The sequence below is a fragment of the Bifidobacterium sp. LH_450 genome (genome assembly GCF_056356715.1).
In genome coordinates this window covers 230,685-288,355 of the sequence record NZ_JBKEUU010000003.1, presented here as the reverse complement: position 1 = coordinate 288,355, position 57,671 = coordinate 230,685, and the positions used below count along the sequence as shown (strand labels likewise).

The 57,671-nt window shown below is 64.9% G+C and carries 41 protein-coding genes and 2 tRNA genes (1 of these 43 only partly in view); 32 read left to right on the top strand and 11 right to left on the bottom strand.

Annotated elements, in window-relative coordinates; all coding sequences use genetic code 11:
- From AC1AXT_RS05850 to AC1AXT_RS05840, 3 genes are all read left to right on the top strand, one after another.
- Positions 1–868, top strand: the 3' portion of a protein-coding gene (locus tag AC1AXT_RS05850) for an NAD(P)/FAD-dependent oxidoreductase (protein WP_476541926.1). Its footprint begins 722 nt before the window's first position; only the last 868 of its 1,590 coding nucleotides appear in the window; the start codon falls outside the window, past its left edge; it ends in the stop codon at positions 866–868.
- A 472-nt stretch (positions 869–1,340) separates the two neighbouring features.
- On the top strand, positions 1,341–3,437 hold the full coding sequence (rho, locus tag AC1AXT_RS05845) for a transcription termination factor Rho (protein ID WP_476541924.1): 2,097 nt from the start codon (positions 1,341–1,343) through the stop codon (positions 3,435–3,437).
- Positions 3,438–3,455: 18 nt separating this feature from the next.
- Entirely contained in the window at positions 3,456–3,830 is a 375-nt protein-coding gene (locus tag AC1AXT_RS05840; RefSeq protein WP_476541922.1) for a chorismate mutase, read from the top strand.
- A gap of 381 nt (positions 3,831–4,211) precedes the next feature.
- Here the strand turns inward: AC1AXT_RS05840 and valS are convergent, their stop codons facing one another.
- The 4 genes from valS to AC1AXT_RS05820 all read right to left on the bottom strand — a co-directional run bounded on the left by valS (position 4,212) and on the right by AC1AXT_RS05820 (position 10,468).
- Positions 4,212–6,971, bottom strand: a complete 2,760-nt coding sequence (gene valS / locus AC1AXT_RS05835; RefSeq protein ID WP_476541921.1) for a valine--tRNA ligase — start codon at positions 6,969–6,971, stop codon at positions 4,212–4,214.
- Positions 6,972–7,124: 153 nt separating this feature from the next.
- On the bottom strand, positions 7,125–8,657 hold the full coding sequence (locus tag AC1AXT_RS05830) for an ABC transporter substrate-binding protein (protein WP_476541919.1): 1,533 nt from the start codon (positions 8,655–8,657) through the stop codon (positions 7,125–7,127).
- Positions 8,658–8,803: 146 nt separating this feature from the next.
- Complete coding sequence (nth, locus tag AC1AXT_RS05825) at positions 8,804–9,493, bottom strand: endonuclease III (RefSeq protein ID WP_476541986.1); 690 nt, start codon at positions 9,491–9,493, stop codon at positions 8,804–8,806.
- Between the two features lie 252 nt (positions 9,494–9,745).
- Entirely contained in the window at positions 9,746–10,468 is a 723-nt protein-coding gene (locus tag AC1AXT_RS05820; protein WP_476541918.1) for a winged helix-turn-helix transcriptional regulator, read from the bottom strand.
- A 502-nt stretch (positions 10,469–10,970) separates the two neighbouring features.
- On the opposite strand from AC1AXT_RS05820, the gene AC1AXT_RS05815 reads away from it, so the two are divergent.
- Positions 10,971–11,747 (top strand): hypothetical protein, encoded by a 777-nt coding sequence (locus tag AC1AXT_RS05815; protein WP_476541916.1) that lies wholly within the window; start codon positions 10,971–10,973, stop codon positions 11,745–11,747.
- Positions 11,748–12,065: 318 nt separating this feature from the next.
- On the opposite strand, the gene AC1AXT_RS05810 is transcribed toward AC1AXT_RS05815, so the two are convergent.
- A complete protein-coding gene (locus AC1AXT_RS05810) occupies positions 12,066–12,617 on the bottom strand; it encodes an inorganic diphosphatase (RefSeq protein WP_476541914.1) in 552 nt (183 codons plus the stop codon).
- 326 nt (positions 12,618–12,943) lie between these two features.
- On the bottom strand, positions 12,944–15,193 hold the full coding sequence (locus AC1AXT_RS05805) for a maltotransferase domain-containing protein (protein WP_476541912.1): 2,250 nt from the start codon (positions 15,191–15,193) through the stop codon (positions 12,944–12,946).
- A 381-nt stretch (positions 15,194–15,574) separates the two neighbouring features.
- Here AC1AXT_RS05805 and AC1AXT_RS05800 point away from each other — a divergent pair, with 381 nt between their 5' ends.
- Positions 15,575–17,812 (top strand): peptidase, encoded by a 2,238-nt coding sequence (locus AC1AXT_RS05800; RefSeq protein WP_476541911.1) that lies wholly within the window; start codon positions 15,575–15,577, stop codon positions 17,810–17,812.
- A gap of 720 nt (positions 17,813–18,532) precedes the next feature.
- Here AC1AXT_RS05800 and AC1AXT_RS05795 read toward each other — a convergent pair.
- Positions 18,533–18,606, bottom strand: a tRNA-Met gene (locus tag AC1AXT_RS05795).
- A gap of 210 nt (positions 18,607–18,816) precedes the next feature.
- Between AC1AXT_RS05795 and AC1AXT_RS05790 the strand changes: the two genes are divergently transcribed.
- The 10 genes from AC1AXT_RS05790 to nucS all read left to right on the top strand — a co-directional run bounded on the left by AC1AXT_RS05790 (position 18,817) and on the right by nucS (position 28,106).
- On the top strand, positions 18,817–19,860 hold the full coding sequence (locus AC1AXT_RS05790) for a homoserine O-succinyltransferase (protein ID WP_476541909.1): 1,044 nt from the start codon (positions 18,817–18,819) through the stop codon (positions 19,858–19,860).
- Between the two features lie 245 nt (positions 19,861–20,105).
- Positions 20,106–20,918 (top strand): F0F1 ATP synthase subunit A, encoded by an 813-nt coding sequence (gene atpB, locus AC1AXT_RS05785; RefSeq protein ID WP_476541907.1) that lies wholly within the window; start codon positions 20,106–20,108, stop codon positions 20,916–20,918.
- Positions 20,919–20,989: 71 nt separating this feature from the next.
- A complete protein-coding gene (gene atpE / locus AC1AXT_RS05780; protein WP_163227922.1) occupies positions 20,990–21,220 on the top strand; it encodes an ATP synthase F0 subunit C in 231 nt (76 codons plus the stop codon).
- A 69-nt stretch (positions 21,221–21,289) separates the two neighbouring features.
- The gene (locus AC1AXT_RS05775) at positions 21,290–21,820 is read left to right on the top strand and encodes a F0F1 ATP synthase subunit B (protein WP_476541905.1); all 531 of its coding nucleotides are present in this window, start codon (positions 21,290–21,292) and stop codon (positions 21,818–21,820) included.
- Positions 21,821–21,849: 29 nt separating this feature from the next.
- Complete coding sequence (locus tag AC1AXT_RS05770; protein ID WP_476541904.1) at positions 21,850–22,683, top strand: F0F1 ATP synthase subunit delta; 834 nt, start codon at positions 21,850–21,852, stop codon at positions 22,681–22,683.
- 92 nt (positions 22,684–22,775) lie between these two features.
- Positions 22,776–24,434 carry a F0F1 ATP synthase subunit alpha gene (gene atpA / locus AC1AXT_RS05765; RefSeq protein WP_476541902.1) on the top strand — a complete coding sequence of 553 codons (1,659 nt, stop codon included), beginning with the start codon at positions 22,776–22,778 and terminating at the stop codon, positions 24,432–24,434.
- 3 nt (positions 24,435–24,437) lie between these two features.
- Positions 24,438–25,361: a F0F1 ATP synthase subunit gamma gene (locus AC1AXT_RS05760; protein WP_476541901.1), complete on the top strand. Its 924-nt coding sequence runs from the start codon at positions 24,438–24,440 to the stop codon at positions 25,359–25,361.
- 9 nt (positions 25,362–25,370) lie between these two features.
- Entirely contained in the window at positions 25,371–26,858 is a 1,488-nt protein-coding gene (gene atpD, locus AC1AXT_RS05755) for a F0F1 ATP synthase subunit beta (protein WP_476541899.1), read from the top strand.
- Positions 26,858–27,154 carry a F0F1 ATP synthase subunit epsilon gene (locus AC1AXT_RS05750; RefSeq protein ID WP_476541897.1) on the top strand — a complete coding sequence of 99 codons (297 nt, stop codon included), beginning with the start codon at positions 26,858–26,860 and terminating at the stop codon, positions 27,152–27,154. Before atpD ends, AC1AXT_RS05750 begins: the two co-directional genes overlap by 1 nt.
- 190 nt (positions 27,155–27,344) lie before the next feature.
- Positions 27,345–28,106: an endonuclease NucS gene (gene nucS / locus AC1AXT_RS05745; protein WP_476541895.1), complete on the top strand. Its 762-nt coding sequence runs from the start codon at positions 27,345–27,347 to the stop codon at positions 28,104–28,106.
- A gap of 267 nt (positions 28,107–28,373) precedes the next feature.
- Here nucS and AC1AXT_RS05740 read toward each other — a convergent pair whose 3' ends face one another.
- A complete protein-coding gene (locus AC1AXT_RS05740; protein WP_476541894.1) occupies positions 28,374–29,360 on the bottom strand; it encodes an FKBP-type peptidyl-prolyl cis-trans isomerase in 987 nt (328 codons plus the stop codon).
- 298 nt (positions 29,361–29,658) lie between these two features.
- Here AC1AXT_RS05740 and AC1AXT_RS05735 point away from each other — a divergent pair, with 298 nt between their 5' ends.
- The 13 genes from AC1AXT_RS05735 (at position 29,659) to AC1AXT_RS05675 (ending at position 46,255) form a co-directional block, all read left to right on the top strand.
- Complete coding sequence (locus AC1AXT_RS05735; protein ID WP_476541892.1) at positions 29,659–30,825, top strand: hypothetical protein; 1,167 nt, start codon at positions 29,659–29,661, stop codon at positions 30,823–30,825.
- A 54-nt stretch (positions 30,826–30,879) separates the two neighbouring features.
- A complete protein-coding gene (locus AC1AXT_RS05730) occupies positions 30,880–31,833 on the top strand; it encodes a DUF8094 domain-containing protein (protein WP_476541984.1) in 954 nt (317 codons plus the stop codon).
- Positions 31,834–32,014: 181 nt separating this feature from the next.
- Positions 32,015–33,010, top strand: a complete 996-nt coding sequence (locus AC1AXT_RS05725; protein WP_476541982.1) for a co-chaperone YbbN — start codon at positions 32,015–32,017, stop codon at positions 33,008–33,010.
- A gap of 258 nt (positions 33,011–33,268) precedes the next feature.
- Positions 33,269–33,341, top strand: a tRNA-Arg gene (locus AC1AXT_RS05720).
- A 77-nt stretch (positions 33,342–33,418) separates the two neighbouring features.
- Positions 33,419–34,057: a CYTH domain-containing protein gene (locus AC1AXT_RS05715; protein WP_476541890.1), complete on the top strand. Its 639-nt coding sequence runs from the start codon at positions 33,419–33,421 to the stop codon at positions 34,055–34,057.
- Between the two features lie 194 nt (positions 34,058–34,251).
- A complete protein-coding gene (locus AC1AXT_RS05710; protein ID WP_476541888.1) occupies positions 34,252–34,650 on the top strand; it encodes a Rid family detoxifying hydrolase in 399 nt (132 codons plus the stop codon).
- 111 nt (positions 34,651–34,761) lie between these two features.
- Complete coding sequence (gene argS / locus AC1AXT_RS05705) at positions 34,762–36,567, top strand: arginine--tRNA ligase (RefSeq protein ID WP_476541886.1); 1,806 nt, start codon at positions 34,762–34,764, stop codon at positions 36,565–36,567.
- Between the two features lie 84 nt (positions 36,568–36,651).
- Positions 36,652–38,193 (top strand): diaminopimelate decarboxylase family protein, encoded by a 1,542-nt coding sequence (locus tag AC1AXT_RS05700; RefSeq protein WP_476541884.1) that lies wholly within the window; start codon positions 36,652–36,654, stop codon positions 38,191–38,193.
- Between the two features lie 351 nt (positions 38,194–38,544).
- On the top strand, positions 38,545–39,858 hold the full coding sequence (locus AC1AXT_RS05695) for a homoserine dehydrogenase (RefSeq protein ID WP_476541882.1): 1,314 nt from the start codon (positions 38,545–38,547) through the stop codon (positions 39,856–39,858).
- A 93-nt stretch (positions 39,859–39,951) separates the two neighbouring features.
- A complete protein-coding gene (thrB, locus tag AC1AXT_RS05690) occupies positions 39,952–41,088 on the top strand; it encodes a homoserine kinase (RefSeq protein WP_476541881.1) in 1,137 nt (378 codons plus the stop codon).
- 392 nt (positions 41,089–41,480) lie between these two features.
- On the top strand, positions 41,481–42,947 hold the full coding sequence (locus tag AC1AXT_RS05685; RefSeq protein ID WP_476541879.1) for a Maf family protein: 1,467 nt from the start codon (positions 41,481–41,483) through the stop codon (positions 42,945–42,947).
- A gap of 222 nt (positions 42,948–43,169) precedes the next feature.
- The gene (locus tag AC1AXT_RS05680; RefSeq protein ID WP_476541980.1) at positions 43,170–44,249 is read left to right on the top strand and encodes a LacI family DNA-binding transcriptional regulator; all 1,080 of its coding nucleotides are present in this window, start codon (positions 43,170–43,172) and stop codon (positions 44,247–44,249) included.
- Positions 44,250–44,434: 185 nt separating this feature from the next.
- Positions 44,435–46,255: an AMP-dependent synthetase/ligase gene (locus AC1AXT_RS05675; RefSeq protein WP_476541877.1), complete on the top strand. Its 1,821-nt coding sequence runs from the start codon at positions 44,435–44,437 to the stop codon at positions 46,253–46,255.
- Positions 46,256–46,326: 71 nt separating this feature from the next.
- On the opposite strand, the gene pdxT is transcribed toward AC1AXT_RS05675, so the two are convergent.
- The 3 genes from pdxT to AC1AXT_RS05660 form a co-directional block, all read right to left on the bottom strand.
- A complete protein-coding gene (gene pdxT / locus AC1AXT_RS05670; protein ID WP_476541875.1) occupies positions 46,327–47,064 on the bottom strand; it encodes a pyridoxal 5'-phosphate synthase glutaminase subunit PdxT in 738 nt (245 codons plus the stop codon).
- A gap of 36 nt (positions 47,065–47,100) precedes the next feature.
- Positions 47,101–47,976 (bottom strand): pyridoxal 5'-phosphate synthase lyase subunit PdxS, encoded by an 876-nt coding sequence (pdxS, locus tag AC1AXT_RS05665; RefSeq protein ID WP_476541873.1) that lies wholly within the window; start codon positions 47,974–47,976, stop codon positions 47,101–47,103.
- Positions 47,977–48,112: 136 nt separating this feature from the next.
- Positions 48,113–52,075 (bottom strand): thiol reductant ABC exporter subunit CydD/CydC, encoded by a 3,963-nt coding sequence (locus AC1AXT_RS05660; protein ID WP_476562944.1) that lies wholly within the window; start codon positions 52,073–52,075, stop codon positions 48,113–48,115.
- A 194-nt stretch (positions 52,076–52,269) separates the two neighbouring features.
- Here AC1AXT_RS05660 and AC1AXT_RS05655 point away from each other — a divergent pair, with 194 nt between their 5' ends.
- The 4 genes from AC1AXT_RS05655 (at position 52,270) to AC1AXT_RS05640 (ending at position 57,609) form a co-directional block, all read left to right on the top strand.
- On the top strand, positions 52,270–53,016 hold the full coding sequence (locus AC1AXT_RS05655; RefSeq protein ID WP_476541871.1) for an HNH endonuclease family protein: 747 nt from the start codon (positions 52,270–52,272) through the stop codon (positions 53,014–53,016).
- A 565-nt stretch (positions 53,017–53,581) separates the two neighbouring features.
- A complete protein-coding gene (locus AC1AXT_RS05650) occupies positions 53,582–55,444 on the top strand; it encodes an MDR family MFS transporter (protein WP_476541976.1) in 1,863 nt (620 codons plus the stop codon).
- Positions 55,445–56,159: 715 nt separating this feature from the next.
- Positions 56,160–56,975 carry a TIGR04255 family protein gene (locus AC1AXT_RS05645; RefSeq protein WP_476541870.1) on the top strand — a complete coding sequence of 272 codons (816 nt, stop codon included), beginning with the start codon at positions 56,160–56,162 and terminating at the stop codon, positions 56,973–56,975.
- Positions 56,968–57,609: a hypothetical protein gene (locus AC1AXT_RS05640; RefSeq protein WP_476541868.1), complete on the top strand. Its 642-nt coding sequence runs from the start codon at positions 56,968–56,970 to the stop codon at positions 57,607–57,609. The genes AC1AXT_RS05645 and AC1AXT_RS05640 overlap by 8 nt, the downstream gene beginning before the upstream one ends.
- The last annotated feature ends 62 nt before the right edge of the window (positions 57,610–57,671 follow it).

The window sequence follows — 57,671 nt, the reverse complement described above, 5'->3', positions numbered from 1 at the left end:
ATTCTGGTACCCCAAGTACGGCCCTGGCCAGCTGTGGGAAACGGTGGAGGAGAACTGCGAGAAGGCCGGCGTGAAGGTGCTTACCGGCGCCCGCGTCGTAGCCGTCAACCGCAAGGACGGGCGCATTTCGTCGGTCGTATATGAAGACGCCGACGGCAAGAAGACCGAGCTCGCCGCAGACCAGTTCATTTCGTCGATGCCGGTGAAGGACCTCGTCGAGGCGCTCGACGAAGGCAACGACGGCGCGCCGTCCGACATGAAGGAAATCGCCGAAGGGCTGCCGTACCGCGACTTCGTCACCGTCGGGCTGCTCGTGAAGAACCTCAAGCTCAAGAACACCACCGACATCCCCACGCTTGGCAACCCGCCGGTCGTGCCGGACTGCTGGATCTACGTGCAGGACCCGGGCTACAAGGTCGGCCGCATCCAGATCTTCAACAACTGGAGCCCGTACCTGGTCAAGAACGTCGACGGGACCGTGTGGATCGGCCTTGAATACTTCTGCAAGGAAGGCGACGCGTTCTGGAACATGAGCGACGAGGACGCCACGAAGTTCGCCATCCAGGAAATGACGCGCATGGGCGTCATCGGCGGCGCCTCGGACGTCATCGACTCGCACCGCGAACGCGTCAAGAAGGCGTACCCGGCGTATTTCGATACGTATGCGCAGATGGACGAGCTCGTCGAATACCTCGATTCGTTCGGCAACCTCTACTGCGTCGGCCGCAACGGTCAGCACCGCTACAACAACATGGACCATTCGATGGCCACCGCCATGGAAGCGGTCGGCAACATCAAGAGCGGCAAGACGTCCAAGAAGAACGTCTGGTCCGTCAACACCGACAAGTCCTACCACGAAGAAAAGTAGCGCCGCTTCTGCTGCGGCTGCTGGCGCTGCGCGCGCTGCTCCTGCTGCGTACGAGAGGAACCCAACCTGGGAAATCTGCGGAAATCCCGGGTTGGGTTCCTCTCTTTTCGGTGTGTTGGGGAACCGGGGCCAAGAAGAGTCGCGAAATCTTGGGTTGGGTTCCTCTCTTTTCGGTGTGTTGAGGAACCGGGGCCAAGAAAAACGAGATTTTCTGGGCCCGGTTCCTCAACACGCCGCTTTCGGAGGAACCGGGGGCAAGAAAAACGAGATTCGGGGGATCGGGTTCCTCTGGTCCTTTTCTCGAGCCGTGAAATGGGGCGGCGTGCCAGTCGGCGCGGTGTTGTAAGGTATCTCTCAGTTCGCAACGCAAGGTTGGCTCGAACTATTCACAAGGCGGGGAAAGGAATCTTTTGCCCGCAACTCTTTTTCGCTGCAGCAGATGTCGTGTTGCATGCCGAGGAAAGGCAACCAAGTGGCAACTAGCCCCAATCTGAACGAGATGAAGTTACCGGAACTGCGGGAGCTGGCCAAGCAGATGGGTCTGCGCGGCACTTCCACGATGCGCAAAGGCGAGCTGCTCGCCACGCTGCAAGCCGCCCGTACCGGCGGCGAAGCGCCGGCCGGCGTGACCGTTCGGGTACCCGCTGCAGCCAAGGCGGCCAGCGCTCCGGCGGCTACGCCGGCAGCGGAATCCAGCGTTGCCGCAGCGCCGGGCAACGACGCCGCGCCCGCCCGGCAGGAAGCGGCCGCGCCGGAACCGGCGGCCGCGCCGCGTCGCCGCGAACCGGAAGAGGAGCATGCGCCGATGAAGGAAGACGAGATTCGCGTAACGAGCAGGCGCGTAAGGGGACGCCGCCATGCCGACAACGACGAGTTCATCGAGGAAGTCGCCCGCAAGGCCGCCGAAGAGGGCGTGCTGGAAGCGATGGGCGCTTCGGAACGCGGCGGTCGCGCGCAGAACGACATGCCGAAGCGTCGCGGCGCGCACGCCGGCCAGTCAGATTCGGCGCGCGATTCCCAGCGTGAATCCCAGCATGATTCGGCGCGCGAAGGCCGGATGCGCCGCGGAGAGACGAACCGCGGCGAAGGCCACGGCGACGTAACCGGTCTGGATGACATCCTTGCGTCGCTGCCCGAGAAGCGCGGCGAGAACGAGGAAGGCGAACCGATGCGCCGCGGGCGTCGCCTGCGCGGCAACGACCGGGGCGACCGCAATGACCGCTCCGAGCGCAACGGCGACCGCAATGACCGGGGCGAAGGGCGCAACGATCGCGGCGACCGGGGCGAAGGCGAGGGCGGCCGTAACGAACGCAATGGCCGCAACGACCGCAACGAGCGCAACCAGAACCGCCGCCGTGGCCGCGGCCGCGACGACGAGCGCAACGATCGCAATGACCGCAACGATCGGAGCGACCGCAATGAGCGCGACATGAAGGAAGCCGAGGAACTGGTGCCGGTCGCCGGCATCGTCGACGTGCTCGACTCCTACGCGTTCATCCGCACCTCCGGCTACCTGCCCGGCCCGAACGACGTGTACGTGTCGATGGGGCAGATCAAGAAGTACGGCCTGCGCAAGGGCGACGCCGTGCACGGCTCGATCCGGCCGCCGCACGAAGGCGACCGGCGCAACCAGCGCCAGAAGTTCGTGCCGCTGCAGTCGATCGACTCGATCAACGGCATGAGCGTCGAGGAAGCGCAGAACCGCCCGAACTTCAACAAGCTCACGCCGCTGTACCCGAACGAGCGGCTCAAGCAGGAAACGACCTCGAACCGCATCACCGGGCGCCTGATCGACATGGTCGCCCCGATCGGCAAGGGCCAGCGCGGCCTGATCGTGTCCCCGCCGAAGGCCGGCAAGACGATCACGTTGCAGAACATCGCCAATTCGATCGCCACGAACAATCCGGAAGTGCACCTGATGGTCGTGCTCGTCGACGAACGCCCTGAAGAGGTCACCGACATGGAGCGCACCGTGCAGGGCGAGGTCATTTCCTCGACGTTCGACCGCCCGGCCTCCGACCATACGACGGTGGCGGAGCTCGCCATCGAGCGAGCCAAGCGCCTCGTCGAGCTCGGCCAGGACGTCGTCGTGCTGCTCGATTCGATGACCCGCCTCGCCCGCGCCTACAACATCGCGGCGCCGGCCTCCGGGCGCATCCTGTCCGGCGGCGTCGACGCGCAGGCGCTGTACCCGCCGAAGAAGTTCTTCGGCGCGGCCCGCAACATCGAGAACGGCGGCTCGCTGACGATCATTTCGTCGGCGCTGGTCGAGACCGGTTCGAAGATGGACGAGGTCATTTTCGAAGAGTTCAAGGGCACCGGCAACATGGAGCTTCGCCTGAGCCGCGAGCTCGCCGACAAGCGCATGTTCCCGGCCGTCGACATCAACGCGTCCGGCACGCGCCGCGAGGAGCTCATCACCGATTCCAGCGAGCTGCCGATCATCTACCGCCTGCGTCGCCTGCTCGGCGGCATGGAGCCGGAACAGGCGTACCAGACGATCGTTCCGCGCCTGAAGAAGACGCCGACGAACCGCGACTTCCTCGCGTCGCTCGTCCAGCAGAACTAGCGGCAGGGGAGCGGCACGATGAGCGCACAGGAAACGGTTATCGATACGGAGGGCGACTGGACCGACCCCGAAAAGGCGGCCGCCGTCGCGAAGATCGCGCAGCTGCGGCAGTCGATCGACAACGTCGACATGGCGATGATCGCGCTGCTCGCCGAACGCTTCAAGTACACGGCGCAAGTGGGCCTGCTCAAGGCCCGCGCCGGGTTCGCGCCGGCCGACTACCATCGCGAGGACTACCAGATGGAACGGCTGCGGCGGCTCGCCGTCGACGCCGGCCTTGACCCCGAGATTGCGGACATGTACCGCGAGTTCGTCGTCACCGAGGCGAAGAAGCGCCACCAGCGCATCGCCGACGCCGGCGACGACCCGGGCGTGCTGGACATCTTCGCGTAGCGGTTCAAGATTTTTTGCTTGAGATTGGCTGCCGGCTTCGGCTGGAACGTCCGGCAGGAGATTTCGACAATATATATAAAGGAAGGGGAGAGCCCAATGGGCCCTCCCCTTCCTTTCGTTGCGTTCCGGTTCCTCCGCTTCCGGCGTGTTGAGGAACCCGACCTGGAAAACTCGCGGAATCTTGGGCCCGGTTCCTCGACACGCCGGCAACGGAGGAACCGGGCCTGGAAAACCCGCGGAGTCTTGGGCCGGGTTCCTCGACACGCCGGCAACGGAGGAACCGGGCCTGGAAAACCCGCGGAATCTTGGGTCGGGTTCCTCGACACGCCGTGGCTGGAGGAACCGGACCCAAGGAAAACGGGAATCCGCGGGGCGGGTTCCTTACTTCTTCGGCTTCTTGGCCGGGGGCTCGCCCAGCGTGCTGTCGGCGACCAGCACCTGTTCGGCGGTCGCTTCGGCGGCGCCGGCTTCGGCAGTCTCGTCGGCTTCGGCGGCTGCGGCCAGGTCGGTGAGCGTGATGTCGCCGGTGACGCGGCCCGCTTCGGCGATGTCGGCGATGGCGGCGGTAATCGAATCGCGCACCTTGCCGTCCGCGGCGAGCGTGACGGCCAGGATCGGCGTCTTCATCGAGACCTTCGCCTTCGACTTGACGCCGCGCAGCGCGGCGAGCGCGGCACCGGCGTGCGCCAGCAGCTCCGGCTGCTCGCCGGCGGCCGCCTGCTCGTAGATGCCGGCGGTCGGCCATGCGGCGCGGTGCACGGAACCTTCGCCGTCGTGCATCCAGCTGAACACCTCTTCGGTGGCGTACGGCAGGAACGGCGCGAGCAGGCGCGCGAACGCGTCGAGGCCCAGGCCGAGCGCGGTGCGCGCGGAGCGGACGGCGGCTTCGGACGGCACGTTGCCGGTGGAGTCGGCGGTGCCGTACGCGCGGTTCTTGACGAGCTCGATGTAGTCGTCGCAGAACTGCCAGAAGAAGCTCTCGATCGTTTCGAGCGCCTTCGAATGCTCGTACGCCTCCAGGTGCGCGGTGGCGTCGGCGACGACGCGGGCGAGCGCGGCCATGGCGGAACGGTCGAGCGGTTCGGTGACGTCCTCGGCGCGCCAGTCGGCGGCCGCGGCGGCACCGACGTGGTGGTTCTCGTCCTCGCGGCCGATCGCCAGCGCGAACTTCGTGGCGTTGAGCAGCTTGATGGCCAGGCGGCGGCCAATCTTCATCTGGCCTTCGTCGTAGGTGGCGTCGAGGCCGAGGCGGGCGCAGGCGGCCCAGTAGCGCACGGCGTCGGGACCGAACTTGGCGATTGGCTCGTTCGGCACGACGACGTTGCCCTTCGACTTGCTCATCTTCTTGTGGTCCGGATCGAGGATCCAGCCGGAGAGCGTGGCGTTGGCCCACGGCAGGCAGTCGTTCTCGAGCTGCGCGCGGTCGACGGTGCTGAACAGCCAGGTGCGGATGATGTCCTGGCCCTGCGGGCGCAGGTCCATCGGGAACGTCGCGTTGAACAGCGCCTCGTTCTCCTCGCCCGGCTCAGCCCAGTGCGTCACGATCTGCGGGGTGAGCGAGCTGGTGGCCCAGGTGTCCATGATGTCCGGTTCGGCGGTGAAGCCGTTCGGCTGGTCGCGCTGCTCCTCGGTGTAGCCGGCCGGCACGTCCGTCGTCGGGTCGATTGGCAGGATGTCCTCGCTCGGCGTGATCGGGTGGTCGTAGTCCGGCTCGCCGTTGGCGTCGAGCGGATACCACAGCGGGAACGGCACGCCGAAGAAGCGCTGGCGGGAAATCAGCCAGTCGCCGTTGAGGCCATTGACCCAGTTCTCGTAGCGCACGCGCATGAAGTCGGGGTGGAAGTCCAGTTCGCGGCCGCGCTCGAGCAGCTGGTCGCGCAGCGCGAGGTCGGTGCCGCCGTTCTTCAGGTACCACTGGCGGGACGTGACGATTTCGAGCGGCTTGTCGCCCTTCTCGTAGAAGTTCGTCATGCGCTTGGTCGGCGTCGGCTCGCCGTCGAGGTCGCCGGATTCGCGCAGCTCGTCGACGATGATCTTGCGGGCGGAGAACGTCGTCTTGCCCTCGATCTCCTCGAACACGCGCCGGCCGTTGTCCGACGTGATCCACTCCGGCACGTCCATGACGATGCGGCCGTTCTTCTGCAGGATCGAGCGGGTCGGCAGCTTCAGGTCGCGCCACCATTCAACGTCGGTGACGTCGCCGAATGTACAGCACATCGCGATGCCGGCGCCCTTGTCCATTTCGGCGGCCGGGTGCGCGATGACCGGCACTTCGACGCCGAACAGCGGGGAGGTGACGGTCTTGCCGAAGTACGGCTGGTAGCGTTCGTCGTCGGGGTGGGCGATCAGAGCCACGCACGCGGCGAGCAGTTCCGGTCGCGTCGTTTCGATGTAGATCGGGTCGCCGTTGTCGAAATGGAACGCCACCTTGTGGTAGAAGCCGGGATATTCGCGGCTTTCGAGCTCCGCCTGGGCGACGGCGGTCTGGAACGTCACGTCCCACAGGCCCGGCGCGTCCTTCTGGTAGGCCTCGCCGCGCGCCAGGTTGCGCAGGAACGCCTTCTGGGCGACGCGCTGCGGGTGCTCGCCGATCGTGTGGTAGGTCTGCGACCAGTCGATGGACAGGCCGAGCGAACGCCACAGCGCCTCGAACTGCTTTTCGTCCTGGGCGGTGAGCTTTTCGCACAGCTCGATGAAGTTCTTGCGCGAGATCGGCACCTGGTCCTTCGCGTCGATCTTCTTGCCTTCGGTGCCTTCGAACGGCGGCACGAAGTCCGGATCGTACTTGAGCGACGTGTCGACGCGCACGCCGTAGTAGTTCTGCACGCGGCGCTCGGTCGGCAGGCCGTTGTCGTCCCAGCCCATCGGGTAGAACACGTCGTAGCCGCACATGCGCTTGAAGCGCGCGATGATGTCGGTATGGGTGTAGCTGAACACGTGCCCGACGTGCAGATGGCCCGAAACGGTCGGCGGCGGGGTATCGATGGAATACACGGCCTTGCGGTCGCGGGTGTTATGGAACGCGTACGTGTCCTGTTCGTCCCACACGCCCTGCCACTTGGCTTCAAGGCCGTCTACGCCGACCTTGTCCGGCAGGGGGGTGAGCGAAGCGTGAATGGCGGTATTGTCGGCTTCAGTCATAGTGTTCAGTGTAAGAAGCGAGCGTGACACTATTGCAGCGAACGTTCCCTCTGTACCAAGATTACTCACCGGCGCCGGGGGCAGCCGGTTGCGTCCCCGGCTGCAGGTTCCGTCCCCGCTCAGCTGGCGCCCCAAGCGGGCAGCCAGCCCCGCTCAGCGCGTCAGGTTCGCCAGCGGCAGGTACCGCGTGGTGAAGTTCGTCGGGTAGCCCTGCAGCCGCGCCTTCGTGACGACGAAATCCTTGCGCGTATACAGCCAGCCGCTCGCCGCGTCCTCGCTGACGATGCGCGCGAACTTCTTCAGGTTCGCCACGTAGTCGTCGTCGTTGGTCGCCGCCAGCGCCGCCTTGTATGCGTCCTGCGCCTGCCCGTTGACGTAGTGGAACGGCGCGGCGCCGGTTGCGAACGCCGAGTAGTCGCCCGGTTCGTCCATCGTCATCAGCGCCAGGTCGAAGTCGCCGTCGGCGACGCGCTGGTCGAGCGTGGCGGCGTCGATCGTTTCCAGCTGCACGCGCAGCCCCGCCTCCTCGAGGTTTTGCTCGATCGTCTGCCCGAGCTCCTCGTAGCGGTACGGCACGATGAGGTCCAGCGTCCCCAGGTAGCTCGCATAGAAATAGGAGAGCATCGAGCGCGCCTTGGCGACGTCGTGGGGAAACAGGTCGTCGAGATCCTCGTAGCCCGGTTCCAGCTGCCCGATCGGCCCCGACAGCTCCGCGTTCGCGTCCGGCTGGTCCTTCGCGATCTGCTCGGCGTCCAGCGCGTACCGCACCGCCTGCCGCACCTGCACGTCGGAGAGGATCGACGACGACGCGTTGTTGAAGCCGACGAGCACCTTCTCGCAGCTGACGCCGGTGCTCACCGAGAACGTCGGGTTGGACTGCGCGTCCTCGATCGACGAGGCGCGCGTCGGCAGCGCCATGTTGATGACGTTGTCGTTGAGGTCGGAAACGAGCGCCGTTTCGTTGTCGTAGTACTTGAGCGTAATCTGGGACGCCTTCGCGGCGGTGCCCCAGTAGCGGGCGTTGCGCTGCAGCACCAGCTTGCCGTCGCCGAACGACGCGACGGTGAACGGGCCGCTGCCGGCGGCTTGGCTTGCATAATCTAGGGAAGATTCGACGGCGCGGTCGTAGACGATGCCGGCGCGGCCGCTCAGCGCGCGCAGCAGCCGCGGATTGGGGGAGGAAAGCTTGATGACGACGGTATCGTCGTCGGGATTCGACACCGACGCAAGCGAGCCGAGCTCGTCGTAGCCGACGTACTTGTTCGACACGATCTGCTGCAGCGACCATACGACGTCGCCGGCGTCCAGCGAATCCCCGTTCGCGAACCGCATGCCGCTGTGAAGATGGAACGTATACGTCAGCCCGTTGTCCGCAACGTCCCAGCGTTGCGCGAGCCCGGCGACCAGGTTGTTGTCGTTGTCGCGGGCGACGAGCGTTTCGTAGACGTTGGCGAGCAGCGCCTGCTCGATGCCGGCGTCGCTGTCGGTGCGGATATCGAGCGACGACGGGGTGTCGGTGAGCCCGATGACGAACGTCGTGTCGGATTCCACCGTGCCGCTGCCGGCAACGGTGTGCCGGTTGCGTACCAGCGTCACGGTAATCGAGGCGACGATGGCCAGCACGGCGACGACGGCGACGAATACGACGAAACGGCGGGCGCCCCCGCGCTCTTTCCTCTTCTTCATAGGGTCACCAGTCTAGTAAATCTCCTCGATTGCGCGGTTTTTCCTCAAGATTCCGGACGGCTCGTTCCCAAGATTTTCCCCGTCCGGCACCGTTCGGAACGTTTCCGCTCGCCGGCTTGGCTCCTTTGTTTATATTTATTGCTCGCCTACTTGCCGCACAGTTCCGGCATCAGGAAGCCGGGAGCGGACGGGCAGGTGGTGTTGAGCGGGCACTCGGCGCACAGCGGCTTGCGGGCCTTGCAGATGGCGCGGCCGTGCAAAATGAGCCGGTGGGACAGGTTGGTCCATTCCTCCGGCGGGAAGCACGCCGTGATCTCCTCTTCGATGGCGACCGGGTCCGGCTTCGCCTTGTTCCAGTCGGTGCGCCAGCGCAGGCGCCCGGTGACGCGGATGACGTGCGTGTCGACCGGGAAGCCGGGGACGTTGAACGCGTTGCCGAGCACGACGTTGGCCGTCTTGCGGCCCACGCCCGGCAGCGTCGTCAGTTCCTCCATCGTCTGCGGGACCTCGCCGCCGAAGCGGTCGACGAGCGCGGCGGACAGCGAGAGGATGTGCGAGGTCTTGGCGTGGTAGAAGCCGAGCGGGTGGATGATCTCCTCGACCTCCTCGACGCGCGCTTCGGCGAGCGTTTCGGCGTCCGGATAGCGGCCGAAGAGCGTCGGCGTGACCGAATTGACCTTCTTGTCGGTGCATTGGGCGCTCAGGACGGTGGCGATGAGCAGCTCGAACGGGTTCGTGAAGTCGAGCGCGCACTGCGGGTCGGGAATCTCCTCGCACAGCTGGTCGTATTCCAGGTGCATCCGCGCAAGGCGCGCCTTCTTCGATTCGCGTGGCATGGCCCCTCCTTCGCCGTTGTCGTTGCCGCCCGCATTGCCGGTTGCGTTGCCGGTCGCCGGCTGCCCGGCGTTCGTCGCCTCGGCGGTAACGGTTCCCATGGTACGCGCCGGGAGGGAAGCTGCGGAAGGTGCGCAGCTTTCAGGGCGGCTATGGGCGTCGCAAGCCGAACTGTACGAACCGTGCGGAACCTCAGCGGAATCTTGGGAAATTCCGGAAAGAAAATCTTGGGAAAACGTACAGAACCGGAGCCGTTACTCCGCGTCGCTGGCTGCTTCCGGCGGGTCGAAGCGGTAGCCGACGTTGCGCACGGTGCCGATCAGGTGCTCGTACTCGCCGCCCAGCTTGGCGCGCAAGCGACGGATGTGTACGTCGACGGTGCGCGTGCCGCCGTAGTAGTCGTAGCCCCACACTTCCTGCAGCAGCTGCGCGCGGGTGAATACGCGCCCCGGATGCTGCACGAGGTACTTGAGCAGCTCGAATTCCTTGTACGCGAGGTCGATCGGGACGTTGCGCAGGCTCGCCGTGTAGCCATTCGTGTCCACGACGAGATCGCCGCAGCGGATCATGCCGTCCTCCTGGTCGTCGCCGGCAGCGGCGCCCGCGCCCGCTCCGGAGAGCATGACGGCGTTGCCGCGTTCCGACACGAGCCGCAGCCGCCCCTCCACTTCGGCGGGGGATGCGGTGTTGACGATGACGTCGGCGATGCCCCACTGCGAATTGACGACGGTGAAGCCGCCTTCGGTGAGGATGAGGATGATCGGCGTCGACAGTCCGGAGGCGTGAATCAGCCGGCACAGCGTTTTCGCGGTGGCCAGGTCGTCGCGCGCGTCGAGGAAGAGGACGGTGTTCTCCGGCATCTTCACGAGGCTGGCTGCGTCCATCGGCAGCACGCGCACGCGGTGGGAGAGCAGCGCGAGGGAGGGGAGCACGGTGGCAGGATCCGTGGCAAACGTCATCAAAGTAAGGTCCGTCACCGCTAGGCTCCTCCCGTGGTCCGCGACGGTTCCGGTTTGCCCAGCGCGGCGTTGGAAACGCTGGAAGCCGCTCGCGGTACGCACGGCCCGCGCCGGATGCGGCGTGCGTTCGCGGCAAAGGAAGCCCGTCATTGCAGTTTTGAGCAAAAGTTTAGTGGACGGAAAGTATTTTGCAATTCAGCGAATGCAATGTGGTCACCGTTACGGACGGTGGCGGTGCGGGCGGTGCGCTCGCCGGGCGGCGGGCAATGGCGGGGGTACCGGGGCGGCGTGGCCCTGGGCCAGTCCGTTGCTGACACGACGGCGGGGAGGGGGATAGGGGCTGCACTGGGTTGCGCATGGTGCCGGCGCCTGCGTATGTGGGGGCTTGCGGCTACATTTGAACCAAGATTGGTGGGCCGGCGCGAACGCTTCCCGCGCGTTCGTTGCGGGCCGGTATTCCAGGCTTTCGTTTGGAACGCGCTCCGTTCGGGAAGCGTTCCGTTTGGGAAGGGTAGGCGACATGGCAGATACGCAGACGGCAGGCGAGGGGCTCGCCGTAGAGAACCCGCGGCCGTTCAGCTGGACGCTGGCGGTACAGCTCATTGCATACGCGGTGCTGGTGGTGCTGGCGCTGCTGCCGGGAGGACGCTCGCTCGATCCCACGTCGCTGTCGTTCTCGTTCACGACGACGGCCGTCGTGGCGATGATCGTCATCTTCGCGTTCTTCGACCCGCTGCGCGACGGGGTTCCGGGGCGCATCATCGCGCTGGTCGCCGGCTTCGCGTCGATGGTGTTCGCCACCACGCCGTGGCTCGGCAACGTCGTGTTCGACGCGTCGAAGGTGGCTGCGCAAGACGGCCAGAACGCCGCCGACTACCTGATGCCGCAGGCGTGGCTGGTCGGCGCCGGCGTGCTGCTCGTGCTGCTCATCGTCGCCGGGTTCGTGCGCCAGATGGCCCGCAAAGACCGTTCCAACCTGATCATGCAGCTGTCCGACATGGTGCTTGACGGCGTCGCGTCGATTCTGTGCGCCGGCTGGTGCTTCTTCCCGTACCTGTTCACCAACACGACGGTCGTCGGCTTCGGTGGCTCCTCGTCGCTGCACGTCGCGTGGCTGCTCGGCGTCATCGCCGTCGTCCTCGTCGCCGTGGCGCTCGCCTTCGCCTCCCACCGTTGGAAGAAGGAAGCCCAGCCCTATCCCGGCGCCCACTCTCCGTGGCTCGGCATCGGCCTGCTCCCCGTCATGCTCACCGGCGGCGTGGTAGCCCTGGCCGCCCTCGCCAACGCATTGTGCTAATAACTCGCCCCCGCTGGCGGGGGCCGGAGAGCCGAGCCGAAGGCGATGGCGATCCGAGGGGTGGTCGCAAACCGGCGAAGCCGAGTTTGCGCGAATGCGAATGGAGGGCGTAGCCCTCCGTGAGCATTCGCATTGTTAGAGCGCGGCAATCGCTCGCTCCACAATGCGAACACTCGCCGGAGGGCTACGCCCTCCACCTCGTGTTCGCGCAAACGCCTTCGGCGTTTGCGACCACCCACCAAAAACCGCTTCGCGGTTTTTGACTCCCGCCAGCGGGAGTGGCGTCCGTGTAAACCGGGGCGGCTAAGGAATCTTAAATCACAGGCCGAGTTCGGGGCTGACTTCGGCTTCTTCCTTGGCGTCGAGCTTGTCTTCCTTCGCCTGTTCCTTGGCGAGGCGTTCGCGGGCGGCCTTGATCTCCTTATCGGCGGTGGCGGCGTCGGCCCAGTAATCTCCCGGCATGACTTCCTTGCCCGGCTCGAGCGCCTTGTACTGCTCGAAGAAGTGCTTGATCTCCGCCTTGTGGAACTCGGAAACGTCGGAGATATCCTTGATGTTGTCGTAGCGCACGTCGTCCGGAACGGCGAGGACCTTGTCGTCGCCGCCTTCCTCGTCGACCATGTGGTACAGGCCGACGGCGCGGCACTTGATGACGCAGCCCGGGAACACGGAATCGGACACCATCACCAGGCAGTCGAGCGGGTCGCCGTCTTCGCCGAGCGTGCCGTCGATGTAGCCGTAGTCATCCGGGTAGCCCATCGCCGTGAACAGCGTGCGATCCAGGAACACGCGGCCGGAAGCCTGGTCCACTTCGTACTTGTTCTTGGAGCCGCGGGGGATCTCCACGACGACATTGAACGTTTCTGCCATGTTGTCTCCTTGCAAAGGTTAAGGATTTCGGATAATCCAAGCCCCACAATACCCGCTTGCGTGAACCGTCGCGCCGATTTTCTCCGCAAACCTGAGTCTTGGCTTCTCAGCTATGCAGCGCGGGGAACTGCCGGGGCGGGAAGATTGCCGGTTTTCGCGGCTGCGGCCTGCAAAAAACCAAGATTAAGCGGCTGCGGACGCAACGTAGGGGAGCCGGCCGCCGGCAGCGTTCCAGGCTTACGAAAAAGCCGCTTCCCGAAGGGAGGGAAGCGGCGTTCTGGTTTCCGAAATCCGTTTTCCGGAAAATCTTGGAAAACGGCGGGAAACTACAGTTCGACGGAGAGGATGTGCGCGACGTCCGCCCACGGGGCGAGCGACACGTAGTTCTCCCAGCTCCAGTCGAAGTCGCGGCCGGTCAGCTCGTCGTGAACGTGGAACGGCTGGTCGGTCGGCAGCCCGAGCTCGTCGAGCGGAACGTGCACGAGCGTCTTGTGCTCGTTGTGCCCGTCGAGATTGACCACCGTGATGACCACGTCGTCCTTGCCCGACTCGGTGAAGCGGCCCGGCGTGCGGCGCGCGAAGGCGACGATCGACGGGTCGTCGGTGCGCAGCACCGTCAGGTTGTGGTAGCTGCGGCAGGCCGGGTGGGCGTCGCGGATGCGGTTGAGCGAGCCCAGCAGCACGCTGATGCCGTACTCGTCGGCCCGGCTCCAGTCGCGGACCTTCACCTCGTACTTCTCGTTGTCGGCCTGCTCTTCGTGGCCGGCGCGCTGCGTGTTCTCGATCAGCTCGTAGCCGTTGTAGATGCCCCAGCTCGGCGAGCCCATCGCGGCGAGCACGGCGCGCACCGCGTGGCCGGCCACGCCGTTGTCGCGCAGGTATTCGGTGAGGATGTCCGGCGTGGTGGGCCAGAACGTGTTGTGCTGGTAGTAGCCGCCGGTGCCGTTCGTTTCGGCGAGGAACTCCTCGAGCTCCTCCTTCGTGTTGCGCCACGGGAAGTAGCAGTGCGACTGCGTGAAGCCGGCGTAGCTCAGGGCGCGCACCATCGACGGGCGGGTGAACGCCTCGGCCAGGAACAGCACCTCCGGGTGCTTCTTGTGCACCGCTTCGATGACGTCCTGCCAGAAGCGCACCGGCTTCGTGTGCGGGTTGTCGACGCGGAACACCGTCACGCCGGCTTCGATCCAGTGCGTCATGATGCGCACCGTTTCCTTCTCGATGCCCTCGAGGTCGGCGTTGAAGTCGATCGGGTAGATGTCCTGGTACTTCTTCGGCGGGTTCTCGGCGAAGGCGATCGAACCATCCTCCTTCGTGCGGAACCAGTTCGGGTGCTCCTTGACCCACGGATGGTCGGGGGAGCACTGCAGCGCGAAATCAAGCGCGATTTCCAGCCCCAGTTCGTGGGCGCGGCCGCAGAACGCCTTGAAATCGTCGAGCGTGCCGAGCAGCGGGTCGACGGTGTCGTGGCCGCCCAGTTCGCTGCCGATGCCGAACGGCGAACCCGGCTCGCCTTCCTGCGCCACCAGCGCGCCGTCCTTGCCCTTGCGGTTCGTCGTGCCGATTGGGAAGATCGGCGGCAGGTACACGATGTTGAAGCCTTCGGCGGCGGCGCGTTCCAGGCCGGAAACGGCCGTCTTGAACGTGCCCTGCACGATCTGGCCGGTCGCCTCGTCGACGTAGGCGCCTTCGGAGCGCGGGAAGAACTGGTACCAGGCGGCGAAGCTCGACTTCGGGCGCTCGACCTGCAGCGCGTGCGGCCGGCTTTCGCTCAGCCCGTCGCGCAGCGGGTGCTCGGCGTGCAGCGCGGCGATCCGCTCGTTGTCGGCGGCGGCGAAGCGGTCGGCGACCGGCAGTTCCTTGTCGGCCATCAGCTTGGCGGCGGCGGCCAGCTCCTTCTTCTCCTCGGCGTTCAGGCCCGCGTCCTTCGTTTTGGCCCAGCGGGCGAGCATCGCCGCGCCGTACGCCAGCACGTTCTCGACGTCGTCGTCCACCGAAATCTTGATGCGCGCGTCGTGCAGCCAGCTGGCGTAGGTGTCCTCCCAGCCCTGGATGACGACGGAGTAGGCACCCAGCTGCCGCTTGACGGCGGCGAAGCCTTCCTCCCACGGCGCCAGGTCAGAGTGTTCGCCGGCCTGCAGCGTCGCTTCCCACACGTCGATGCCGGGATTCGTGCAGGTCATCGGCACGGCGAGCGCGTCGCGGCCGCGCGGGGTGCGCAGCACGGCGGTGGCGCCGACCTTCATGCGTCCTTCCATGAACACTTCGGCGCTGACGTGGAACGGTTCGCCGAGCTCGACGCGCGCCGGATAGACGCCGTCCTCCACATCCGGGGAGAAGCCCATGATGTTGATGCGGCCGAACTGGCCCGGTTCGCTCACTTCGATCGGCTGGGCCGGGTGTTCGCCGGGAGCGGCGGCGGCCTGCGCGCTCTGCGTGCGCGGCTTGGCTGCCTTGCGGGTGGTCTTCGCGGCGCCCTTCGTCGCCTTGGCGGTACGGCGCGTCTTCTTCACGCCAGATTCAGCGGCATCGGCGGCCTGCGCCGCGGTGCCCGGATTTTCCTCTTTGTTATCAACCATAAATTCATTCTAGGTGAGTTTGTAACGACGATTTAAGGAAATGCTTGATATTTTGCGATTTTCGCATGTTTTCGGGGGTACTGTCCCGTTATGTGGACAAGTTGGTGATAACTGACCGGTTATCCACAATCCCCTATGCGACACACGTTGCCATCCACAGGCACCCTTCGCGCTTTCCCGACCCCCGCCGGCAATGGAAAGCTCGAAAGCACGGCAGGAGCGCTGCAAGCGCATGCCGAACCGAACGGAACGACCCGAACGGAAAGGAAGAACGCAATGAACTGGCAACGCAAGGCGCGGGGAACGTGCGGCGAGGGGCGTGCGGGCAGCGGGGCGCGCCAATCTTGGTTACGAAGAACGCTGGGCAGGGCGGCAGGCGCCGTGGCAGCGATTGCCGTGGCGTGCGCGGCGGCAGCGCCGGCGAGCGCTTTCGAAACGCTCACGCTCAGCCGGGCGGTTTCCGGCGACTACTACACCTATACATACGACGGGCTGACCTCGGGGCTGGGACTGATCGGCCGCGACGAGAACGGCAATATATATTACTGTATTGAAAACGCCATCCGCACCGACTATACGGTCACCGGAATCTCGGACCTTCCCGACACCGTGGAGAACCGGCAGATCGCGTGGGCGCTGGAACAGTATTCCGGCAAAGGCAACCCGAACGACGAGGGCGCGCTCGCGATCATCGTCCACGACGCGTTCGACGTCACCGAAGGCGACCACGATTGGGCGACGGAGCGTGCGTATCTGGAAACGGCGGCGCCGCATCTGTTCGTGCGGGCCGAAGCGATGCTGCGCAAGGCTGCGGCCGCGGTGCCGTCGGACCTCAAGATTTCGATGGGCTACGCCGACGGGCACCGTTCCGGCACCGTTACGCTGAAGATGACGAACGCCGCCGGCGACTACGTGTCCGGTTCCAGCTACACGGTGCGGCTGAACGGTCCGGCGACGTTCTCCAACGGCTCGAAGCAGGTTTCCGGCGTCGCGAACGGCACCGCGATCAATGTCAACTGGGTCGCCACCGGCGAAGGCGACGTGTCGGCGACGGTGGAGATGCCGGTCGGCACGCTGCAGCGGGCCACGAGCCAGCAGGACCTTGTCAGGCTGGGGCCGGGAACGATGGCTGCGTCGACGCCGCTGACGTTTCCAGTGAAGAAAACGTTTGCGCCGGCCATCGGCACGGTGACGTCGCCGAAGGTGCTCGATCCGGGCGCGACGGTGAGCGACGACGTGACGGTAACGCTCGGCGACGCTGCAGATTCCTGGCCTGGCGGCGTAACGCTTGACGCAACCGGATGGTATTTCGACGGGCTGGCTTCGGACCAGATCGGCGCGGCGGTCGAACCGTCGCCGTGCGAGCCGGCGGCGTCGTTCGTCTCGCGGCTCGAAGGGCTCGGGTACAAGGTCGCGGCGTATGGCAGCGCGTCGTTCGGCGCGGCTGGAGAGAGCAAAGCGGTCACCGCCGTGACCGGCGGCTTCGACGGGGAAGAACCGTACGTTGTCGGCGATGAAGGGGCGTTCGGCACGTGGGTGTGGGCCATCGAACGCGACCGGCAGAGCTCGGACGCGGCGCAGTATCTGGCGTGCGACGTGGTCAGCGGGTTCCTCGAGCCGGACGAAACGAACGTGCACCGGGCGAAGCTGAACGTGTCGTCGACGGTGACCGAGCACACGGCGCGCGTCGGCTCCGAAATGACCGACACGATCGTCGTCGACGGGTTCCCGGACAACCACGGGTCGTTCGAAGGGTCCGAAACGCTCGGCATCGGCGGCGACGAGCCGCTGGCGCAGGTGAGCGTCTACTGGGCCGCTGCCGATGCCAAGCCGGATACCGAAGAGGTTCCCGACGATGTCGTGGATGTGTCGGGAGGGGGTGCCGATAGCGGTGTTGACGACGGCGGGGCTGCCGATGGGTCGGATGACGGCTCGACGGACGGTTCGGTGGATAACGATGATGCCGACAGCGGTACTGGCGACGACGGCACTGACGATGGCACTGACGGCGGCGAGGTGAAGCGCAAGCTGGTGGGGACCTGGGATTACCCGGCCGTCAACGGAACGATCCGCGTGGGCGGCGGCATTGCCGACGCACATGGCGATCCGGTGACGATCGAGGCCGAGGAAGCCGGCTGGTACGTGTTCGTCTACTCGTTCGGCGGCGACGACCGCGTGATGCCGTACGCCAGCGCGTACAACGACGCGTGGGAGCGCGTGCGCGTCATCGGCCCCGACGAACCGGAACCCGGGCCCGACGAAGAGCTGGAGGAATCCGAGCCTCCGGTGACGCCGGCCTCGTTCGACGAACCGGAAACGCCGCAGGCCGACGAAGAGGCCGCAGCCCCGACGCCGCTCGCCCAGACCGGCATGGCGTTCGGCGCCCTGATGGCCATCGCGCTGGCGCTGGCATGCGCAGGCGCTGTGCTGCTGGCCGCAGCCCACGGCAAGACGCCCCGCTCGTGGATCGCATGGATGCCGGGTTTTGGCCGCGGTGATGTCAAAACCGCTGCCGAAGCCGTGGCGGCCGGACCTCCAAGCGCTTTCCGGGCTGCTTCATGGAACTGGGCGTCGTCTAGCGGTGGTTCGGCTGGAACGCAAGGACTTGGGGCGGCGTAATGCCGTCCACGTGAAGGCAGCGGGCCGCAGTTTCCCCTCGCTTTAAGCGGCCACGTTGCTGAAAAGGGCTGACCGGGTGTCTCTCCTCCCCGGCCGGCCCTTTACTATGCCTGCATATCGCCGCCGTCCGCTGGAAAATAGTTCCCCAAATACGTTCCAGTCGCTTACGGCCCGTAGGCGACTGAAAAGTAGATCCATAAATATGTTTCAGTCACTGACGGTCTACGCGACTGGAGTGTGGGCCCATGAATATTTTTCAGTCGGTGAGGCGTCGTCAGTGACTGGAATGTAGGGCCATGAATATGTTTCAGTCACTGACGGTCTAGGCGACTGGAGTGTGGGCCCATGAATATTTTTCAGTCGGTGAGGCGTCGTCAGTGACTGGAATGTAGGGCCATGAATATGTTTCAGTCACTGACGGTCTAGGCGACTGGAGTGTGGGCCCATGAATATTTTTCAGTTGCTGACATGTCCTCAGTGACTGGAATGTAGTTATCGTGATACTTTCCAGTCGCTGACGGCTGGTGAGCGACTGGAAAGTAGGTTCGTGGATATGTTTCAGTCGGTGAGGCGTCGTCAGTGACTGGAATGTAGACGTCTTGATATATTTCAGCCGGTGAGACGTCCTGAGCGACTGGAACGCTGCGGAAAGGCAACGCAAAAGCCTCCCGCACCGTGTTGGTGTGGGAGGCTTTTGCATAAACCTCATGGCGTGAATCGTAGCGGGGCAAGGATTTGAACCTTGGACCTCTGGGTTATGAGCCCAGCGAGCTACCGAGCTGCTCCACCCCGCGCCGGCTGCCTTCAAGCAGCTCTAATTAATTTAATCAGCAATGGCGCATTGTCAAGACGGCGTGTCGCGCTTGATGGAGATCTGAGAGTGGGGAATAAGGAGAAAGGGGAGGGAAGGGAAGAGGAATGAGAGCGGAAGGGTGGAGGGGGAGAAGGGGGGGGATTTGAGACTGGGGGCGGGGATGGGTGGGGAGCGGGGGATAATGGGGCGTATGCCTATCAAGATTCCAGCCGGCCTGCCCGCGAGGGCGATCCTCGACTCCGAGCGCATCTTCGCGCTCGAGAAGCCCGAGGCGGAGCAGCAGGAGATTCGTCCGCTCAAGCTCGTCATCCTGAACCTGATGCCGAAGAAGATCGAGACGGAGACCCAGCTGCTGCGGCTGATTTCGAAAAGCCCGCTGCAGGTGGAAATCGACTTCATGAAGACGTCGACGCACGAGTCGACGCATGTGAGCGCCGACCATCTCGTCAAGTTCTACGAGCCGCTCGAGGCGTTCGAGGACAACTACTACGACGGGCTGGTCGTCACCGGAGCGCCGGTCGAGCACCTTGCGTTCGAGGACGTCGACTACTGGGACGAGTTCCGGCGCATCCTCGACTGGGCATCGACGCACGTCTTCTCGACGATGCACCTGTGCTGGGGCGCGATGGGCGCGCTCTACCACCGCTACGGCGTGCGCAAGATCGACCTTCCCGAAAAGCTGTTCGGCGTGTTCCCGCAGTTCCTGCAGGATGAATACTGCTTCCTGACGAACGGTTTCGACGAGATTTCGCTGCAGCCGCACTCGCGGCTCGCCACCGTCAACGAGGACGACATCAAGGCGCGCCCGGAATTGCAGGTGCTGACGTGGGGTCCCGAGGCCGGCCCCGGCCTGCTGGCTACCCGGGATTTTTCGGAGGTCTTTGCGCTCGGACACTGGGAGTACGGCAAGGATACGCTCGCGGAGGAATACCGCCGCGACATGGACAAGGGATTGAGAAACGTTCCGTTTCCGAAGAATTATTTCCCCCACGACGATCCGAGCGTCGAGCCGCTGTTCTCGTGGCGCGCCCACGCCAACCTGCTGTGGCGCAACTGGCTCAACTGGGTGTACCAGACCACGCCCTACGACCTGCGCGAGGTGCCGGAACTGCGCGCCCACAAGCGGCTGGGCACCGACCGTTCCATCCGCCACGCGCCGGCCGGCCCGCGTTCCGACGGCTTCGCGCCGCTGAACGGCGACGGCTACGGGCTCGCTCCCCAAGTTCTCGGCTGACGTTCAGGAACGCCGGCCGAAGGAAGCGCTTGGACAAGGTGTACAATTTTCGGCGGCGTCGAAGGGCGCGTGTCGGGCGTCTGGGTATGTCCAATGCCGGGCTAATAATCCTATCCAGCTTTTGCGGATGACTTGTGAAGACCGGTTTTCCGCGGGGTTGAAAACCGCAGGAAACACGTTCATCACATTTCCATAATGACCTGGGATAGACTTGAGAAACTGACAAGAGAGATCAGGAGGCATGAATGATTGATGCATTCAGCTCGGGCGTAGTGAGCTTGGCGGAAACATCGATGGAAATGCCAAGCATCGAGGATTTCCTCCCTCCGGAAATCCTGTTCCAGGGCACTCCGTTCGCAATCAACCGCATCATCTTCGTCCGCATCCTCGCCACGATCATCATGCTGCTCGTGCTCGGCATCACCGTCGCGCGCGCCAAGCTCATTCCCGGTCGCTGGCAGAGCGCGGTCGAGTGGGTCGTCGACTTCACTGAAAAGAACATCGTCTACCAGGTCATGGGCGAAGTGCGCGGCAAGCGCTACGTGCCGATGATCCTCACCGTGTTCCTGACGATGCTGATCTTCAACCTGTGCGGCGAAGTGCCGGGCTTCAACATCGCGGCCAGCGCTACGATTACGCTGCCGCTCATCTTCGCGCTGTGGTGCTTCGTGCAGTACTGGATCGCCGGCGTGCGCGAAAAGGGCCTTGGCCACTTCCTGCGCGACGAGATGTTCCCGAAGGGCGTGCCGTGGCCGGTCTACATCCTGCTGGCCCCGATCCAGCTGCTTGAGCTGCTCGTCATCCGCCCGTTCTCGCTGACGATTCGACTGTTCGCCAACATGGTGTCGGGCCACCTGATCCTGGCCCTGTGCCTGTCGGCAACCCAGTACTTCCTCATCGACGCGGTCAACAAGTGGATGGCCGGATTCGGCGTCATCACGTTCGCGGCAGGCATCTTCATGTACCTGTTCGAAATGCTGGTCGCCGCCCTGCAGGCGTACATCTTCGCGATCCTGACCACCGCGTACATCAACATGAGCTACCCGGAGATCGACTAGCGTGAAGCCCAGTTGGCGGAACGCCCCCAAGTTTTTGTTGCTGACAAGCAATAACCAGAAAGGACACAACCATGGATATCGTTACCCTCGCTGAGGTCGCCGGCAACCTGAACGTCGTTGGCTATGGTCTCGCCGCAATCGGCCCTGGCATCGGTCTGGGCATCCTGATCGGCAAGACGATCGAATCGACCGCGCGCCAGCCCGAACTGGGCGGCCGCCTGCAGACGCTGATGTTCCTCGGCCTGGCATTCGTCGAAGTCCTGGCGCTCCTCGGCTTCGTCGCCGCCTTCATCTTCAGCTGAGCCACTGGACCCGCAAGAACGACAACGGACCCAACGGCATAGCGCCAGAAGACGAAAGGAGGAAGACGCATGGCGACACTAGCGGAGGACGGCGTGAGCCTGTTCCTGCCCAAGACCTACGACATCGTATGGTCGCTGATCATTCTCGTGATCGTTGCGGCGTTCTTCTACAAGCTCTTCCTGCCTAAGCTCCAGAAGGTGTTCGACGAGCGCGCTGCCAAGATCGAAGGCGGCATCGCCAAGGCCGAACAAGCCCAGAAGGAAGCCGACGAGGCGAAGAAGAAGTACGAGGCACAGCTCTCCACCGCACGCGTGGAAGCCTCCAAGATCCGCGACGACGCCCGCGCCGAAGCATCCCACATCATTTCGGATGCCCGCGGCCGCGCCGAAACGGAAGCCGCCCAGATCACCGCGAACGCCGAGCGCTCCATCGAGTCCATGCAGCAGAAGGCCAAGGTGCAGCTGCAGGGCCAGATGGGCGAAATGGCGACCAACCTCGCTGGCAAGATCCTTCAGACGGAACTCAAGAACGACGCAGTCCAGTCGGACATGATCAACCAGATGATCGCCGAAATGGAAGCCGAAAACAACAAGAAGTGATTCGAACCTTCGAGGAAGGGAGGTGAACGTTGCGAGGAGAAGCCTCACGTCTGGCCGACCGCACGTCGCGCGACTCGATGGCCCAGCAAATCGCGGCCATGGGCGACGACGCATGGACGCTCGGCAACGAGATGTTCACGATTGCCAGCGTGCTCGACAAGAACCCGCGCCTGCAGCGCGCCCTGACCGACCAGGGCCGGCCGCTGTCCGACAAGACGGCGCTGCTGGAAACGCTGCTGGGCGGCAAGGTGCTGCCGATCACGATGACGATCATGACCGACCTGGTTTCGCGCAACTGGAGCCGTGCCTACGACATCGACAATGCCGTGGAGGATTTCGGCGTCGACGCGATGATGTACAAGGCGGATGCCGACAAGGAGACCCTGCAGGTCTCAATCGAGCTCGCCCGCCTGCAGTCCGCGTTGCTGAACCTTCCGGTGGTGCGTTCGCGCCTTTCCGACGACCAGGCGCCTGCATCGGCCCGCATTGAACTGGTGCACGCCCTGATCGACCCGATGCACTTCCATCCGGTGACCGTGCGCCTTGCCGAACATGTCGCAGCAGAACCGCGCAACCGCCGTTTCCTGGAGACGATCCAGTGGCTCATCGAGAAGTTCTCCCGCCATATGGGCGAATCGATGGTCACCGTCACCACGGCGACGGAGTTGACGCAGGAGCAGATCGACAAGCTCATCGCCATCTACTCCAAGAAGGTCGGCCGCCCGGTACATATCAATTCCGTGGTTGATCCAACCGTGTTGGGCGGCATGCGCATCCAGGTAGGCGACGAAGTGACCGACAACACCGTGGTCGCGCAGCTGAAGAACCTTCAGCGCAAGGCCAAGGCAGGCGCGGCGCTCTAGGCGCCGTTCCGACAGCAGGCCTGTCGAGGCGCGCGACACCGCGCACCGGAAGGCCTGGCATGAATTTTGACAAACAGCAATAAGGAGTGATCATGGCAGAACTTACCATTGATCCCGCCACGATACGCAAGGCGCTCGATGACTTCGTCGACTCGTACAAGCCGTCGGACACGCCTACCGCCGAGGTCGGCCATGTGGCTACGGCCGGCGACGGCATCGCGCACGTAACGGGACTGCCTGGTTGCATGGCCAACGAGCTGCTGACGTTCCAGGACGGCACGCTCGGCCTGGCGTTCAACCTTGATGCGCGCGAGATCGGCGTGGTTATCCTCGGCGACTTCGCAGGCATCGAGGAAGGCCAGGAGGTCCGGCGTACCGGCGAAGTGCTCTCCGTCCCGGTAGGCGACGGGTTCCTGGGTCGCGTGGTCGACCCGCTCGGCAACCCGATCGACGGTCTGGGCGAAATCAAGAGCGAAGGCCGGCGCGTCCTCGAGGCCCAGGCCCCGGACGTCATGCACCGCCATCCGGTCGACGTGCCTATGGCCACCGGCCTGAAGGCCATCGACGCGATGACGCCGATCGGCCGCGGCCAGCGCCAGCTGATCATCGGCGACCGCCAGACCGGCAAGACCGCCATCGCGATCGACACGATCATCAACCAGAAGAAGAACTGGGAATCCGGCGACCCGAAGAAGCAGGTGCGCTGCATCTACGTCGCCATCGGCCAGAAGGGCTCGACGATCGCTTCGGTCAAGCAGAGCCTCGAAGAGGCCGGCGCGATGGAGTACACGACGATCGTGGCCTCCCCGGCTTCCGATTCCGCGGGCTTCAAGTACATCGCCCCGTACACCGGCTCGGCCATCGGCCAGCACTGGATGTACAACGGCAAGGACGTCCTCATCGTGTTCGACGACCTGTCCAAGCAGGCCGAAGCGTACCGTTCGATCTCGCTGCTGCTGCGCCGCCCGCCGGGGCGTGAAGCGTACCCGGGCGACGTTTTCTACCTGCACTCCCGCCTGCTGGAACGCTGCGCCCGCGTTTCCGACGACCTGGGCGGCGGTTCGATGACCGGCCTGCCGATCGTCGAAACGAAGGCGAACGACGTCTCGGCGTACATCCCGACGAACGTAATCTCGATTACCGACGGACAGATCTTCCTTCAGTCCGATCTGTTCAACGCCGGCCAGCGGCCCGCTGTCGACGTCGGCATTTCGGTGTCGCGAGTCGGCGGCGCCGCGCAGACGAAGGCGCTGAAGAAAGTCTCGGGCACGCTCAAGATTTCGCTGGCACGGTACCGTTCGCTGGAATCGTTCGCGATGTTCGCTTCCGATCTGGATGCGGCCTCGAAGGCGCAGCTCAACCGCGGCGCCCGACTGACGGAACTGCTGCGGCAGCCGCAGTTCTCGCCGTACTCGATGGAAGAGGAAGTCGTGTCGGTGTGGGCAGGCACCAACGGCAAGCTCGACGATCTGGAGATCGCCGACGTCCTGCCGTTCGAAAAGGGCATGCTCGAGTACCTCGACCGCAATACGGACATCCTCAAGACGATCCGCGAAACGGAAGAGTTCACTTCGGAAACCGAAGAGGCGCTGGACAAGGCCATCGACGCGTACCGCGAAACGTACGTGACGAAGGCCGGCAAGCCGCTCGTGACGCACAAGAAGGTCGAACAGACGCAGACTCCGGTCGACCAGGAACAGATTCGAGCCGACAAGGCCAAGAAGTCCGGCAAGAGCGCAGAAAAGAAGTAGGCTATGGGATCGCAACTCGCATTGAAGAGCAGGATCGCCTCCACAGGTTCGCTGGAGAAGATCTTCAACGCCCAGGAGATGATCGCGGCTTCGCATATCGCGCAGGCACGTGAAGTGGCCATGAATGCGAAGCCCTACACAGATGCGATTTTCGATGCCGTCCAGACACTGGTATCCCACTCCCATATCTCGCATCCGATCGCCGAGAAGAAGGAAGACAACCCGCGGGTCGCCGTCCTCGCCTTGACGTCGGATCGAGGTATGGCCGGCGCCTACACTTCGTCGATCATCCACGAAACCGAGGATCTGCTCAACCGGCTGGACGCCCAGGGCAAGCAGCCGGAGCTGTTCGTCTACGGACGGCGCGGCGTGACGTACTACAAGTACCGCAAGCGCGACCTCGCGCAGACGTGGGAAGGCGATACCGAGAAGCCGGGCGTCGAAGTCGCCGACGCCATCTCCAGCGCGCTGCTGGACGCCTACATGAAGCCGGCGGACGAAGGCGGGGTCTCCGAGCTCTACATCGTCTACACCGAGTTCATCAACATGGTGGTGCAGAAGGTGCGCGTGCTGCGCATGCTGCCGGTGGAGATCATCGAGCCCGAGGTGCACGACTACATCGAGGCGGCCGAGCACGAGGACACCGCCAACGGCGTGCGCCCGCTGTACTCGTTCGAGCCGAGCCTGCAGGAAGTGCTCGACGCCGTGCTGCCCAAGTACGTGCGCTCGCGCATCCACGAATGCCTCATGCAGGCCGCCGCTTCCGAAGTGGCCTGCCGGCAGAACGCCATGCACACCGCAACGGACAACGCCCGCAGCCTCATCGACGACCTGACGCGCAAGCTCAATGCGTCGCGCCAGGCTGCGATCACCCAGGAACTTACCGAAATCATCGGCAGCGCCGATGCACTCAACAAGGAAGAGTAGGAACGCGAAATGGCACAGACCAAAGCCCAGGCTGCTTCCGATGTGGCGGCGGAGCCGATTTACGGCCATGTGACCCGAATCCAGGGTTCGGTCATCGACGTGGAGTTCCCCGTCGGCCACATGCCCGACATCTACAACGCCCTGACCGTGCAGATCGCCGGCACCGGCGAGCAGGAAGAGGGCGAAACCAAGAACCAGACGATCACGCTGGAAGTCGAGCAGCACCTCGGCGACTCCACGGCCCGCTGCGTGGCCCTGAAGTCCACCGACGGCCTCGTGCGCGGCGCCGAAGTGACCGATACCGGCGGCCCGATCGAGGTGCCGGTCGGCGACGTGACCAAGGGCCATGTGTTCGACGTGGCCGGCAACATCCTCAACGCCAAGCCGGGCGAGCACATCGAGGTCAAGGAACGCTGGCCCATCCACCGCAACCCGCCGGCATTCGACCAGCTCGAGTCGAAGACCCAGATGTTCGAAACGGGCATCAAGGTCATCGACCTGCTGACCCCGTACGTGCAGGGCGGCAAGATCGGCCTGTTCGGCGGCGCAGGCGTCGGCAAGACGGTGCTGATTCAGGAAATGATCCAGCGCGTGGCGCAGAACCACGGCGGCGTCTCCGTGTTCGCCGGCGTCGGCGAACGTACCCGTGAAGGCAACGACCTGATCGGCGAAATGGACGAAGCCGGCGTGCTCGAGAAGACGGCCCTCGTGTTCGGCCAGATGGACGAGCAGCCGGGCACCCGCCTTCGCGTGCCGCTGACGGCCCTGACGATGGCGGAGTACTTCCGCGACGTCGAGAACCAGGACGTGCTGCTGTTCATCGACAACATCTTCCGCTTCACGCAGGCAGGCTCCGAGGTCTCCACGCTGCTCGGCCGCATGCCGTCCGCCGTCGGCTACCAGCCGAACCTCGCGGACGAAATGGGTTCGCTGCAGGAGCGCATCACCTCGACCCGCGGCCACTCGATCACGTCGCTGCAGGCCATCTACGTGCCCGCCGACGACTACACCGACCCGGCCCCGGCCACGACGTTCGCCCACCTCGACGCCACCACCGAGCTTTCGCGCGACATCGCATCGAAGGGCATCTATCCGGCCGTGGACCCGCTGGCCTCGACCTCGCGAATCCTCGATCCGCGCTACGTCGGCCAGGCCCACTACGACTGCGCGAACCGCGTCAAGGCCATCCTGCAGCGCAACAAGGAACTGCAGGACATCATCGCCCTGATCGGCATCGACGAGCTCGGCGAGGAGGACAAGACCACCGTCAACCGCGCCCGCAAGATCGAGCAGTTCCTTGGCCAGAACTTCTACGTCGCTGAAAAGTTCACCGGCGTCGAGGGCTCCTACGTGCCGGCCGAGGAAACGATCGAGGCCTTCACCCGCATCTGCGACGGCGTGTACGACAACGTGCCCGAGCAGGCCTTCTCCGGCATCGGCGGCATCGAGGACCTCGAGAAGAAGTGGCACGAGATGCAGAAGGAATACGGTGAGTAATGGCCGGATCAACCATGGAAGTGAACATCGTGTCCGCCGCGCGCCCGGTGTGGCATGGCACGGCGAAGTCCGTGACCATCCCCGCCTACAACGGCGGCATGGGCATCCTGCCCGACCATGAGCCGGTGCTGACCGTCATCAAGGAGGGAACCGTCCTCGTCGTCGAGCCCGACGGCGCCAAGCGCTCTTTCGAAGTGACCGACGGTTTCATTTCCTTTGATTCCAACAAGCTCACCGTCGTCGTCGAGCACGCCCGCGACATCGCGACCGCCGCGCCCGACGTCGACATGATCTAAGATTGCGCTTTCCCTGCGGCTCGTCCGCGGGTTGCAAGCGCCGTCTTAGGGTGCTTTGAGCGGTGCTTCGGCGCCGCTATGGAAGATTCAGCCGGCTTCCTACCGCTAAAAAAGCGGTTCGGAAGCCGGCTGAATCTTTTCTGCGAAAATCTCGTATAGAAAACGGCTCCGTACCGTGCGGATTCCGGGGATGGTTCCTTCGGCACGTCCGCGGCGGCGGGAACACTGGTGTTCCATGCGTATTGTTGTTGCCGACTGTTCTGCCGAATATTCCGGGCGCCTGCAGGCGTCGCTGCCGCGGGCGAAGCGCGTGCTGCTGATCAAGGCCGACGGCTCGCTGCTGATCTTCTCCGAACTCGGCTCCTACAAGCCGCTCAACTGGATGGCCGCGCCGTGCACCGTCAAGCAGACGACGACGCAGGTGACGGTCGGCCCCGACGGCTCGCCGCTCGAGGAGGCGCTGGAAGCGACGGTGCTGCGCGCCACCGCCAACAAAAGCGACGACGTGCTGGAAGTGACGCTGTACGAAATCCTGAGCGACGAAAGCTACGAACTCGGCGACGATCCGGGCTTGAAGAAGGACGGCGTGGAGGACCACCTGCAGCGCTGCCTGGCCGAGCAGATCGAGCGGATCGGCGAGGGCGCCAAGCTCGTGCGGCGCGAGTATCCGACGGCGATCGGGCCGGTCGACATCATGGCGATCGACGGTTCCGGGCAGCACGTCGCCATTGAGATCAAGCGGCACGGCGGCATCGACGGCGTCGAGCAGCTCACGCGCTACGTCAAGCTGCTCAACCGTGACCCGCTGCTCGCGCCGGTGCGCGGCATGTTCGCGGCGCAGACGATTACGCCGCAGGCGCGCACGCTCGCCGAAGACCGCGGCTTCGAATGCCTGCTGCTCGACTACGACGAGATGCGTGGCGTGGAGGACGACGCGCTGCGGCTCTTCTAGCGTTAGTGGCTGCCTCGCGCGCCTTTTTGGGGAGGCTTTCCGGCACTTTTCCGGCACTTTCGGAGAACCTTTCCGGGCCCTTTGCTGCGACAAACGACACGTCCCGCCTTCCGGAAAAAGAAGGCGGGACGTGTCGTTTGCCGCGGGAAAATCTTGAATAAAAAACGAAAAGGCCCGCGTTCCCGGCAGGAGCCGGAGGAACGCGGGCTGTTCCGTTCGCTGGAACGGATCTGTTCAGCGGCTTAACGGGCCGCCAATCCGTGCCGGTCAGTACTTGGCGAGGATGTCGATGACGAAGACCAGCGTGGAGTTCGCCGGAATCGAACCGTTCGCCGTGGAACCGTAGCCGAGGTCCGGCGGGATGACCAGCAGCACCTGCGAGCCGACGGTGTGGCCGACCAGGCCCTGTTCCCAGCCGGCGATGACGCTGGAACCGGAAAGCGCGGCGTCGAACGAGGTGCCGCGCGACCACGACGAGTCGAACTGCGTGCCGTCCAGCAGCCATCCGCTGTAATGGACGACCGCCGTGTCGTCTTCGGTGAGCTTGGCTCCGCTGCCTTCGATCAGCGTTTGCGAAACGAGCGTGTCGGAACCCTTGTAGCCGTTCATGTCGATTGACGGGGTGCCGTCGGACGCGACCGTCACCTTCGGCAGGTCGGCCGGGACGTCGGTGACCTTCTTGCCTTCGGCCTTCGTCAGGTCCTTGGACTGCGAGACGAACGTGAGCACCATCAGGTACGAAACGCCGGAGGAGCTTTCGTCGTTGACGCCGATGGCGATCGTCGTGTTGAGCTTCTTGCCCTTGATGATGTTGTAGTAGCTTTCGTTCATCACCGTCGAGTCGGAGCTGACGACGAGCGAGCAGTCCGGGGTGTTGTCTTCCCAGGTGCTGTTCAGCTCGGTGCCGTCCTGCACGTTGATGGCGATGCCCTGGGCGCAGACGCGGTAGCCGTCCTGGATCTCGTCGCCGTTGCCCTCCTGAAGGATCGCGTAGCTGTTGTTCTCCACCGTCATCGGGGTCTTGAAGCTGATGGTCGGCTTCTTGCCCAGCTCGCCCGTGGCGGTGACGCCGGCAATCTGGTTCATCTTGGTGGAAGTGGAGGTCGACGAGGACGACGCGGAGGCGGACGCGCTGGACGAGGAGCTCGCATCGTCGGAGGAGGAGCCGCCGCAGGCAGCCACGCCGATGCAGAACACGGCGGCGGCAACGGCCGCGGCCACGCGCGTTACGCTGGATACTATTGTTTTACGCATGGTTTCACACTAGCTAACGATTGCGAGATTGCCCAGCGATTTCCCACGGTAGCGCTCATTTCTCCTCCAAGTCGTCACCAGTTAGGGGGTAGCCGACTCCCGACGCTTGCGGAGGCCTCCGGAACCGAAGGCGGTTCCGGGGCGCAATGCGCGGAGACGACGGGCAAAACCGGCGGCGGCCGGTAGCGGGGCGACGGGCAAAACCGGCGGCGGCGACCAGCGGCGACTGACGGCGTTGTGCGCTCGGGGAGCATCTGGAGCTATGGCGACAGGGGACCTCTGTAGAATGGGTACCGTTATGAGTGATGTACAGGAAGAACGCGAGCATTCCCGCCGCGAGGAACCGCCGTCGCGCCACGCCAAGTTCATGCGCGGCATCGTCACGCCCACGCTCGGCCTGATTGCCGTCGCGTGCATTGTGTTCGGCATTCTCAACGACACGATCTGGCGTCCCAGCACCGACATCAACGCCGCTGCAAACGTTTCTGGCAATGAATACGTAATCACCGATCCCGGCGTGCTCAACATGGTCGACGATACGGTGACGCTCACCGTCGCCGACGCCGACCCGGCCACCGCCGAAGTGTGCGTCGCGCTCGGATCGTCCAAGGACGCCGCCGGCTGGGTGGAGGGCTTCCCGTACACCCGCGTGACCGGCATGAGCGACTGGAACACGCTGACGGTACAGAACGAGGCGGCCACCGGCGACAAGAAGACCGCCGACACCGACGTCGCGTTCGCCGACTCGGTGATGTGGACGCAGCATGTGTGCGGCGCCGGTTCCGTCACGCTCGAGCTCGACGACGCGACCGCTTCGAGCGTCGCGATCATCGACCTGGCGGACGCGAAGTCGGCGACCGTCACGATGCACTGGACGCGGCACAACGCGCCGAACTTCGCGATTCCGCTGTATTTCGCGGGCGGCCTGTGCATCGTCGCGGCGATCCTGTGCGCGTCGGTGTTCGCCATGTCGCCTGAGAAGCGGCGCAAGATGATGCCGCACCGCAGCGCCGACAAGAAGGAGCGGCGCAAGCGCGAACGCGAGGCGGAGGTGCCGATTTCGGCGGCCGTCACCGGAACGATAGCCGCGCTGAAGCCGAAGAAACGGGATTCGTCCAAGCCGCGCCGGCGCCATGCGAAGCATGGCGGGGCGCCGGAGCCGCTCGATGCGGCGACGGTGCCGGACGCTCCGAAGGTCGTCGATCCGGGGGCGCGCAATCTGGTGGCCGACCGCGCGGGGAGCGCAGACGTTTCGGGTCGGAACGCTGCGGCGGCATCCGGTTCCGAATCTCAATCTGAATCCAAGATTGGCGGCGCGGCGTCCGGCGGGGACGAAACGACGTCCGTCATCACGCCGGAAGAACTCGCCGCGTACTTCGCGCGGCTCGCGCAGGAAAGCGCCGGCTCCGACGGGAACGGCGGGAGCGACGGGCGTGACGCCGCGACGGAAACCAAGGAGGCTTAAGTGAAGAAGCGTTCGCCACTGACCGTGGCTCTTGCAGCGGCGCTCGCCGTGACGATGGGCGTGGCGCTCGCCGCCTGCGAAGGCAATGTGCCGACGCCGACCTCCGCCGCGAGCTCGTCCGCCACGCCGGACCTGACCGAAGCGCAGGAAAAGCAGATGCGCGAGGACCTGATCGCCGCCATCAACCGGTGCAACGAGGCGAAGACGACCGACGGCCTTGACCAGGCGATGACCGGGCCGGAGCTGGAAATTCGGCAGAGCGAGATCGCAATCGCGCAGAAAACCGGCACCTTGGACGCGAAGACCGACATCCCCGCGGGCGTTACGCAGGCAATCATCCCGACCGATTCGGGCTGGCCACGCAGCGTGTTCTCGATTACGACGACGACCTCCGACCAGCAGAGCAAGCGTTTGCTGGTGTTCACGCAGGAATCGGCGCGGTCGAACTACAAGCTGTGGGGCGTGGCGCGCCTGTTCCAGGGCGTCAAGCTGCCGAAGTTCGAGATCGCGTCGATCGGCTCGCAGATGGGCACCGAAAGCGACGACGGGCTGATCATGACGCCGAAGGAAGCCGTGGACCGCTATGCGGACGTGCTGACGAGCGGCGCGTCGAGCCAGTACGCGGCCGATTTCTCCGACGATTATTTCCGGCAGGACCTGACGACGCTGGAAAACACCGTCACCGAGGCGATGAAGAAGAACGACGGCACGTCGGAACAGGTGTTCACGCCGGTGCCGGACCAGATCAAGGTGATGCGGTCGGCGGATGGCGGCGATCTCGTCGTCGCGCAGATCAACTCGGTGTGGACACGCGCCGCCGGCGAGGGGCGCGAGTCGCAGCCGGCGTCGGATGCCGAGAAGGCGCTGTTCGGCGACGGGAAGGCGACGAGCACGATGCGCGTGACCTATGTCAACGTCATCGCGATGTACATTCCGTCGAAGGCCGCGGGCGGCACCGTTACGGCGGTCGGCGCCGAGCGCCAGCCGGTGAAGGTGGAGGCCATTTAGCGGGGCCTGCTCGCTGGAGCGGCTGAAACCGTTTGCCGGGTTCGAAACCGTTTGCATAAGCTGCAAACGGTTGCCGGGCTGGAACCGGCTGGCGGGCAATGCGAGCGGGAACGCGGGCCGAAGCGTAGGGTATAGGCACAAATCTTTTGCAATAAGGTAGCGAAAAGAAAAGAGGAGCATGATGGCGCAACAGCGGTCATTCAACCCTGGTTTTTCGATGGCGGGAGCGGTCGATCTTGAATCGCTCAAGCACAAGGTCGAGGCGGACCCCGGGCAGGCGGGCGGCGCGCCGGCTGCCGGCGGGTACGTCATCGACGCGAACGAAGGCATGTTCCAGTCGCTGGTGCAGAATTCGGCGACCTATCCGATCGTGCTGCTGTTCTGGATGCCCGACGACGACCGTCTGTTCGGCATGGCGCGGGCGCTCGGCGACGCCGTCAACGGCATGGGCGGCCAGCTCCAGCTCGCGCGCATCGACATCGCGACGAATCCGCAGCTGGCGCAGGCGTTCCAGGTGCCCGGCGCGCCGGCGCTCTACGCGCTGGTCGGCGGACGGCCGATGCCGATCCTGTCCGGGCTGCCGTCGCCGGAAGAGCTGCAGCAGATCGTCGACACCGTGCTGCCGCAGATCGTGCAGCTGGCGCAGCAGGCCGGCGTGACCGGCACCGCGCCGTATATGGAAGGCGCTGGTGCGGGCGCTGACGGCGCCGGGGCGGACGGAGCGGCTGGTGCCGGTGCTGGCGCGGGCGCGTCGGGCACTGTACAGGTGCCGCCGGCGCATCAGGAAGCGTACTCGCTGGCGCAGCAGGGCGACTATGCAGGGGCGGCCGCGGCGTATGGCGACGTGCTGGAATCCGACCCGTCGGACGCGCTGGCTGCGCGCGAACGGGCGAAGGCGTTGCTGCTGGCCCGCTCGGCCGATGCCGACGTGCGCGCCGTGCGCACCGCCGCAGCCGACAATCCGGACGATCTGGCGGCGCAGCTTGCCGTCGCCGACGTCGACATGATCGGCGGCCAGCTCGACGACGCGTTCGGGCGCTTGCTGGACTTCGCCGCCGCCCACCGCGCCGACATGGACCCGGTGCGCGAACGCCTGCTCGAATACTTCCTGATCCCCGACGACGGCGATGAGCGAGTCTCCCGCGCCCGCCGCCGCCTGGCCACCCTTATGTACTGACACGCACCCCTCGAGCCCGCTGGAACCGCTGGAACCGCTGGAACGTAGCCCCCAATCTACGTTCCAGTCGGTGAGGGGCCGTAAGCGACTGGAACGTAGTTCCCAAGATACGTTCCAGTCGGTGAGGGGCCGTAAGCGACTGGAACGTAGTTCCCAAGATACGTTCCAGTCGGTGAGGGCGCCTCAGTGACTGGAACGTAGAATCTTGGGAATTTTTCGGCGGGCGGTCCGGGGCTCGTGTAAAGTAGGAACGCGGATGGGTTCGTAGCTCAGCGGATAGAGCGTTCGCCTCCGGAGCGAAAGGTCGAGAGTTCGAATCTCTTCGAGCCCACTCCTTCTTCTTCTCTTTTCCTCCTCAAGCGCTACCTAGGTAGCGCCGTATCTTCTGCCGGCTATTACACTTGAATTATGGCGCAGGAATTTTCTGGACTTGACGAATACGAATTCGAACGGCGCTTCTTCGTGCGCGACGTTCCGGGGGAGGTTTTCGACGACGGCCCGACGCTGATCGTGCAAAGCTATTTCGTGCACGAGGACAACTACGCGCTGCGGGTGCGGCTGCAGAGCCGGACCGCGCACGTCGACATGACGCCGGACATCGACCCGCTCGACGTGCTCGAACGCCACCGCGACGAATTCCACACGGCCACCGTCACGATGAAGGGGCCGTCGGTGGGCGGCACGCGCTACGAAGCCGAACGCGAGGTCAACACGCGGGTCGCCGCGGAAATCGTGCGGCGCGGCGGCGACGTGATCATCAAGAATCGCTACAGCGCATGGATCGGCGAAGACGGCTGGAACATCGACGTGTTCGGCGGCGCCAACGCCCCGCTCATCATCGCCGAAGCCGAACGCAGCTCGCCGGTGACGAACCTGACAATCCCGAAGTTCTGCGTCACCGAAATCACGGATCAGCCGCATTTTTCGAACGACGAGCTCTCGTTCCGCCCGTTCGGCGGCTGGAAAGACGCGTTCGACGAGGAACTGGAACGCACAGGCCCGCAGTTCCAGCAGCTGTTCGGCACCAATCGCATTGAACAAGACTAGATTCAGCCGGAATCTGGAACGTTCCAGTTTTGGGGAACCGCTTGAACAAAATTGCATCCGAGCGGAATTTGGAACGCCTCGGCTTTGGGGGAACCGCTTGGACAAGATTGGATCCGAGCGAAATATGGAATGCTCCGGTTTCGGGAAACCGCGCGTCGCTACGATGGGGGCGAACGACACCTGAAGGAGGAGCGATGTACGAAAATCTCAAGGCGGTGGCGACGACGCAGGCTCCGACGGCGCTCGGCGCGTACAGCCAGGCGGTGAAGGCAAACGGCTTCGTGTTCGTGTCCGGACAGCTGGGCATCGACCCGGCGACCGGCGAGCTCGCCGGCGAGACGGCGGGGGAGCAGGCGGCGCAGGCGCTGAAGAATCTCAAGGCGATCCTCGACGCGGCCGGTTCCGGCTTCGAGCACGTGTGCCGCTCGACGATCTACCTCAACAGCGTCGACGATTTCGCCGAAGTCGACGCGCGCTACGCCGAAGCGTTCACCGGCACCGTCAAGCCGGCGCGTGTCGCGTTCGGCAACAACATGATTCCGAAGGGCGCGCTCGTCGAGATTGACATGATTGCGGTGCTCCCGGAGGAGTAAGAGTTCCTCGGGTTCCAGCGGAGGGACCACCCCTCGGATCGCCTTCGGCTCTCCGATCCCCGCCAGCGGGGATTTTCATCGGTAGGCATAGGCGTTTGTACACTGGGGAGAATGAGTCCAGAAGCGCTGAGTGCACAGATCTATTCCATTGCGAAGTCCCTGATCGCCGACGGGAAGGCCGGCAGCCTTACCGAAGATGAACTGCCGGACGAGTCGAAGTTCGCCGTCATGCGGCCCAAGGACCGTGCGCACGGCGACTGGGCGTCGAATGCCGCGATGCAGCTGGCGAAGAAGGCCGGCATGAAGCCGCGCGACCTCGCCGAGCTGTTCGCGGCTGCGCTGGAAGGCACCGACGGCATCAAGGCCGTCGAAGTGGCCGGCCCAGGCTTCATCAACGTCACGCTGGACAAGGCGAGCGCGGCTTCCGTCGTCGACAAGGTGCTCGAAACCGGCACGAAGTTCGGCCACAACGACCATCTGGGCGGCGACACGCTGAATCTTGAATTCGTGTCGGCGAACCCGACCGGCCCGATCCACATCGGCGGCACCCGCTGGGCCGCGGTCGGCGACTCGATGGCGCGCGTGCTCGAAGCGAACGGTGCCGACGTCGTGCGCGAATACTATTTCAACGACCACGGCGAGCAGATCAACCGCTTCGCCAAGTCTCTGGTCGCCGCCGCGCACGGCGAGCCGACGCCGGCCGACGGCTACAAGGGCGCGTACATCGACGAAATCGCGCGCCGCGTCATCGCCGAAGCGAACGCCGAAGGCATCGATATCCTCAATCTTCCGCGCGTCGACGGCGGGGCCGACGAAAACGGCGAACCGCTGGGCGAAGGCGACTCCGAACAGCGCGAGGAGTTCCGCAAGCGCGCCGTGCCGATGATGTTCGCCGAAATCCAGCATTCGATGGACGAATTCCGCGTCAGGTTCGACGTATGGTTCCATGAGAACTCGCTGTACGCCGACGGCAAGGTCGCCAAGGCCATCGACAAGCTGCGCGAGCAGGGCGACATCTTCGAAAAGGACGGCGCCACCTGGTTCGCCTCCACGAAGCACGGCGACGACAAGGACCGCGTCATCATCAAGTCCGACGGCAACTTCGCGTACTTCGCCGCCGACATCGCCTACTACTACGACAAGCGCCACCGCGCAGCCAACCCGGCCGACGTCGCCATCTACATGCTCGGCGCCGACCACCACGGCTACATCGGCCGCATGATGGCGATGTGCGCAGCGTTCGGCGACAAGCCGGGCGAGAACATGCAGATCCTCATCGGCCAGCTCGTCAACGTCATGAAGGACGGCAAGCCCGTGCGCATGTCGAAGCGCGCCGGCAACGTCGTGACGATCGACGACCTGATCGACGCGATCGGCGTGGACGCCTCGCGCTATTCGCTCGTGCGCACCGACTACAACTCGCCGGTCGTCATCGACCTCGACCTGCTCGCGTCGCACTCGAACGACAATCCGGTGTACTACGTGCAGTACGCGCACGCCCGCTCCTGCAACGTCGACCGCAACGCCGCCGAAGCCGGCATTTCCTACCAGGGCGCCGACCTTGCGCTGCTCAACACCGAAGCCGACGGCGAGGTCATCGCGATGCTCGCCCAGTGGCCGGCCGCGCTCGCCGAAGCCGGTGACCTGCGCGCTCCGCACCGCATCGCGCACTATCTGGAGGACCTCGCGGCCGCCTACCACAAGTGGTACAACACCGAGCGCGTCGTGCCGATGGACGAAGCGGCGACCGAGGCGGCCAGCGAAACGCTCGACGAAGCCGCCGCCGAAGCGCTGCGCATCGCCCGCAACCCCGAGCCGGCACGCGCCGCCGCCCGCCTGAAGCTCAACGACGCGGTGCGCCTGACGATCAAGAACGGCCTCGAACTGCTCGGCGTCAGCGCTCCGGACCACATGTAGTCCGGTTCCGTTAGTCCGGTTCCGAACGGCACGAACGCAACCGAAGAAAATCTTGGGAAAGCCCCAGCGAAAAGGAGAGAACGAATGGGAGTGACCCCGATCTGGCCTGACGATACCGCCATCAACGCGGCCGGCGAACTGACGTTCCACGGCATCCCGGCGGCGCAGCTGCTCGAGCGGTTCGGTTCGCCGCTCTACGTCGTCGACACCGCCGAAGTGCGCCGCCGCGCCGCCGCGTTCGTCGCGGCCGCCGCCAGCGCCTTCCCGAACGCCACGACGCACGTCAGCTACGCCGGCAAGGCGTTCCTGTGCAAGGAGATTGCGCGCATCGTCACCGAAGAGGGGATGCTCGTCGACACCTGCACGCTGGGGGAGATGAAGATCGCGCTCGCCGCCGGCGTTCCCGGCCGCCGCCTCGTGCTGCACGGCAACAACAAGTCCGACGACGAGATTGCGCTCGCCATCGAGGAAGGGTTCGCCAAGATCGTCGTCGACGAGCCCGGTGAACCGGAACGCATCGCCGCCATCGCCCGGCGGCTGGGCAAGCGCGCCCGCGTCATGCTGCGCGTCACCTCCGGCATCCACGCCGGCGGCCACGAGTTCGTCTCCACCGCGCACGAAGACCAGAAATTCGGCGTCGCGCTGCTGGGCGCCGGAGCCGACCCGGCCGTGCTCGACGTGTTCGGCGAGGACGCCGCGGCCGAAGCGACCCCGGCCGGCTCGAACGCGCGGCTCGCCAAGGGGAACGGCCCCGACTACAGCGTGCGCTACCCGTACGATCTGAATGCCGCCGACGTCTCCGACGCCGACGCGGCGCTCGCCGAAGCGATGGTCGCCATCGCCAACGGGCCGGCCATCGCCGTGCTCAAGTCGATTGCAGCGCTCTCGGATGACCTCGAGCTCGTCGGCATCCATTCGCACATCGGCTCGAACATCCACGACGCCGACGCGTTCATCCAGGCCGCGCAGCGCATGATGCTGCTGCGCAAGACGTTCTACGCGACGAACGCCTACACGCTGCCCGAAGTCGACCTCGGCGGCGGCTACTCGGTGGCGTACACCGACGGCGAGGACTCGATGGACCTCAACGCCGAACTGCGCCGGCTTTCCGAGGCTGTCCGCGCGGCCAACCAGCGCTTGGGGATGCCGGCTCCGGCGATCTCGTTCGAGCCGGGCCGCTGGATCATCGCCCCGGCAGGCGTGACGCTCTACCGCGTCGGCACCGTCAAGCCGGTGGCGCTTTCCGGCGCGGCTGACGGGGTCAGTGAACGCGTGTACGTGTCGGTCGACGGCGGCATGAGCGACAACATCCGCCCCGCGCTCTACGGCTCCGCGTACACGGCGCGCCTGGCGAACCGTGCCAGCGACGCCGAGCCGCGCCGTTCGCGCGTCGTCGGCATGCACTGCGAATCCGGCGACATCGTCGTGCACGACGTCGATCTGCCGGGCGACATCCGCCGCGGCGACATCCTCGCGGTGCCGGTCACCGGCGCCTACGGACGCACGATGGCCAGCAACTACAACCAGACCCTGATCCCCGCCGTCGTCGGCGTCGACGCCACCGGCGCCCACCTGATGATGCGCCGCCAGACCATCGAAGATCTCCTCAGCTGGGACGTCTCCTGAGATTCTCGATATTCTCACCCCCGCGACTCCTTTCTCACCCCCGCTGGCGGGGGTCGGTGAGCCGAGCCGAAGGCGAAGGCGAACCGGGGGGTGGTCCGGCCCGCATCCAAGGTGGACTGGATTGTGTAATAAGACTCACGTCGTTCCCGCCTCACCAGACCACCCCCCGCTTCGGCTCTCGCTTCGCTCGGCCTCAGCGACCCCCGCCAGCGGGGGTGGAGGTACTTGAGTTTGAGAAGGGCGCCCTTGGAACGCACGGCGTACCGTACAATCGTGTTGCGAAGACATACATGTTGTTGAAGGCGCCGCACAGCGCAGCGACCGCAACGAAACAGCCGGAAAGGAACTCCTGTGGCAGTGAAGAATGATGCACCGATCCGCGTAGGGCTGCTGGGAGCGGGCACGGTAGGCTCGCAGACCGCACGTTTGCTGGTGGAACAGCAGGAGGAGCTGGCGCAGCGCATCGGTCGTCCGATTGAGCTTTCCGGCGTCGCCTGCCTCGATCCCGACGAAGTCGACTTCCCGTGGATCAAGCGCGAGCTGCTCACCGACGACACGATGTCGGTGGTGAAGAACGCCGATATCGTCGTCGAGCTGATTGGCGGCACCGGCGTCGCCAAGACGTTCGTGATGGAGGCGCTGAACAACGGCGCGTCGGTCGTGACGGCGAACAAGGCGCTGCTGGCCAAGTACGGCCCGGAACTCTATCAGGCGGCGGCCGACAACAACGTCGACATCTACTTCGAAGCCGCGGTGGGTGGCGCCATCCCGATCGTGCGCCCGCTGCGCGAGTCGCTGGTCGGCGACCAGGTCGAGTCGATGCTTGGCATCGTCAACGGCACGACGAACTACATCCTCGACGAAATGACCACGAAGGGCCTCGATTTCGACGTCGCGCTCAAGCAGGCGCAGGAAGCCGGCTACGCCGAAGCCGACCCGACCGGCGACATCGAAGGCGAAGACGCCGCGAACAAGGCCGCGATCATGGCGACGCTCGCCTACCATACGAACGTCGGCATCGACGACGTCACCGTCGAAGGTATCACGCATATCGACGCCGCCGACATCGCCGCCGCGAGTGCCGAAGGCCGCGTCATCAAGCTTCTGGCCGTCGTCGACAAGGGCGACGCCGGCGTTTCGGCGCGCGTCTACCCGGCGCTGATTCCCGCCGACCACCCGCTTGCCAGCGTGCACGGTTCGTTCAACGCCATCTTTGCGAAGGCGCGCTATGCCGACGACCTGATGTTCTACGGCCGCGGCGCGGGCGGCGCTCCGACCGCTTCCGCCGTCGTCGGCGACATCGTCACCGTCGCGCGCCACATCGCCGCCGACACCACCGGCCCGCAGATCGCCCCGTACAACGACTACCCGATTGCCCCGCTCGCGTCCGAAAAGGCGTCGTTCGCCGTGCGTTTCATGATCCACGACAAGCCGGGCGTGCTGTACAAGGTTGCGAAGGTGTTCGCCGACAACGGCGTGTCGATCAACGGCGTCAACCAGGACCTCCAGCTTTCCAAGACGGAGCCCGGCTACGACGGCGAGCTGCAGCAGCTGCGCCTGCTGACCCACCAGACCGACGAGGAGACGCTGCGCCGCACGCTCGACCAGGTCTTCGAACTCGACTGCGTCACCGGCGACCCGTCCATCCTGCGCGTCATCGACTGACCACCGCAATTTCAAGCACCGGCCGGCGGCAGCGGCAGGCAACCTGCGCGGCCGCCGGCTTTTTCGGCCCATCGTACGGAAGGAAACAGCTAGATGACGACTCCGGTAACGCACAAGGTGAGCGTGAAGGTTCCGGCAACGAGCGCGAATCTCGGCGCCGGTTTCGACGCCGCCGGCCTCGCGCTGAGCTACTACGACGAGATTGAGTTCACGCTCAGCTCCGACCCGCTCAACACCTCCGCGCAGGTGATCATCCACGGCGAGGGGGAGGAGACGCTGCCGCGCGACGAGTCCCACCTGGTCGTCTCGACGTTCCGCCGCGCCTGCCACGAGCTGGGGCTCGGCCAGCTCGGCTTCATCATGGAGGCGACGAACCGCATTCCGCAGGCGCGCGGCATGGGTTCCAGCGCCGAAGCGATCGTCGCCGGCATCGCCGCGGCGTATGGCTTCGCGACCGGCGCCCCGCTCGACCGCGACGCCGTCTTCGAGCTCGCCGCCAGAATCGAAGGCCACCCCGACAACGTGGCCCCCGCCGTCTACGGCGGCCTCACCGCCTCCTTTACCCAAGATTCCCCCGCTTCCAGCGTTCATCGCGCCGCTTCGGGTGCCGCCGACGGCGGCGCCGGGGCTGATGACTGTCCTGCCGAGGGCGACGGAGCTGCTGACGAGTGCGACATCTCCAGTGCCGGCACTGCTTCCGGAGCTCAAGGCTGCATTGCCAACGGTGGCGCAGCCGCCGCGGCTCCGCGGTTCCGCACGGTGAACTACCGCGTCGACCCGGCTATCGCCGCGTCGGTGTTCATTCCGGATTTCGAGCTGTCCACTGAAAAGGCCCGTGCAGCCCTCCCGAAGGAAGTGCCGTTCGCCGACGCCGTCTACGACGTCTCCCGCGTGGCCTTGTTGCCGGCCGCCCTGAATCCGTCCATGCTGGCCGGCGATGACATCGAGCCGACGGCCGCGAACCGCCTGCTGTTCGACGCGCTGTGCGACCGCCTGCACCAGCCGTACCGCCTGCCGCTCATGCAGCCCTCGGCTGACCTGATCGCCACGCTGCGCGCCGAAGGATTCGCCGCGGCCGTCTCCGGTGCCGGCCCGTGCGTGCTCGTGCTGCACTACGGGGACGCCGCCGAATGGATCGACGGCGCAGCCGCCGAGGCCCTGTCCAGCGGCCACTGGCGCGTCCTCCACCTCGACGTCGACCGCGAAGGCGTCCAGATCCATCGTGACTAACCGCCTCTCTTAAAGAACCGGATCCCCGGGAGGACCCCGATTTCCCTCCCGAGGAACCCGAGTAGGTCTATTCTGCATTTTCTGGCCCCGGTTCCTCAACACGCCATTCCCGGAGGAACTCGACCTTGCAAGCCCGGAGTTTTCTGGCTCGGGTTCCTCAACACGCCGTGCCGGGAGGAACCCGACCGTGCCACGACCGCATTTTTCAGGTCCAGTTCCTCAACACGCCGTGTGTAGAGGAACCGGATCAAGAAGAGGAACCCGGTCCGGCAGCCCGTGGATTTTCTGGGTCCGGTTCCTCAACACGCCGTCATGGGAGGAACCGGGGCTGGGGAGAGGCCGGAAATGGCGATTCTGGTTCCTTTTGGACAGGTCGGTTTAAGATGGCGGGTATGAGCATTCCGCTGATTCTTGCCTCGAAGTCGCCGGCGCGGCGCAACGTGCTGTTCAACGCCGGCATCTGCCCGACCATCCGCGTCTCCCACGTCGACGAGGACGCCGCGCTCGAAGCGGCCGCCCGCGAGCAGGGCGTCGCCGTCGCCGATCTGCCGGTATCCGACCGTGTCATGATCCTCGCGTCCGCGAAGGCGCAGGCCGTCTACGACGCCTACCGCCAGGTCGCGGCCACCGCGGCCGGCGCGAGCGGCGAGTGCGTCACCGGCTACCCGCTCAAGGCCGCAGGCAGTGGCGGCGAAGACTCCAGCGACGTCGCCGAGGAGGGGAGCGCCTCCAACACCGGCAGCGATACCAGCGACACGCACGCCGCCACCGACATCGCCCAGACCCGCGATTTCTCCGGCGTCGCCGTGCCGAAGACCAGCGAGCCGATCTCCGGCAGCTCCAGCGAAGCCGGCGGCCTGATGGACGGCGCCCAGGGCCCGCTGATCCTCGGCTGCGACTCGATTTTCCTGTTCGACGGCGAATGCTACGGCAAGCCGCACAGCCCCGACGTGGCCCGCGAACGCATCCGCGCCATGGCCGGCAAGACCGGCGAACTGTGGACCGGCCACTGCCTGATCGACCTGAAGACCGGCGCCGTGGCGACCGGCACGAGCCGCGCCGAAATCACGTTCGGCGAGTTTTCCGACCGCGACATCGACCGCTACATCGCCACCGGCGAGCCGCTCGAGGTGGCCGGCTCGTTCACGCTCGACGGCTTCGGCGGCGCGTTCATCGACAGCATCGTCGGCGACCCGTCCGGCATCGTCGGCCTGAGCCTGCCGCTGGCGCGCAAGCTCACCGCCGAGCTCGGCATCGACTGGACCGACCTGTGGAACGTCGCGCGCGCCGACCAGCTTCCGGCCGAGCACGCCGACAGCAAGGGCGCCCCGACGAACATGACCCCGCCGGCTGCGAACGTCCACCAGCCGGGCGACGGCTGGATCGACTGCGATTGCGGGCGCCGCCACTGGGGCACGAACGGTGCCGCCGGCGTCATGCTCGCCCGCCGCGACCCGAAGACCGGGGACGTCACCGACATCGTCATGCAGCACCGCGCGCTGTGGAGCGCCGAAGGCGGCACCTGGGGCATCCCCGGCGGCGCGATCGCCGACGGCGAGAACCCGATCGAGGGAGCGCTGCGCGAATCGTACGAGGAGGCGAACATCACGCCGGAGGACATCGAGGTCGTCGGCACCTACTGCGAGGAGCACGGCAATTGGCGCTACACCACCGTCTTCGCGTTCGAAAAGCCCGGCCATGAGGTCCACCCGAAGGCCAACGACGACGAAAGCATGCAGATCGAGTGGGTGCCGCTCGCCGACATTCCCAACCGCAAGCTGCTGACGGCGATGAAGGCGGACTGGCCTGCGTTCGAGGAGCGCCTCAAGGTGCTCGCGCAGCAGCATCGCGGCAACTGATTCCAGCAACGGGGAGCGGCGCCCGCCTGCGTTGGCTCCCTTCTGAAACAACAAGATTGAACAAGATTTACCAGCGGCGAGAGTTCCAGCGACGGTAGCGACTACAGCGAAAGCCACCACTGCGAGGACATCGGCAAACAAGGGGGTGCGATGGCGGCATCTGGCGACGGCAACGCGCACGGCAACGCGCGCGGTGGTGCGCGCAGCAAGCGGCGCCCTTCGATGTTCGACGTGGCGCGCCTTGCCGGCGTCAGCCACCAGACGGTTTCGCGCGTCATCAACGATTCGCGCGACGTGTCGGCCGCGACCCGCGCGAAAGTGCAGGCGGCCATCGACGAGCTCGGCTACCTGCCGAGCAATTCCGCCCGTGCGCTCGCCTCACGCCGCTCCCGCACGGTCGGCCTGATTGCCGGCGGCCACCATTTCTTCGGCTCCGCCGCCGTGATGAGCGCCATCGAAGGCGCCGCCCGCGACCACGGCCTGTTCACGTCCGTCATGCTGCTGCCGGAAGCGGACTGCACGCAGGACGAATTCAACGCGCTGTGCCGGCGCTTCCAGGAACAGAACGTCGACGCGATCATTGCGCTCACGCCCACCGACGCGATGTTCGAGGCGGCCTTCCGCGCCCCGGTGCGCCAGCCGCGCGTGTTCATCGCCTCCACCCATGGCGAGATGAGCGCCGAGGAGGCCTTCCGCCAGCTGCCGGGCGACGCGCGCCGCCGCGTTTCCATCGTCGGCGCCGACCAGTGGGGCGCGATGGCCGAGCTCGCCCGCCGCGCCGCCATGTTCGGCCACCGCAACGCGCTGTATTTCGCCGGTCCGCGGCATTGGCGCGATGCGGCGACAAGACTGCGCGCATGGAACCGAGCCTGCGCCGCCAACGCCATCAGCACCGTCACCGTGCAGTGCTCAACATGGGACGCGCCCGAAGCCTATAGCCGCATGAACCATGTACTCGAAAACCTCGGCCGCGCCGGCGTGCGGCCGCCCACCTGCATCGCCTGTGCCAATGACAACATGGCCGTCGGCGTCATGCGCGCGCTGGCCGAGCACGGTTTGCGCGTTCCCGGCGACGTCAGCGTCATCGGTTTCGACGACTTGCCGGCAATGGACAACATGAACCCGCCGCTGACGACGGTGCGCCCCGATTTCGACGAGCTCGGCGCCGCCGCCATGCACGAAGCGCTCTACCTGCTCGGCGAAGGCGGCGAATACCCCTTCACCCTCTCCCGCCACGGCACCGGCCTCATCCCCTCCCAAGTCATCCACCGCCGCTCCCTAGCCCGTTCCCCCCGCTCCTGATTGTCCCTACGCACAGCCCCGACGCGCGAATGTTGTCGCAATCTCCAATGCCCCCGCCTCCCAACCTGTTTTAGATTGGCAACGGCGCGTTTTTGCGCCGGACACTCATGCACAAAACCGTGCGCAGAACCCGCACGAGCCTGCATGAGACAGACTTACCTATAGCGTCACCAAAGGAACCGCCAATGCTTACCGAATTCACCACGCCGGGCGTCGCCCGCGTCACCCGCGACGACGAAACGATCTATTCGCTGCTGCTCGACCGCATCGAAAAGTCCGGCCCGGACTCGGTGCTCGCCGAACAGAAGACGGCGCCCGGCGAATGGCAGTCCTACACGGCCGGCGAGTTCCTGCGCCTCGTGCGCGCGGCGGCGAAGGGCTTCATCGCGTTCGGCATCGGCAAGGGCGACGCCGTCAGCATCTTCTCCGCAACCCGCGTGGAATGGGGCATCCTCGACTTTGCGCTCGCCGCCATCGGCGCGGTGACGGTTCCGATTTACGACACGGATTCCGCCGCGCAGGCGCAGCGCATCCTCAACGATTCGAACGTGCGTCTCGCCGTCACCGACAACCGCGAACGCTTCGGCCGCCTCGATTCGGTGCTTGATGCCTGCCCGTCGCTCGAGCGCATCCTGATGCTCGACGAGAACGCGCTCGGCGCGCTCGAAGGCATCGGCATCATGGTTTCCGACGAGGAACTCGACGCCCGCATCGCTGCCGTCCGCGCCGACGACCTCGCCACCATCGTCTACACGTCCGGCTCCACCGGCGCCCCGAAGGGCGCGGAACTGAGCCACCGCAACTTCGTGTCGATTACCCGCGCCGCCGCGCAGTGCGAACCGGAAGTGCTCGAAGGCTACTCCCGCGTGCTCCTCTTCCTGCCGCTCGCACACTGCTTCGCCCGCTTCATCCAGTATTTCCTCATGGATTCCGATCACGGCGTCGTCGGCTACCTGCCGGACACGAAGTCGCTGCTCGTCGACATGCATTCGTTCCAGCCGACGTTCATCATGGGCGTGCCGCGCGTGTTCGAGAAGGTCTACAACGCCGCGAGCCGCAAGGCCGGTACCGGCGTCAAAGGCCGCATTTTCCTCAAGGCGGCCGAGTTCGCGCGCGACTGGTCCAAGATGGAGCAGCTCGGCATCACGCCGACCGCCGCCCAGAAGGCCCAGCATGCGTTCTACGAGAAGGCCGTGTTCAGCACGATTCGCGGCGCGTTCGGCGACAACATCAAGTACCTTGCGTGCGGCGGCGCCCCGCTCGATCCGGAGCTTGCGCACTTCTTCTGCGGCATCGGCCTGCTGATGATCCAGGGCTACGGCCTGACCGAAACGGCCGCCCCGTTCACCTTCACCCGCGTGCCGAACAACGTCATCGGCACGGTCGGCCAGCCGGTGCCGGGTTCGTCGGTCAAGATCGACGAGAACGGCGAGCTGTTGGTGCGCGGCGAAAACGTATTCATGGGCTACCACAACCTTCCCGAGAAGACGGCCGAAGCGTTCACCCGCGACGGCTGGCTCAAGACCGGCGACCTCGCGTCCATCGACAACGACGGCAACATCACCCTCACCGGCCGCGCCAAGGACATCATCATCACCGCCGGCGGCAAGAACGTTTCGCCGATCCCGATGGAGCAGCAGATTGCGAAGTGCCCGATCATCGAGCACGCCGTCGTCGTCGGCGACAACCGTCCGTTCATCGGCGCCGTCGTCACGCTCGACGCCGAGGGCCTGGAGCACTGGCTTCCCACGCAGAAGCTTCCGGCGGACCTGTCGGTGGCGGAAGCGGCCGGACTGCCGCAGGTTGCCGCGGAAATCCAGCGCTACGTCGACGAAGCGAACAAGGAGGTCAGCCGCGCTGAATCGGTGCGCAAGTTCATCGTGCTCTCCGACCACTTCACGCAGGGCAACCGCTGCCTGACCCCGTCGATGAAGGTGGTTCGCCCCGCCGTCAACCGCGTCTTCGCCGAAGACATCGCCACCCGCATCTACACCCCGAAGCGCTGACCCCAGCCCCGCAACGTAATGGGCCTCCCCTCTTCGAAAAGGGGAGGCCCATTCACGTTGTATGGAAACGCCTACAACGTCAGGAAGAAGGCGTGAAGGCGCGTATCGTCGGTCAGTTCCGGGTGGAAGGCGGTGGCGAGGATCTTGCCCTGCTGGAGCGCCACGACGTTGCCGCCGACTTCGCACGCCACATGCGCCCGCGGCCCGACGGAGGCGACGAACGGCCCGCGGATAAACACCAGCGGAAAATCCGCCAGCACTTCGGTCCGCTCGCTACCAGCCTTCCCGGCGCTCACGCCGTTTCCAGCAGCCGCACCGTTTCCAGCGTCCACGCCCTCGCCAAAGCCAGCGTCATCGCCCTCCGGCAGCACCACGTCGATATCCGCGTCCGCGGCGAAGCTGCCCAGCTGCCGCCCGTACGCGTTGCGCCGCACGGTGGCGTCCAGCGCCCCGAAATACACGTTCTCGTCGTTCTCGAGCCGGCGCGCGAGCAGGATCATTCCCGCGCAGGTGCCGAACACCGGCTTGCCGGCCGCGATATGCTCGGCAATCGGCTCGAACAGCCCGGTGGAGCGCAGGAGCTTGCCCTGCGTGGTGCTTTCGCCGCCGGGAAGGATGACGCGCCCGATCGTTTCGTCGAAATCCTCCCGCGCCCGCAGCAGCTTCCACGGCGCGCCGAGCCGGTCGAGCATCGCCGCATGCTCGGCGAACGCCCCCTGCACCGCGAGGATGCCGGTCACCGTCCCGGCGGCCGCGCGCTCCACGTCCGCGGAGAATTCCTTGCTGATATACGCTACGTCAACGACCACGTCGCGCTCCTCCCGCTTCCCGAACCGACCGCCGGATCATTCGCCGCGCGCGGCCATGATCGTTTCGATTTCGTCTTCGTTGATGCCGACCATCGCTTCTCCAAGATTTTCCGACAGCCGCGCCAGCAGGTCTGCATCCTGCCAGTTCGCGGTCGCCTGGACGATGGCGGCTGCCCGCTTCGCGGGGTCGCCGGACTTGAAGATTCCGGAGCCGACGAACACGCCTTCGGCGCCGAGTTCCATCATCAGCGCGGCGTCGGCCGGGGTCGCCACGCCGCCGGCGGCGAAGTTGACGACCGGCAGGCGGCCGTTGTCGTGCACGTACTTCGCCAGCTCGTACGGCACGGCCAGCTGCTTGGCGTACTCGTACACTTCGTCGTCGCGCAGCGAGGCCAGCTCGCGGATCTGCTTGTTCATCGTGCGCATGTGCCGCACGGCCTGGATGACGTCGCCGGTGCCCGGCTCGCCCTTCGTGCGGATCATCGCCGCGCCTTCCTCGATGCGGCGCAGCGCCTCGCCGAGGTTCTTCGCGCCGCACACGAACGGCACGTCGAACTGGTTCTTGTCGATGTGGTAGACGTCGTCGGCGGGGCTGAGCACCTCCGACTCGTCGATGTAGTCGATCTCGATGGCCTGCAGGATGCGCGCTTCGGCGATGTGCCCGATGCGCACCTTCGCCATGACCGGAATCGACACCGCTTCCTGAATGCCCTTGATCATCGCCGGGTCGCTCATGCGGCTGACACCGCCGGCGGCGCGGATATCGGCCGGAATGCGTTCCAGCGCCATGACGGCGCACGCGCCGGCGTCTTCGGCGATGCGCGCCTGCTCCGGCGTCGTGACGTCCATAATGACGCCGCCCTTGAGCATCTGCGCGAGATTCTTGTTGAGTTCGTTGCGGTTGCCGGCCATGGCCGCTCCTTTGGATCGTGGGGGAAAACATCAGCTCTCTTGGACGGCCCGCAGCGAAAAACCGCACGCCGTTCTCCTTTCGAGAAATACCACAAAAGCGCCTCGCACGCCCCCGTCCTCTCGGCACACGAACGTTCTACATCCGCAATACCTTATCGGCAACCCGCATCGTGCTTTCCCGGTGGCTCACCAGCAGCACCGCAACTCCAGCAGACGCCAGTTCGTTGACCGACTGCAGGATGAACGCTTCGTTGAGCGCATCCAGCCGGCTCGTCGGCTCGTCGAGCAGCACGAGGTCCGCGCGCCGCAGGAACACGCGCGCCAGCCCGATGCGCTGCCGCTCGCCTTCCGACAGCCGCGAGCCGAGCTCGCCGACGCGGGTATCGAGCCCGTCGGGCAGCGATTCGACCAGTTCCAGCGCCGACGCCTTGCGCAGCGCCTCCCGCAGCCGCTCGTCGGTGGCGCCGCCGTCCGCCAGCTGCAGGTTCTGCCGGATCGTGCCGTCGAACAGGTACGTTTCCTGCCCCATCATCGCCTGTTCGCGCCGCCGCGCGTGCGCGTCGACGTCCGGCAGCGGGGTAGTGGACAGGTACACGGTTCCGGCCTGCGGGTCCCAGTAGCGCATGAGCAGCTTGAGCATCGTCGACTTGCCGCGGCCGCTCGGCCCCTGCACGCCGAGAATGCCGTGCACCGGCACTTCCAGCGAGAAGTTCTCGAGCACCGTCCCGGTCCGATCGGCAGAAGCTCCCGAAGCCGCCCTCCGCCTGCGCACGGCCGCGAGAGATTCCCCGGACGCCAGCGCCGCCTCGACGTCATCGAGTTCGGCCCCGTCGTTGGCGTCGGTATAGCGGAACGTCACGGCCTGCATCGTCATGCCGTCGTACGCCGGCTGCTTCGTGCCGGTTTCCCGCACGGCCGGGTCAGCGTCGATGAGCGCGAACAGCCGCCGCGCCGCCGCGAACGTCTGCGTCAGGTTCGCCGGCAGGGCGCTCAGCGCCAGCGTCGGCCCGAACGAGCTGATGAACAGCGTGAACGCGGTCACGTCGAACGCGATGTTCGCCGGATTGGCCATCGCCGTGACGATGCACACGAACGCGCCCAGCACGGTGAACACGATGACCAGCACGTTCCCGAGGCCCCCGAACACGCCATTGCGGTCGGAAAGCCGGTCATGCTCGGCCCACAGCCGCTTCGAGCGCTCGGTGACGAGCTTCTGCCGCTTCTCGCCGGCCCCGAAGTGGATGAGCTCGCCCAGCCCGCGCATGTCGTCGAGAATCTGGTCGCCGAGCGCAGCGGAATCGGCGCGGATGGCCCCGCCGACGCCCTTGAGGGAACGGGAGAACAGCGCGGGCAGCCCCACGCCGAGCACGAGGTAGGCGACGACCATCAGCAGCGCGGTCCACGGGTTGAACAGCGCGAACGCCGCGATGATGTACAGCACGGAGGTGGTGATGGCGATGATGACCGGCGAAATGGTGTGCGCGAAAAAGATCTCGAGCAGCTCCACGTCGGTGGTCACGAGCGCGATCAGGTCGCCCTTGCCGCGCCCCTCGAGCTTGCCCGGCGCGAGCCGGCGCAGCGCCGCGAACGACTTGTGCCGGAACAGCGCGAGCAGCCGGAACGCCACGTTGTGGTTCATGTACTGTTCGGCGTAGCGCATGAACCCGCGGATCAGCGCGCACGCCACCATCAGCGACACGGCCATCGACAGCCCCATGCCCCACACCTTGTTCCCGGTGGCGACGAAGATCGCGATGACGCCGAACACCGGCACGAACGTCGCGGCGAGGTGCCCGATCGTGCCGAACGCGCACGCCAGCGCCATGGAGCGCCGCAGCGGCCGCACTTCGCCAATCATCCGGTCGACGACCTCGCGGTTCGTCATGCCGGTCGCGTCGTGCTCGAGCACCGCGTCCACCCCGTTCACGCTTCCAGCGCCAGTGCCAACGCCAGTTCCAGCGCCCGTGCCGACACCCGCCACGCCCCGGTTCCTCCCGACGCCCTTGCCCGCGCTGCCGTCGGTCACCGCCGCGCCGTATTCCAGCCCGGCCGCGCCCTCGCGCCGCCCGACGTTCTCGACGCTCGCCTGCGTGCGGAACATCTTCGCATACAGCCCGTCCGCGGCCATCAGCGCCTCGTGCGTGCCGGTTTCGACGTTGCGTCCGCCGGCCATGACGATGACCTGCCCCGCGTCCTCGGCGTTCGCGAGCCGGTGGGTGATCAGCAGCACCGTCTTCGTGGCCGCGAGCTCGCGGATCGTCGCGAGGATCATCTCCTCGCTTTCCACGTCCACGCTGCTCGTGACTTCGTCGAAGATCATGATGGGGGAGTCGTGCAGCAGCGCCCGCGCCATCGCGAGCCGCTGGCGCTGCCCGCCGGACAGGTTCGCGCTGTCCTGCTCGATCGGCATGTCGAGCCCCGCGGGCTGCTTGGCGACGAACGCGTCGACATGCGCCCGCTTGAGCGCGTCCATCATCTCGTCGTCGGTCGCGTCCGGCTTCGCCATCAGCAGGTTCTCGCGCAGCGTCCCGGCGAACAGCCGGCTCGTCGCGCCGACGAGCGTTACGTCCCTCGACAGCGACGCGACGTTCAGATTACCCAGTTCCGTGCCCTTTCCGGCCTCATCCTTCACCGAGATTTCCCCGCGGTAACCGGTCAGCGTTCCGGCGAGGATCTCGCCGAGCGTCGTCTTGCCGGAGCCGGAGGCGCCGACGATGGCCGTCAGCGTTCCCGGCTTCGCGGTGAACGTCACGTTCTTCAGCGCGAGCGGCACGGATTCCTCGGTCTGGTCGGATTCGTGGATCGGCGCGTTGGCGTTCGCCATCCGCGCGCCGTCGATCGCCTGCCGCACCGCGCCGCTGTCGCCGTCCTGCGAAGCGACGTCATCATAGGAATAGGAGACTCCCTTGAGTTCCAGCGTGAACGGCCCTGCGGAAGGCTCAAGATTTTCAGTGCCGCGTTCGGGTTCCGGAGCGTCAAGCAGCGCGAAGATGCGCTTCGTGGACGTCATGCCGTTCATCGCGACATGGAAATAGGAGCCGAGCTGGCGCAGCGGCAGGAAGAAATCGGCGGACAGCAGCACGATGATGAACACGCCGGCCACGGTCAGCAGATGGCCGTCCATGAACGCGAACGTGCCGAACTCGAGGTGCAGGTGCGTGACGCCGTTGTGCAGGTACTGCCAGATCGCGGTGCCGATGCCGGCGGCCGCGCCGCCGTAGGCGACGACGTCCATGGCGGTCAGGGAGCGCAGCTGGATCTGCAGCACCTTCATCGTCATGACGCGGAAGTTCTCGGCCTCCTCGTCCATCTTCCTCGCGGCATCCCCGTCGGCGCCGAAGTTCTTCAGCGTTTCCAGGCCCTGCAGGTCGTCGAGGAACAGCGAGCCCATGTCGGTGTAGCGGCCCCAGTACTTCTTGAACACGCGCGAGGCGCTCATCGCCACGAGGCCGACGATGATGACGATCAGCGGCGCGCACACGAGCAGCACGATCGCCGACGGCAGGTTGATCGGCGCGACGACGCAGAAGAGGGTGAGGGGAGCGAGGATGGCGTAGAAGAGCTGGGGGAGGAACAGCTCGTAGAAGCTCTGGATCTGGTCGATGCCTTCGCTGGCCGACTGCACGATGTCGGAGGTCTTGACGCGCTGGCGGTAGCTGGGCCCCAGGGAGAGCATCTTCGCATAGAGGCGCTCGCGCAGCGCGAGCTTGACCGATTCGGCCGCCTGCGTGCCGAACCGCGTGGCCGCGCGCGTGGCGAAGAACTTCACGAGCGCAATCGCCACGAAGATGGCGAGATAGATCCAAAGGATTCCAGCGGGCCAGTATGTTTCCCAGATGTCGGAATCCGTGCCGTCGCCAGCTGGCCAGAACGCATACGCCAAGTCATACATGTCGAGGCATTTGCCGTCGTTGCCAGGCAGGCAGATGCCGAGCTTGGGGGTGTGCCGGTCGGCCGCCATCAGCAGCGTGCCCAGCAGCGACGTGATGGCGAAGACCAGCGTGATGTTGGCCAGCAGATTGAGCCATAAACACGCCACTTTCGCGGCGACTTGCCGTTTAAGCCCCGGCACTAGGGAAAACAGCCGCTTGTCGAACATTCGGTTCACCCCACCATTCTTCACGAACAACTCATACTCACTCACGCGCGCATGCCACACTCACACAGCCACGCATGCCATGCGCTTCAGCTGCATCCAATCTATCAACGCTCCCCTGAACGAACCCTGTGCTTTCGCGCACAGCTCCGGTGCCATAGAATACCGGGGAAGACTATGAGTAAGGAGTTGGTTTCATGAGTCGCCGCCGAGCACCCCTTTCTGGCCGTAGACGTCGCCAAGTCAATTTGGTGGCGCGCCTGGTCATTCTCGTGGTGGCCGCCATCATCATCGGCATGGCGGCTGGCGTCATCGGCCCGAACTTCAACGACACGCTGGCAAAGGTGACCGGCAAGTACACCGCGACTGGCAGTGCCGCGGACACGCTGCAGACACTGACTATCAATGATGACCCGAGCACGTCAGGCTATGACCGCGACAAGTTCGGCTACCGCGAGACCGATGACGACGGCAACGGCTGCGACGTGCGCGACGACGTGCTGGCCCGCGACCTGACCGACGTCGTCTACACCAAGGCCGGCGGCTGCGTCGTCAAGTCCGGCGTTCTGGAGGACCCCTACACCGGGGAAACGATCGACTTCAAGCGCGGCAAGGACACGAGCTCCGCTGTGCAGATCGACCACGTCGTAGCCCTCGAGAACGCCTGGCAGTCCGGCGCAAACGAATGGGATTCGGCCAAGCTCATCCAGTACGGCAACGACATGTACAACCTGTTGGCCGTCGACGGCCCGGCCAACCAGGCCAAGGGCTCCGCCTCCGCGGCCTATTGGCTCCCGACGAACAGCGCCTATCGCTGCGACTACGTAGCCCGCCAGATCGGCGTCAAGGCCAAATACAACCTCACGGTCACCACCGCCGAAAAGAACGCCATGCTCTCCGTCCTCCACAACTGCCCCGCCCAAGCAATCCCCCAAGACAACTAGCTCACACAATGCGGATGCTCGCCGGAGGGGACAAGCCCCTCCACCTCGCATTCGTGCAAACCCGCTTCGCGGTTTGCAAACTCATTCAAAGAGAAATGTAAACCTCCAGAAGGGCCATTTTCCGCCATTCCTGCGGTTTACATTTCGAGCCGTCCGGAAATTGTTGGACGCTTACCCGAGAGAGCGTCCAACAATTTCCAGCGCCTTCGGAATGTTGGACGTCAAAATGGCGGAATCAAGCCATTTCAGAGGTTTACATTTTCATGACTCGCGTCTTCGCCTCCTCCTCTTCCGGCCCTCTGCCCCTTCCGACCGCCCCTAGCTGCTCATCCCGCCCGAAACCACTCACCCCCGACCACTCCCTCCTCCTTTTCGCCGTCGAAATAACCCGAGAAACACCCATCCACCTCTGTCCCTAGGTAGGTTGAAACTGACGGGCGGAAAACTTGAGGGCGACGCGCTCAGCCCTGCGAAGCTGGCGCATGATTCATGGTCGCCGCGTAAGCCCGAGCCACCGGCAAACCCCAGCCGGCATGGGCCGCAATGAGCAGGAGAAAACCACATGGTGAGCAGCCACGAGCCGCAAGAACCGGAGGAGACCGGAGAACAACATCCGAACAAGCAGGCCGCGCTTCGTCATGGAGCGTCGAGCCGTCCCTATACCCGCGACGTGCACGAGCAGTCGCCATCCCCGCGCCAGAACCGCCGCGCCAACAACCCCAGCAGCGCTAACACGAGCAGCGCCGCCAGCGCCTCCGGCAACACCAACAACCAAGGCGCTAACAACGCCAACAACACCAACACCCCCGGCAACCAAGGTTCTCCCAACGCCCCCGCAGGCACCTCCACCCGCCTCACCTTCCGCGAACGCACCGCAGCCCTTTCGGCCCCGCTGTCCCGCGAGCAGTCCTACCGCGACGGCCACCTGACCCACGCCGCCTTCCTTTCCCTTGCCGTCCTCACGCTCATCACGTTCCTCGGCAACTTCACGCAGCTTCAGCTCTCCGCCGCCCTGCCGACCATCGTGTCGGAATTCGGCATCACGGTCACCACCGGCCAATGGCTGACCTCCATCTTCCAGCTGACGATGGGCGTTATGGTCCCGCTGACGGCGTTCTTCACCCGCCGCTTCTCCACGCGCCAGATCGTCCTGACCTCGATGGTCGTCTTCACCATCGGCTCCCTGTTCGCATGGGTCGCCCCGAGCTTCATTTTCGTGCTGATCGGCCGCCTTCTCGAAGCCATCGGCACCGGCGTCATGTGGCCGGTCCTCCAGATCACCTGCTTCTCGATCTTCCCGCTCGACAAGCGCGGCGTCGCGATGGGCACGGTCGGCATGGCCATGGCCGTCGCGCCCGCCATCGGCCCGACGATCGGCGGCCTGCAGACGGACATGAACGGCTGGCGTTCCATTTTCATGACGCTTTCGGTCTGCGGCGCCATCGCGCTCGTCCTCGCCTTCTTCTTCCTGCGCAACTTCGGCGCCAGCGACAAGGACGCCCACGCCGACTTCTTCTCGGTCGTCCTGTCGATCGTCGGCTTCGGCGGCCTGATGTACGGCTTCACGAACATCCAGGCCTACGCGTTCGCGTCGCCCATAGTGTGGGCTCCGATGGCCGTCGGCGTCGTCGGCATCGTCTGGTTCGTTCTGCGCCAGGTACGTTCCACACGCCGTTTCGACAGCGGCGCGAGCAAGCAGCCGGCCCTGCTGAACGTTTCGGTGCTCAAGAACCGCTCGTTCGCTACTGGCACCATCATCGCCGCGCTTTCGTTCTTCTCGTTCAGCTCGCTGACCGTTCTGCTTCCGTTGTTTATTCAAGATTGCCGGGGCTATTCGGCTACCATTTCCGGCCTCGTCATGCTTCCCGGCGCCATCGGCCAGGCGATTGCGCAGTTTTTCGGCGGTCGTGCGCTCGACCGGTTCGGCGCGCGCCCGGTTGCGATGGTCGGCACGGTGCTGCTGTTCGTCGCGACGATCACGATGAGCTTCATGATTTCGTTCACCTCGTCGATCTGGTGGATTTCGGTGTGCCAGTTCGTGCGCCAGGGCGGCGTCGGCTTCACGCTGATGCCGATCACCACCTGGTCGCTCAATTGCCTTGAGCCGAAGGACGTGTCGGCCGGCTCGGCCGTCACGAACACGGTGCGCCAGATTGCCGGCGCCATCGGCGCCCCCGTGCTGATCCTCATCATGTCGACGCTGACCGTGTATTACGAAGGCATTCTCGGCACCGCCGGCAATTCGGCGATCCTGGCCAACATCCTCGGCATCCAGTGGGCGCTGCGCATCTCCGCCTGCGTCACGTTCATCATGGTCCTGATGGTCATCTTCGGCGTCAAAGGCTACGGCGCCGGCAGCGCCGCCGAAACCGCCCGCCAAGCCCTGACCCGCGTCACCCACCACACCCCTACCACTTCCCGCTCCTGACATTGAGGCCGCCGCCCCCGCTGGCGGGGGCCGGAGAGCCGAGCCGAAGGCGAAGGCGATCCGAGGGGTGGTCGCAAACCGGCAGAGCCGGTTTGCGCGAATGCGAATGGAGGGCGCAGCCCTCCGTGAGCATTCGCATTGCGCGACGCAACAACCGCTCGCTACACAATGCGAACACTCGCCGGAGGGCTGCGCCCTCCACCTCGTGTTCGCGCAAACTCGGCTTCGCCGGTTTGCGGCCACCCACCAAAACCGCTACGCGGTTTTGACTCCCGCCAGCGGGAGTGAGAACCGTGGCTAGAGGCTTACGTGGAGGCTGCCCCCGCTGGCGCCCGCCGCTGAACTATGCAAACGCGAAAGCGTTTGCGGCCTTGCTTGGCGTCCAGGGCGTTGCCGCCCCCGCTGGCGGGGGCCGGAGAGCCGAGCCGAAGGCGAAGGCGATCCGAGGGGTGGTCCCTCCGCTGGAGCGCAACTCATCGCTTTTCAATCCCTCTGATGCCAGTCGGTGAGAGTGTGTGAAATTCGAACCGACGGCCGGCCGCCTATCCAGCGGCCAGCCGTAATTGTCCGATAATCGCTTCTCCGATTTTCGTGGAGGTCTTACAGGGGGGGCGAATGATCTTCTTCCATTACGGACACGCTCTTGAGAGTATCAAGTTCTAGTCAAGTAACAGTTCTGGTTACTTTCTGGTTATCCAGATGGTATCATTAGAGCATGGTACAGGAAGATGAGGTTTACCCCAACGCTCCCATTGTGGACATGATTGCGGAAATACGTTTTTCGCAATGCGAGTCGTTAGACAAGATAAAACTGCGCAGGATTACAACTGCTGTCAGCGAGTATTTACCTCTGCTCGCGGAAGAGCCCGACATGTCTATACAAGTGTCGAATTTAGATGGTCAAGGAGGTTTTTCGGTAGCGTCTGGTGAGGCAGTTCCGCGCTGGTCTAGCAGGGATAAACGTACTGTTCTGACGCTGCGTCAGAATGTCCTGTCTCTGGAGACAACGAGCTATCCAGGTTACCAAAAGATGCGGGAGCTGCTGGCCATCGCTGTCAGCGCCTTGGGGCGGTTTATGAAACCGGAAGGCATTACCAGAGTAGGACTGCGGTATATTGACGAGATTCGAGTACCTTCAGATGGTGAGGCTCTTCGGCCGGACTGGAGCCAATGGATTGACGAGTCACTCCTGGGGCCAAGAACGCTTAATGAGCGTCATGGATTGACGATGTTGGGCAATCAGGGCACCACGGTGTTCAGTGGGCCCGAGGAAACGACACTTGTGCTCCGTTATGGAGAGCAGGATGAGTATGCTATCCCCTCTACTCCACAGCTTCGTAGGCCCATGCCGTCACCGGGCCCATTGTTCAAGCTAGACATGGACTCCTTCAAGACGTATGACGACTACGTTCCGCGATTCGACGCGGATAAGATTCTTAAAACCGCGGATCTTCTACATCGACCGGTAAGAAACGTATTCGAGGACCTGATAACCGAACGACTTAGGGAAGAGGTGCTACGCCATGAGTGATCAGACTGCAACCGGTTTTCTTCAGCAAGGCGCGACTGAAGACATGACTATGTCCGGAACGATTTCTGAAACGGGGAATGCGACATCCGATTTGACGAATGAAATCGGATATCACCGAGATGTGGCGCGCGTTCTTAAATCTGATTTTGACGACCTTCATCATCGATCGTTGAATGCGGATTGGCGTAAGCGCACGATGGAGAGGGGTAGGACCGATGTTCCTGGTTTGCTTGAGGAACTTTCCGAGCTGGGTTTTGCGTGGACCGCAATCGCAAAACTGATTGGCGTGAGTGCGCCTGCCATTCATAAATGGAGGCGTGGAAGTTCTGCGACGGGAGCCAGCCGAGGCAAGCTTGCCGGTTTGCTGGCGGCATGCGATATCATCCATGACTCCATTGGGGTTGACGATGTGGCATCCTGGTTCGAAATGCCGGTGATGCCGTACGTTCCCGTTACTCCTATCGACATGTATGCAGCTGAGCGGACTGATCTGGTCTTTGATTTCGCCAAGGCTCAGGATGATCCCGAAATGCTTATGGATCAGTTTGATCCCGGGTGGCGTGAACGGTACCGCACCGATTTCACCCCCGTGGAAATGTCGGATGGCAATTGGTCCCTCCAGATGAAGGAATAACCGATGTCCATGCAATTGGAATGTCCGCGAAGCGGAGCGAGCGTCGATGCCGAATCCCTGTA

Coding starts and splice junctions, on each gene's coding strand:
- AC1AXT_RS05840 (WP_476541922.1), top strand. CDS start 3,456: ATGAGCGCACAGGAAACGGTTATCGATACGGAGGGCGACTGGACCGAC.
- valS (WP_476541921.1), bottom strand. CDS start 6,971: ATGACTGAAGCCGACAATACCGCCATTCACGCTTCGCTCACCCCCCTG.
- AC1AXT_RS05830 (WP_476541919.1), bottom strand. CDS start 8,657: ATGAAGAAGAGGAAAGAGCGCGGGGGCGCCCGCCGTTTCGTCGTATTC.
- nth (WP_476541986.1), bottom strand. CDS start 9,493: ATGCCACGCGAATCGAAGAAGGCGCGCCTTGCGCGGATGCACCTGGAA.
- AC1AXT_RS05815 (WP_476541916.1), top strand. CDS start 10,971: ATGGCAGATACGCAGACGGCAGGCGAGGGGCTCGCCGTAGAGAACCCG.
- AC1AXT_RS05810 (WP_476541914.1), bottom strand. CDS start 12,617: ATGGCAGAAACGTTCAATGTCGTCGTGGAGATCCCCCGCGGCTCCAAG.
- AC1AXT_RS05805 (WP_476541912.1), bottom strand. CDS start 15,193: ATGGTTGATAACAAAGAGGAAAATCCGGGCACCGCGGCGCAGGCCGCC.
- AC1AXT_RS05790 (WP_476541909.1), top strand. CDS start 18,817: ATGCCTATCAAGATTCCAGCCGGCCTGCCCGCGAGGGCGATCCTCGAC.
- atpB (WP_476541907.1), top strand. CDS start 20,106: ATGATTGATGCATTCAGCTCGGGCGTAGTGAGCTTGGCGGAAACATCG.
- atpE (WP_163227922.1), top strand. CDS start 20,990: ATGGATATCGTTACCCTCGCTGAGGTCGCCGGCAACCTGAACGTCGTT.
- AC1AXT_RS05775 (WP_476541905.1), top strand. CDS start 21,290: ATGGCGACACTAGCGGAGGACGGCGTGAGCCTGTTCCTGCCCAAGACC.
- atpA (WP_476541902.1), top strand. CDS start 22,776: ATGGCAGAACTTACCATTGATCCCGCCACGATACGCAAGGCGCTCGAT.
- AC1AXT_RS05760 (WP_476541901.1), top strand. CDS start 24,438: ATGGGATCGCAACTCGCATTGAAGAGCAGGATCGCCTCCACAGGTTCG.
- atpD (WP_476541899.1), top strand. CDS start 25,371: ATGGCACAGACCAAAGCCCAGGCTGCTTCCGATGTGGCGGCGGAGCCG.
- AC1AXT_RS05750 (WP_476541897.1), top strand. CDS start 26,858: ATGGCCGGATCAACCATGGAAGTGAACATCGTGTCCGCCGCGCGCCCG.
- nucS (WP_476541895.1), top strand. CDS start 27,345: ATGGTTCCTTCGGCACGTCCGCGGCGGCGGGAACACTGGTGTTCCATG.
- AC1AXT_RS05740 (WP_476541894.1), bottom strand. CDS start 29,360: ATGCGTAAAACAATAGTATCCAGCGTAACGCGCGTGGCCGCGGCCGTT.
- AC1AXT_RS05735 (WP_476541892.1), top strand. CDS start 29,659: ATGAGTGATGTACAGGAAGAACGCGAGCATTCCCGCCGCGAGGAACCG.
- AC1AXT_RS05730 (WP_476541984.1), top strand. CDS start 30,880: ATGGGCGTGGCGCTCGCCGCCTGCGAAGGCAATGTGCCGACGCCGACC.
- AC1AXT_RS05725 (WP_476541982.1), top strand. CDS start 32,015: ATGGCGCAACAGCGGTCATTCAACCCTGGTTTTTCGATGGCGGGAGCG.
- AC1AXT_RS05715 (WP_476541890.1), top strand. CDS start 33,419: ATGGCGCAGGAATTTTCTGGACTTGACGAATACGAATTCGAACGGCGC.
- AC1AXT_RS05710 (WP_476541888.1), top strand. CDS start 34,252: ATGTACGAAAATCTCAAGGCGGTGGCGACGACGCAGGCTCCGACGGCG.
- argS (WP_476541886.1), top strand. CDS start 34,762: ATGAGTCCAGAAGCGCTGAGTGCACAGATCTATTCCATTGCGAAGTCC.
- AC1AXT_RS05700 (WP_476541884.1), top strand. CDS start 36,652: ATGGGAGTGACCCCGATCTGGCCTGACGATACCGCCATCAACGCGGCC.
- thrB (WP_476541881.1), top strand. CDS start 39,952: ATGACGACTCCGGTAACGCACAAGGTGAGCGTGAAGGTTCCGGCAACG.
- AC1AXT_RS05685 (WP_476541879.1), top strand. CDS start 41,481: ATGAGCATTCCGCTGATTCTTGCCTCGAAGTCGCCGGCGCGGCGCAAC.
- AC1AXT_RS05680 (WP_476541980.1), top strand. CDS start 43,170: ATGTTCGACGTGGCGCGCCTTGCCGGCGTCAGCCACCAGACGGTTTCG.
- AC1AXT_RS05675 (WP_476541877.1), top strand. CDS start 44,435: ATGCTTACCGAATTCACCACGCCGGGCGTCGCCCGCGTCACCCGCGAC.
- pdxS (WP_476541873.1), bottom strand. CDS start 47,976: ATGGCCGGCAACCGCAACGAACTCAACAAGAATCTCGCGCAGATGCTC.
- AC1AXT_RS05660 (WP_476562944.1), bottom strand. CDS start 52,075: ATGTTCGACAAGCGGCTGTTTTCCCTAGTGCCGGGGCTTAAACGGCAA.
- AC1AXT_RS05655 (WP_476541871.1), top strand. CDS start 52,270: ATGAGTCGCCGCCGAGCACCCCTTTCTGGCCGTAGACGTCGCCAAGTC.
- AC1AXT_RS05645 (WP_476541870.1), top strand. CDS start 56,160: ATGGTACAGGAAGATGAGGTTTACCCCAACGCTCCCATTGTGGACATG.
- AC1AXT_RS05640 (WP_476541868.1), top strand. CDS start 56,968: ATGAGTGATCAGACTGCAACCGGTTTTCTTCAGCAAGGCGCGACTGAA.